This window comes from Trabulsiella odontotermitis (assembly GCF_001188485.1).
Taxonomy (GTDB): domain Bacteria; phylum Pseudomonadota; class Gammaproteobacteria; order Enterobacterales; family Enterobacteriaceae; genus Trabulsiella; species Trabulsiella odontotermitis_A.
Map to the genome: position 1 here is coordinate 57,672 of NZ_JNGH01000077.1, position 57,671 is coordinate 115,342.

57 protein-coding genes, 1 other RNA gene and 7 pseudogenes (2 of these 65 cut by a window edge) are annotated in these 57,671 nt (G+C 51.4%); 48 read left to right on the forward strand and 17 right to left on the reverse strand.

Going from position 1 to position 57,671, the window contains the following annotated elements:
* The 5 genes from GM30_RS09335 to GM30_RS09350 form a co-directional block, all read right to left on the reverse strand.
* Positions 1-1,036 carry the 5' portion of a site-specific integrase gene (locus tag GM30_RS09335; protein WP_049848394.1) on the reverse strand. The gene continues 143 nt to the left of window position 1, outside the view, so the window shows 1,036 of its 1,179 coding nt (coding positions 1-1,036); its start codon is at positions 1,034-1,036; its stop codon lies beyond the left edge, outside the window.
* Positions 997-1,203 (reverse strand): excisionase, encoded by a 207-nt coding sequence (locus GM30_RS27150; protein WP_072092145.1) that lies wholly within the window; start codon positions 1,201-1,203, stop codon positions 997-999. The genes GM30_RS09335 and GM30_RS27150 overlap by 40 nt, the downstream gene beginning before the upstream one ends.
* Positions 1,204-1,298: 95 nt before the next feature.
* Positions 1,299-1,640, reverse strand: a complete 342-nt coding sequence (locus tag GM30_RS09340; RefSeq protein ID WP_049848395.1) for a hypothetical protein — start codon at positions 1,638-1,640, stop codon at positions 1,299-1,301.
* 113 nt (positions 1,641-1,753) lie between these two features.
* Positions 1,754-2,293: a hypothetical protein gene (locus GM30_RS09345; RefSeq protein ID WP_049848396.1), complete on the reverse strand. Its 540-nt coding sequence runs from the start codon at positions 2,291-2,293 to the stop codon at positions 1,754-1,756.
* Between the two features lie 1,130 nt (positions 2,294-3,423).
* Positions 3,424-4,095 carry a LexA family protein gene (locus tag GM30_RS09350; RefSeq protein WP_049848397.1) on the reverse strand — a complete coding sequence of 224 codons (672 nt, stop codon included), beginning with the start codon at positions 4,093-4,095 and terminating at the stop codon, positions 3,424-3,426.
* A gap of 88 nt (positions 4,096-4,183) precedes the next feature.
* Here GM30_RS09350 and GM30_RS09355 point away from each other — a divergent pair, with 88 nt between their 5' ends.
* The 7 genes from GM30_RS09355 (at position 4,184) to GM30_RS24130 (ending at position 9,510) form a co-directional block, all read left to right on the forward strand.
* Positions 4,184-4,387 (forward strand): transcriptional regulator, encoded by a 204-nt coding sequence (locus tag GM30_RS09355; protein WP_049848398.1) that lies wholly within the window; start codon positions 4,184-4,186, stop codon positions 4,385-4,387.
* A gap of 43 nt (positions 4,388-4,430) precedes the next feature.
* Positions 4,431-4,982, forward strand: coding sequence for a YmfL family putative regulatory protein (locus tag GM30_RS09360; RefSeq protein ID WP_049848399.1), 552 nt, complete (start codon positions 4,431-4,433; stop codon positions 4,980-4,982).
* A 169-nt stretch (positions 4,983-5,151) separates the two neighbouring features.
* Positions 5,152-5,865: a phage antirepressor KilAC domain-containing protein gene (locus GM30_RS09365; RefSeq protein WP_193391775.1), complete on the forward strand. Its 714-nt coding sequence runs from the start codon at positions 5,152-5,154 to the stop codon at positions 5,863-5,865.
* A 1-nt stretch (position 5,866) separates the two neighbouring features.
* Positions 5,867-6,046 carry a DUF4222 domain-containing protein gene (locus GM30_RS09370; RefSeq protein ID WP_049848400.1) on the forward strand — a complete coding sequence of 60 codons (180 nt, stop codon included), beginning with the start codon at positions 5,867-5,869 and terminating at the stop codon, positions 6,044-6,046.
* Entirely contained in the window at positions 6,043-6,903 is an 861-nt protein-coding gene (locus tag GM30_RS09375) for a conserved phage C-terminal domain-containing protein (protein ID WP_049848401.1), read from the forward strand. The genes GM30_RS09370 and GM30_RS09375 overlap by 4 nt, the downstream gene beginning before the upstream one ends.
* Before the next feature lie 168 nt (positions 6,904-7,071).
* A complete protein-coding gene (locus GM30_RS09380) occupies positions 7,072-7,920 on the forward strand; it encodes an HNH endonuclease (RefSeq protein ID WP_049848402.1) in 849 nt (282 codons plus the stop codon).
* Between the two features lie 441 nt (positions 7,921-8,361).
* Complete coding sequence (locus tag GM30_RS24130; protein WP_072094080.1) at positions 8,362-9,510, forward strand: DNA cytosine methyltransferase; 1,149 nt, start codon at positions 8,362-8,364, stop codon at positions 9,508-9,510.
* Here GM30_RS24130 and GM30_RS26090 read toward each other — a convergent pair.
* A complete protein-coding gene (locus GM30_RS26090) occupies positions 9,471-10,475 on the reverse strand; it encodes an O-methyltransferase (RefSeq protein ID WP_049848403.1) in 1,005 nt (334 codons plus the stop codon). The genes GM30_RS24130 and GM30_RS26090 overlap by 40 nt on opposite strands.
* Positions 10,468-11,874, reverse strand: coding sequence for an ATP-binding protein (locus GM30_RS09390; RefSeq protein WP_049848404.1), 1,407 nt, complete (start codon positions 11,872-11,874; stop codon positions 10,468-10,470). Before GM30_RS09390 ends, GM30_RS26090 begins: the two co-directional genes overlap by 8 nt.
* Positions 11,875-12,251: 377 nt before the next feature.
* Here GM30_RS09390 and GM30_RS09395 point away from each other — a divergent pair, with 377 nt between their 5' ends.
* From GM30_RS09395 to GM30_RS09580, 40 genes and pseudogenes are all read left to right on the forward strand, one after another.
* Entirely contained in the window at positions 12,252-12,503 is a 252-nt protein-coding gene (locus GM30_RS09395; RefSeq protein WP_049848405.1) for a hypothetical protein, read from the forward strand.
* A gap of 599 nt (positions 12,504-13,102) precedes the next feature.
* Positions 13,103-15,556 (forward strand): tetratricopeptide repeat protein, encoded by a 2,454-nt coding sequence (locus GM30_RS09400; protein WP_155483955.1) that lies wholly within the window; start codon positions 13,103-13,105, stop codon positions 15,554-15,556.
* 463 nt (positions 15,557-16,019) lie between these two features.
* Complete coding sequence (locus GM30_RS09405; RefSeq protein WP_072094081.1) at positions 16,020-16,715, forward strand: Abi-alpha family protein; 696 nt, start codon at positions 16,020-16,022, stop codon at positions 16,713-16,715.
* Between the two features lie 343 nt (positions 16,716-17,058).
* Positions 17,059-18,089 (forward strand): annotated as a pseudogene (locus GM30_RS09410) (DUF968 domain-containing protein).
* Between the two features lie 17 nt (positions 18,090-18,106).
* Positions 18,107-18,514, forward strand: coding sequence for an antiterminator Q family protein (locus GM30_RS09415; RefSeq protein ID WP_049848408.1), 408 nt, complete (start codon positions 18,107-18,109; stop codon positions 18,512-18,514).
* A gap of 195 nt (positions 18,515-18,709) precedes the next feature.
* Positions 18,710-18,892, forward strand: a pseudogene (locus GM30_RS26730) (hypothetical protein); the annotation flags it as partial.
* A 644-nt stretch (positions 18,893-19,536) separates the two neighbouring features.
* Positions 19,537-20,589, forward strand: coding sequence for a DNA-methyltransferase (locus tag GM30_RS09425; protein WP_049848410.1), 1,053 nt, complete (start codon positions 19,537-19,539; stop codon positions 20,587-20,589).
* Positions 20,590-20,654: 65 nt separating this feature from the next.
* On the forward strand, positions 20,655-20,903 hold the full coding sequence (locus tag GM30_RS09430) for a class II holin family protein (RefSeq protein ID WP_049848411.1): 249 nt from the start codon (positions 20,655-20,657) through the stop codon (positions 20,901-20,903).
* A gap of 1 nt (position 20,904) precedes the next feature.
* Positions 20,905-21,429, forward strand: coding sequence for a lysozyme (locus GM30_RS09435; protein ID WP_049848412.1), 525 nt, complete (start codon positions 20,905-20,907; stop codon positions 21,427-21,429).
* Positions 21,426-21,977, forward strand: a complete 552-nt coding sequence (locus GM30_RS09440) for a hypothetical protein (protein ID WP_049848413.1) — start codon at positions 21,426-21,428, stop codon at positions 21,975-21,977. The genes GM30_RS09435 and GM30_RS09440 overlap by 4 nt, the downstream gene beginning before the upstream one ends.
* A gap of 27 nt (positions 21,978-22,004) precedes the next feature.
* Entirely contained in the window at positions 22,005-22,229 is a 225-nt protein-coding gene (locus GM30_RS09445; RefSeq protein WP_049848414.1) for a hypothetical protein, read from the forward strand.
* A 741-nt stretch (positions 22,230-22,970) separates the two neighbouring features.
* A complete protein-coding gene (gene cspE / locus GM30_RS09450) occupies positions 22,971-23,183 on the forward strand; it encodes a transcription antiterminator/RNA stability regulator CspE (RefSeq protein ID WP_049848415.1) in 213 nt (70 codons plus the stop codon).
* Positions 23,170-23,382, forward strand: a complete 213-nt coding sequence (gene ymcF, locus GM30_RS27155) for a cold shock small protein YmcF (RefSeq protein ID WP_072094082.1) — start codon at positions 23,170-23,172, stop codon at positions 23,380-23,382. Before cspE ends, ymcF begins: the two co-directional genes overlap by 14 nt.
* 98 nt (positions 23,383-23,480) lie before the next feature.
* On the forward strand, positions 23,481-23,708 hold the full coding sequence (locus GM30_RS24145) for a hypothetical protein (RefSeq protein WP_072092152.1): 228 nt from the start codon (positions 23,481-23,483) through the stop codon (positions 23,706-23,708).
* A gap of 320 nt (positions 23,709-24,028) precedes the next feature.
* Positions 24,029-24,535 carry a terminase small subunit gene (locus GM30_RS09455; RefSeq protein ID WP_049848416.1) on the forward strand — a complete coding sequence of 169 codons (507 nt, stop codon included), beginning with the start codon at positions 24,029-24,031 and terminating at the stop codon, positions 24,533-24,535.
* Positions 24,507-26,429, forward strand: a complete 1,923-nt coding sequence (locus tag GM30_RS09460; protein ID WP_049848417.1) for a phage terminase large subunit family protein — start codon at positions 24,507-24,509, stop codon at positions 26,427-26,429. The genes GM30_RS09455 and GM30_RS09460 overlap by 29 nt, the downstream gene beginning before the upstream one ends.
* Entirely contained in the window at positions 26,429-26,635 is a 207-nt protein-coding gene (locus tag GM30_RS09465; protein ID WP_049848418.1) for a phage head-tail joining protein, read from the forward strand. Before GM30_RS09460 ends, GM30_RS09465 begins: the two co-directional genes overlap by 1 nt.
* Positions 26,632-28,224: a phage portal protein gene (locus GM30_RS09470; protein ID WP_049848419.1), complete on the forward strand. Its 1,593-nt coding sequence runs from the start codon at positions 26,632-26,634 to the stop codon at positions 28,222-28,224. The genes GM30_RS09465 and GM30_RS09470 overlap by 4 nt, the downstream gene beginning before the upstream one ends.
* A pseudogene (locus GM30_RS09475) lies at positions 28,205-29,523 on the forward strand (S49 family peptidase). Before GM30_RS09470 ends, GM30_RS09475 begins: the two are co-directional and overlap by 20 nt.
* A gap of 9 nt (positions 29,524-29,532) precedes the next feature.
* Positions 29,533-29,865: a head decoration protein gene (locus GM30_RS09480; RefSeq protein WP_049848420.1), complete on the forward strand. Its 333-nt coding sequence runs from the start codon at positions 29,533-29,535 to the stop codon at positions 29,863-29,865.
* A gap of 70 nt (positions 29,866-29,935) precedes the next feature.
* The gene (locus GM30_RS09485) at positions 29,936-30,961 is read left to right on the forward strand and encodes a major capsid protein (RefSeq protein ID WP_049848421.1); all 1,026 of its coding nucleotides are present in this window, start codon (positions 29,936-29,938) and stop codon (positions 30,959-30,961) included.
* Positions 30,962-31,000: 39 nt separating this feature from the next.
* Complete coding sequence (gpFI, locus tag GM30_RS09490; protein WP_049848422.1) at positions 31,001-31,390, forward strand: DNA-packaging protein FI; 390 nt, start codon at positions 31,001-31,003, stop codon at positions 31,388-31,390.
* A gap of 11 nt (positions 31,391-31,401) precedes the next feature.
* Positions 31,402-31,755: a head-tail joining protein gene (locus GM30_RS09495; protein ID WP_049848423.1), complete on the forward strand. Its 354-nt coding sequence runs from the start codon at positions 31,402-31,404 to the stop codon at positions 31,753-31,755.
* Between the two features lie 9 nt (positions 31,756-31,764).
* On the forward strand, positions 31,765-32,319 hold the full coding sequence (locus GM30_RS09500; protein WP_049848424.1) for a phage tail protein: 555 nt from the start codon (positions 31,765-31,767) through the stop codon (positions 32,317-32,319).
* Entirely contained in the window at positions 32,316-32,714 is a 399-nt protein-coding gene (locus GM30_RS09505) for a phage minor tail U family protein (RefSeq protein ID WP_049848425.1), read from the forward strand. Before GM30_RS09500 ends, GM30_RS09505 begins: the two co-directional genes overlap by 4 nt.
* A 7-nt stretch (positions 32,715-32,721) precedes the next feature.
* Complete coding sequence (locus tag GM30_RS09510; protein WP_049848426.1) at positions 32,722-33,459, forward strand: phage tail tube protein; 738 nt, start codon at positions 32,722-32,724, stop codon at positions 33,457-33,459.
* 36 nt (positions 33,460-33,495) lie between these two features.
* Complete coding sequence (gene gpG, locus GM30_RS09515) at positions 33,496-33,921, forward strand: phage tail assembly chaperone G (RefSeq protein ID WP_049848427.1); 426 nt, start codon at positions 33,496-33,498, stop codon at positions 33,919-33,921.
* Positions 33,922-33,929: 8 nt separating this feature from the next.
* Positions 33,930-34,244 (forward strand): annotated as a pseudogene (locus GM30_RS09520) (phage tail assembly protein T); the annotation flags it as partial.
* Positions 34,228-36,629, forward strand: a pseudogene (locus GM30_RS09525) (phage tail tape measure protein). The pseudogenes GM30_RS09520 and GM30_RS09525, both read left to right, overlap by 17 nt.
* Before the next feature lie 5 nt (positions 36,630-36,634).
* On the forward strand, positions 36,635-36,991 hold the full coding sequence (locus GM30_RS09530) for a phage tail protein (protein ID WP_049848454.1): 357 nt from the start codon (positions 36,635-36,637) through the stop codon (positions 36,989-36,991).
* Complete coding sequence (locus tag GM30_RS09535; RefSeq protein ID WP_049848429.1) at positions 36,988-37,743, forward strand: phage minor tail protein L; 756 nt, start codon at positions 36,988-36,990, stop codon at positions 37,741-37,743. Before GM30_RS09530 ends, GM30_RS09535 begins: the two co-directional genes overlap by 4 nt.
* A gap of 1 nt (position 37,744) precedes the next feature.
* A complete protein-coding gene (locus GM30_RS09540) occupies positions 37,745-38,455 on the forward strand; it encodes a C40 family peptidase (RefSeq protein WP_049848430.1) in 711 nt (236 codons plus the stop codon).
* 14 nt (positions 38,456-38,469) lie between these two features.
* Entirely contained in the window at positions 38,470-39,057 is a 588-nt protein-coding gene (locus tag GM30_RS09545) for a tail assembly protein (protein WP_049848431.1), read from the forward strand.
* A 53-nt stretch (positions 39,058-39,110) separates the two neighbouring features.
* Positions 39,111-42,287: a TipJ family phage tail tip protein gene (locus tag GM30_RS09550; RefSeq protein WP_049848432.1), complete on the forward strand. Its 3,177-nt coding sequence runs from the start codon at positions 39,111-39,113 to the stop codon at positions 42,285-42,287.
* Complete coding sequence (locus GM30_RS09555; RefSeq protein WP_049848433.1) at positions 42,287-42,598, forward strand: hypothetical protein; 312 nt, start codon at positions 42,287-42,289, stop codon at positions 42,596-42,598. Before GM30_RS09550 ends, GM30_RS09555 begins: the two co-directional genes overlap by 1 nt.
* Positions 42,598-43,272 (forward strand): hypothetical protein, encoded by a 675-nt coding sequence (locus GM30_RS09560; protein WP_049848434.1) that lies wholly within the window; start codon positions 42,598-42,600, stop codon positions 43,270-43,272. Before GM30_RS09555 ends, GM30_RS09560 begins: the two co-directional genes overlap by 1 nt.
* 107 nt (positions 43,273-43,379) lie before the next feature.
* Complete coding sequence (gene cor / locus GM30_RS09565; protein WP_049848435.1) at positions 43,380-43,613, forward strand: phage exclusion lipoprotein Cor; 234 nt, start codon at positions 43,380-43,382, stop codon at positions 43,611-43,613.
* A 63-nt stretch (positions 43,614-43,676) separates the two neighbouring features.
* Complete coding sequence (locus GM30_RS27160) at positions 43,677-45,068, forward strand: hypothetical protein (RefSeq protein ID WP_238582629.1); 1,392 nt, start codon at positions 43,677-43,679, stop codon at positions 45,066-45,068.
* 92 nt (positions 45,069-45,160) lie between these two features.
* A complete protein-coding gene (locus tag GM30_RS09575; protein ID WP_049848436.1) occupies positions 45,161-45,469 on the forward strand; it encodes a hypothetical protein in 309 nt (102 codons plus the stop codon).
* Positions 45,466-45,855, forward strand: a complete 390-nt coding sequence (locus GM30_RS09580) for a tail fiber assembly protein (protein ID WP_049848437.1) — start codon at positions 45,466-45,468, stop codon at positions 45,853-45,855. The genes GM30_RS09575 and GM30_RS09580 overlap by 4 nt, the downstream gene beginning before the upstream one ends.
* Positions 45,856-45,945: 90 nt before the next feature.
* On the opposite strand, the pseudogene GM30_RS24150 reads toward GM30_RS09580, so the two are convergent.
* From GM30_RS24150 to GM30_RS09595, 4 genes and pseudogenes are all read right to left on the reverse strand, one after another.
* Positions 45,946-46,436, reverse strand: a pseudogene (locus GM30_RS24150) (2-thiouracil desulfurase family protein).
* Positions 46,437-46,631: 195 nt separating this feature from the next.
* Entirely contained in the window at positions 46,632-47,057 is a 426-nt protein-coding gene (gene arsC, locus GM30_RS09585; RefSeq protein ID WP_049848438.1) for a glutaredoxin-dependent arsenate reductase, read from the reverse strand.
* 12 nt (positions 47,058-47,069) lie between these two features.
* Entirely contained in the window at positions 47,070-48,359 is a 1,290-nt protein-coding gene (locus tag GM30_RS09590; RefSeq protein WP_049848439.1) for an arsenic transporter, read from the reverse strand.
* Between the two features lie 44 nt (positions 48,360-48,403).
* A complete protein-coding gene (locus GM30_RS09595; protein WP_049848440.1) occupies positions 48,404-48,724 on the reverse strand; it encodes a transcriptional regulator in 321 nt (106 codons plus the stop codon).
* A gap of 85 nt (positions 48,725-48,809) precedes the next feature.
* Between GM30_RS09595 and arsH the strand changes: the two genes are divergently transcribed.
* Entirely contained in the window at positions 48,810-49,508 is a 699-nt protein-coding gene (gene arsH / locus GM30_RS09600; protein WP_049848441.1) for an arsenical resistance protein ArsH, read from the forward strand.
* Between the two features lie 216 nt (positions 49,509-49,724).
* On the opposite strand, the gene GM30_RS09605 is transcribed toward arsH, so the two are convergent.
* The 6 genes and pseudogenes from GM30_RS09605 to GM30_RS25515 form a co-directional block, all read right to left on the reverse strand.
* The gene (locus GM30_RS09605) at positions 49,725-50,525 is read right to left on the reverse strand and encodes a hypothetical protein (RefSeq protein WP_049848442.1); all 801 of its coding nucleotides are present in this window, start codon (positions 50,523-50,525) and stop codon (positions 49,725-49,727) included.
* A gap of 525 nt (positions 50,526-51,050) precedes the next feature.
* Positions 51,051-51,414: a transfer-messenger RNA gene (gene ssrA, locus GM30_RS24155) on the reverse strand.
* 60 nt (positions 51,415-51,474) lie between these two features.
* Positions 51,475-52,665: a beta-barrel domain-containing protein gene (locus GM30_RS09610; RefSeq protein ID WP_049848443.1), complete on the reverse strand. Its 1,191-nt coding sequence runs from the start codon at positions 52,663-52,665 to the stop codon at positions 51,475-51,477.
* A complete protein-coding gene (locus tag GM30_RS09615; protein ID WP_049848444.1) occupies positions 52,646-54,808 on the reverse strand; it encodes a type I secretion system permease/ATPase in 2,163 nt (720 codons plus the stop codon). Before GM30_RS09615 ends, GM30_RS09610 begins: the two co-directional genes overlap by 20 nt.
* Positions 54,805-56,211, reverse strand: coding sequence for a TolC family outer membrane protein (locus GM30_RS09620; RefSeq protein WP_049848445.1), 1,407 nt, complete (start codon positions 56,209-56,211; stop codon positions 54,805-54,807). Before GM30_RS09620 ends, GM30_RS09615 begins: the two co-directional genes overlap by 4 nt.
* 78 nt (positions 56,212-56,289) lie before the next feature.
* Positions 56,290-57,671: pseudogene (locus GM30_RS25515) on the reverse strand (beta strand repeat-containing protein) (its annotated part continues 1,366 nt past the right edge of the window); the annotation flags it as partial.

A 57,671-nucleotide genomic window follows, 5' to 3' on the forward strand; every position in this document is an offset into this window, starting at 1 on the left:
TGATTAACCGTGTAGCGAAAGTATGCCTGGTCTGATAGGGGTTGCGATACCTGATACCGGCTTTCCGGAGCGTGGGTACCCAGGCTTTTTTCCGGATGGCATCCGCGCTGGCCCATGGTTTATTAGTCTTTGGATCTTCAAAAACCGTATCATCTTTCATGAAGGTGAATGGTTTCTGATCGGCCAGCGCAATTATTGCCTCTTCTGACAGTTCCACTTTTCGTGTACCGGCTTTTGTCTTTGTCCCTTTAATCACACCAACAACGCTGGCGTTTTGAACATGGGCAGTTTTCTCTATGAAGTCGATATCGCGCCAGCGAAGCGCACATAATTCGGAGCTGCGAAGTCCTGTTTGTATGGCGAACCTGAAAAGATTCTCCCATTGTTTATTACCAGCTGACGAGAGCAGGGCGTCAACTTCGGCCGGTGATAACGGATCAACCACGTAGCTGCTTTCTGTCTCTGATTTGTCGCTTTGGTAACGTGACGCAGTAACCAGTGATACGGGGTTAATTTGCAATATGCCATCTGTCACTGCTTCATCGAGAGCAGAACGCAGAAAAGATAGCTGGTTGCGGATAGTTTTCAGAGTTGTTTTCTGGCTTTGAATCCAAGCCTTCAATGCTGCCGGTGTTAACTCACTGGCCGGGAATACATGAAGTGAAGCGAGTGCATTTCGGCATTTCGTATAACCGACGATAGTGGATGGAGAAAGTTTTCTTGTCTCGCAGATCACCAGATATTCATCCAGGTACATCTTTACCGTTTTGTCGGCAGCAGCGTTACCGAAGATTTTTAAACGGGTAGAGCGAGGGAAGTATTCAGCATAAACAAACGTCCCTCTTTCGATCTTGTTATGTATTTCGCCGAGGGTGCGCTCGGCATATTTGATGTTTTTTGGGGTGACATCCAGATTAGAAAGGGGTTCACGGCATTTAACCCCCTTGTAAGTGAAAGTGATATTTATCGTTTCCCCGTGGCGATGTTTCCGGATGGTCAAGCCACGCGGGAGTTTCGGCGATTCTGTCTGGCCCATTTTGCAACCTCACTAAGATCTATCCATCTCTCCTTAACGCCTTCCACTTTCAGCACCTGAACTCCTTCACGCCACACACCACGCTGTATGCGCTTATTGATAGCATAAGGAGTCTCGCCTGTTTCTTTGCAATAAGTCGAGATGGGAACACAATCGAGGCTCAGCATATATTTCTCCACTTTACCGGCTGCACCCGGCTATTTTCTGAAACAGCAGGTGCCGCAACCACCGCGGGCACCCTCTACACACACGTCACACCTGTCTACTTTTTTGAGAAAGCCATATCCTCCGGGAGTCTGCCGTACCACCATCCATCTTCCCGCTTTTCAACGTAGACACGGAAAGTACCGCATGCCAGAACCAGCGCCTTAGATGCGCTCATCACACCCTGCTTTATACACTGCGCGCCGCGTTCGCTTCCGGTTGCAGCGCGCAGCCTCACCATATTTTCCTCGCGGTCTATTTCAATCAACACACGTTTACCGCGTAACTCGGTGCGCGCGCTGACGTAGATTGTGGAACCGCCAGCCCGATTGTCAGTACAGCGAATAAATGGTCTGTGAAAGCCCATGTTTTTTACGTTGTTCATGGATTCAAAAGCCATGTCACGCCCTCTAATTGTTTTATTATGCGTTCTTCGGAATCGGTATGATGCTTTCCTGCAGCAACCGACGGCGCATATTAGGTACGCCGCCAGCGTGTATCGTTTCGTAGGAATCAGGCCGCGCATTGCCTTATTTCCATGAGCTCATTAAAGCGATTCATGAACAGGCCGAACGCCTGACTGGGGCGCAGCGGCACGACCTGGATTAAATCGCTGGCAATGGTGCCTTCGAGTATTTCCCACGGTTCACTATCATCGAGTTCGAGATCACGACGTTCGGTCGCCAGCATCACCCGGTCGGCATACTTCACGACAGGGGAGTGAAGCTGAGGAATATCGAATTTGGTTCGGATCAGTCCGTCGACGCGGGACTCGATGCGCCGGTAATCAGGCAGCAGCACTTTCAACGGTGACGGGATGTCCTGACAGTAGGCTTCTGCGGCATCGTGTAGCAGCGCTTCGAATGCAAACTCAGCCGGCACGATCTGGCTGCAAAGCACTGAATGCTGCGCCACGCTGTAGAATTCCGGCAAGTGGCCGCTATACCGGCAGATGTTTGAAAGGGCTGTGCCAATATCCTCGATCACGATATCGTCCGCGGTGGCATTGATGTAATCGAATTTCTTACCTGAAAGAGTCTGTATGTAGTTCATCACTTTGTTTTCTCCATTTATCCGTAGCTGTATCCCAGGCGTTTTTGTGATGAGCGAAGCCCTCGCCAGATGGCGATAATATAAGAAATTGAGCTTCATAATTACCCCGTGGACTGAGCTGTTTGATTCTGTAAATTAAGAAAGGCGGCTGCACCCGCCGTTTCTTTATCTCCATACACAACAGAGAAGGGCACCTGCTGGTGGGCCAGCCCGGGCGGATTGGGTTATGAACCCGTCGCCTGGTGATGCCCTTGTCTGTTGTGTAAAAAGGGCGGTACCGCGGTAGAATATTATCTTCTCCTCCAGTTGTTGGAAGACCCGGGTACCGCCAAGGCTACACACAGCAATGTCGTACTACCTGATATCACGGTCCTAAGTCGTGATTTGGTTGTGGCGGGGTTGTCACTCAGGCGTATGGTCAACCTGACAACCCGGTGGACATTCCCGGGGAAAAGGATAAAGCCCGGGCCATACATACCGCCGCGCCGTTTCGCGGATTACCACAACGGAAAGAGCACTCCGATCTTCAACCAACGCCCCGAGTTCTGCGTTTCGGCGCATCAAGTCGCGGCAGCTATCTCCGGGCACACGGGCTGACCCTTTGATTCACCGTTATCCGCCAAGCGCTTGGGTTTCAGCAGTCATGTGGCGGGAATGCTCTTACCTGTTGTGTCCTTAAAAAGCTGGCGGTTGCCGCTAACGGAGTAGAACGGGCCGCCAGAAAAGGTCGCTGTCAGACAATACAAGTGGCTTCGGGCGGGGCACCGATGACTAATCGGTCCCCTACGGTATTAATTCTCAGCGCCGTGGGTTTAAACGGCTCCGTATTGCTGCTGAGTTTGAGCTGCTGGTAGTCACGCCAGCACCGCCACCCCTCCCGAAGACATCTGTAAACTGCCAGCCTTTGCACCAAATAGGCTGTACCTGTAACGCTGGTCAGCGGAACGTTAAAACAAGACTTCTGCACTTAATCTCATGCGGTGGATAGCCGCATTTCTATCGCTGCTACTTCTAGTGAAAACGCCTTTGAGCGAATTATTAAGTTGTAACTTATGGGTACATTATGTACCTCAGTGGTACATTGTCAAGTATAAAAAAACCTGCCGGAGCAGGTTTCTGATCGTTCACCATCACTTTGATATGTATCTTCTTGGTTTACCAGAAAAAATGACGGTCCCAATTATTGAGCAATTTCCATTAATTTTGATGTATGGATCCGGCCAATTTTGATTAAGGGCTTTAAGATATTTTTGTCCACCATCTTCTATCAACCTTTTGAATGTTGTTTCACCCGTTTCGTGCATAAGGGCAACAACATCATCGCCATGAACTGCTGGGACTTCAGGGTCAACAAAAATCATATCCCCTGGGCGGTACTCTTCAATCATCGAGTCGCCAATGACCCGTAAAATGTAGGTCATTGGTCCACACGGGACGGGGCATGGATAGTGCTCAGTGTTATTTAAATCCATCTCAGCATAACCGGCTTCGGTCCATGCCCCCGCCTGTACCCACGATATTACTGGTACAAGAGTGATATTACGATTAGTGTCTGAAACATCATCAGTTTTTGCAACATTGGTTGTCTGATGTTCCTGATCTAACCATCCAGTAGGCAGGTCGAAGCATTTTTCAATATGCCTTGCCATGGCGCTACCAATATTCTTGGTGGCACCCTCTCCCATGAACCTACTTGTTTGCGTTGGTTCACGATCGATCATGTTAGCAAAATAAATATTTCCGCCAACACCATCTCTCAATTTTCGGGCGTTTAACCGCCTGATCTCTTGGATAGTTTTCATCCCTAAATTAAACAATGTGTACCTCTGTGGTACAAGTACCTTGATGGTTCACTTTAATGGTGTAATATGTATCCAGGAGGTACATATCATGACAAAAGAGTACTGGGACTCTTTGACTAAAGAGCAGCAGAGTGAACTAGCAATAAACGTTGGATCGACAACCGGTTATCTCCGATTAGTTTTTAACGGCTATAAGAAAGTCAGTTTCGGATTAGCTAAAAGACTTGAAGAACTCACTGCCGGAGAGGTCACTAAATCGGATCTACGACCGGATATTTATCCAAAACAATAGCCGACGTCTTGGCTTTTTAAACCACAGAACTGAGGAGCCAATCGTGGGTAATGAACCGAATTGGAAAGTCGAAAGACAACCAGCCTGGCTGGTGGTCGCGATCAAGAAGACGATAGCAAGTCTTCCCGGTGGATATGACGAAGCGGCGGAATGGTTGGGTGTTACAAAGGATGCCTTGTTTAACCGTCTGCGCGCTGGTGGTGATCAGATATTCCCGCTTGGGTGGGCAATGGTTCTCCAGCAGGCAAGTGGGACAAAGTACATCGCCGATGCCGTATCGCGCCAGTCGAACAGCGTTAACGTCCCGCTGGTGGATCTTGAGGATGTCGAGAACGGCGATATTAACCAGCGTCTGCTGGAGTCAATCGAGTGGATCGGCCAGCACTCAAAATATGTCCGGAAGGCAACCGCTGACGGCGTGATTGATGAAGATGAACGGGAGCAGATAGAGGAAAACAGTTATCAGGTGATGGCGAAGTGGCAGGAGCATATCTCTTTGCTGTTCCGCATCTTCTGCGCACCTGAAAAAAGTGACGCCCGCGAGTGTGCAGCTCCGGGCGTCATGGCGAACAACTCTTCGTGTATGGAGAAATAATCCGCATGAGCAATTTAATCTCAATTTCTCATCTACCGCAACTTCGGGTGATCCCGGTATCGGGCCTGCCGTCGTTTCGGTATGAGCGCATGGTACTCGGCAGGTGGGTTCCATGTAACCACAGCCGTGCTTCATTAATCGTGGGGGTATACAACCGGAGGGCTGCCTCATGGTTCAGCAAATAAACGGGATTGATGTGCCAGCGCCGGTACCCGCACTGATTCGCAGCTGCGTGACAATGAGCAGCCGCGAAATAGCCGAACTGACGGAAAAACAGCATGGACATGTCTGCCGGGATATCGAAGTCATGCTGGAGCAGTTAGGTGAGCGTCCGGAGGGGTATATCCATATCTGGACACACCCCCAGAATAGTCGGCAATACCGGGAGTTTCGCCTCGACCGCGAGCACACAGAATGTCTGATTACTGGATACAGCGCAGTGCTACGCATGAAGGTTATCCGCCGACTTCACGAACTGGAAGAGCAGGGCAGTGCCGTTCCTCAGACATTGCCGGAAGCGCTTCGCCTGGCTGCGGATATGGCAGAGCAGAATGTGGCTCTGACAAATAAGGTGCAGCAGGACGCGCCGAAAGTGGCTTTCGTTGAGCACTATGTGGAAGCTGGCGGCGCCAAAAGCCTGCGGGAGACCTCGAAGATCCTCAACATGCCAGAGAAAGCGATGATTGAGGCGTTAGTGCGTGACAAGGTTCTGTTCCGTATGTCCGGCAATTTGCTGCCTCACGCGTTGCGCCAGAGGGAAGGGCTGTTCTCAGTCAAAACCGGCACATCAGATTTCGGTCACGCCTATACGCAAACGCGGGTTACTCCTCGAGGTGTCCAGTGGATAGCCGATCGCTATGCCTCAGAGCTGATGGGAGGCTGACATGTCCGAGTATATCCATCCAATGGATCTGTACTACAAAGATCGCCATGGTATCGAGGTTCATGTCACCGGTTACGACCCTGAGCGCCAGCGCGTGACTTATCGCCGCGTTGGTTATGAGTGGGATTGTGCCGCGCCGCTAATCATCTTCCGCGCCAGATTTGTGAGAGTTAAAAAATGAGCGTAAAAATTTCCTCCTGGGTATGGGATGGGTGTGCTGCCAGCGGGGTCAAAGGCACCAAACTCCTGATAATGGCGCGTCTGGCTGACTTCTCCAATGACGACGGCGTGTCGTGGTACGGAATTGACACGATCGCCAGGCAGATAGGTGCAGGGCGCAGCACGGTAATTACCGCCATTGGTGAACTGGAACGAGACGGATGGCTGACCCGTAAAGAGCGGCGCAATGGGGCGCGTAACGCGACTAACATCTACACCCTTAATGTGGCAAAACTCAGGGCAAGCGCCGAAGCCGCCGACCGTCATAGTCCAGATTCTGAACGTTCAGATTCCGAAGGTTCAGATTTTGAACGTTCAGAATCCGAACGTACAGAAAACGCGGAAAAAGGCGATTTTCACAGTCCAGAATCTGGACCCGATCCGTCAGTAAATTCAAAACATGATCCGTCAGATATAAAACCCCCTTGTCCGGTTCCGCCGGAACCCGACCCGGAGGTGGCTATCACCGATCAGGCGATCGAGGTGTTGTCTCACCTGAACCTGATTAGCGGCTCACGCTATCAGAAATCCAGGACATCCCTGGAAAACATCCGAGCCCGGCTGAGGGAGGGGAACAGCGTCGACGACCTGAAACTGGTTATCGACCTGAAACACGAGCACTGGCACGACAACGACGAACAGTACCAGTACATGCGCCCTGAAACACTGTTCAGTCCGAAGAAATTCGAAAGTTACCTCCAGAGCGCATTGCGCTGGGACAAAAAGGGCAGGCCACTGCGCGAAGACTGGGGCAGGAAGAGGGACATCATGACGTTTGGGCCGGTTGATACGATGATCCCGGAGGGATTCAGGGGATGAGAATGCCTATAGAAATCTCTGGTGCCAAGATGTACAGCATCAGCCCAAGGACTGTGGGGACTCGGCGAATATACTTGAAAAAAGGTTACTGGAAGAAATATAGTATAAAAGTAAGAATATGTTTCTTGCTCTGTTCGAGGTTATCTCGAAGTATGAGAAGGAGGATACATGAATTTGGAAAAAAAAGAGTATGAAGATCATGAATATCATGAGACTTATTATTTTTGTTATGCAATAAAAAATATTTTAAATGATCAAGGTGCGTATGTTCGTGGTCTTGATGAATTCCATGGGGATGGGAGATCACAAAGTTTTTCAGAAGCGTTTCCAAAATGGTCGCATTTTCATCGGTTCATAGAGTTTATTGTATTGGCTATTTACTCTGAAGAGTATAATTCTAGAAATCTTGATGCGAAGCTTAACGCTTTTAAAAGTTATACCTCGCGATATAAAGCAAATAATGGCAATCCTATTGTTTCTTTTGAAACAATGTATGACTCTTATATTGAATATCTTAGTAAAAATAACATTCCGCTTAGGAGTAGTACAGTATATGACCTTGAAGGTTTTCTAACCAATTTTCATAATAGTATGGAGTTTGATGATTATATAATTAAAACAGTCAAAGAGGTTTTTTATATACTTTTTGGTAATAGGCTTCTTCTTCAATCATTTAATGAAATGATTTCTGGAGTTAGAGAATCTGACTGGGATAGTGGAGATGTTGATGCGAAAACTATTACAAAAAAAGGATATTTAAAAAGAGCTCATATCCCAAAATGGGTGCAAAAAGCAGCTTTTTATAGAGATAAAGGACGTTGTGTCATCTGTAAAAAAGACCTTACAGATTTGGTTAATATATTTAACGCTGAGAACTTTGACCATATTGTTCCTCTTGCTAGATTCGGAATAAACGATGTTTCAAATATACAACTCCTTTGTAGCCAATGTAACCAAACGAAGAAGGCAAAACATAATGAATCTTCAAATGATTATTATCCATGGTATATGATTTAAAATCTCCTATTGTGTAAGTAATATCCGGAGACTTAGCCAGTTTGTATCACATTTGCTTAGCACTCCCAAAAGGAGAATCGAAAGTCAGTTTTGTGATAAATTTCAACTGACTACAGTTAAGGCTTTAGACGATCAGGAAGTAAGAAAGAGATAAAGGATTCCTCTTTCACTGTACCGCCGAATTATCGCTGCACCAAGAAGTGATAAAGTGCCAGCATTTGCGCAACGGCAACCAGGCGTGCGCAACGGCAACCAGGCGAGCAGGCTTTGACTGATAAAAGATAAAGTAGTACAACAAAAAAAGAAAATTTACGATGCCTTCGCCGCTTAAGTAGCTGTGAAAGCATCTGGTTGGGGCTGAGCTGGGGGGTGAGTCAGATGGGGTTATTTTGACGGAAGTATGATAATATGTAGAGAAGGTTTTCGGAGTCTAATAATCTCATGAATGTGATTGATTTATTTGCTGGAGTTGGAGGGTTGAGCCTAGGCGCAGCCCGGGCTGGCTTTAACGTCGCAGCAGCCATTGAAATTGATGAATTCGCCATTGCTTCACATCATGTTAACTTCCCAAAGTCAAGACATTTTACTGATGATGTGGCAAGCATCAAGGGGCAGGCACTACTTACCAGCTTGGGTTTAGATACCCTTGATTGTCTGGTAGGAGGACCCCCTTGCCAAGGGTTTAGCGCTATTGGTAAGGGAGATGTTATGGATAAACGAAATCAGCTGTATTTTCATTTTTTCCGATTAATATCTGAAATGAAACCTGTATGTTTCTTAGCTGAAAATGTACCTGGTATAATGAGCGAAAAATATGATGCTATACGTAATAGCGCGTTCAGTTTAATTAAAGATGACTATTGGCTGTTAGACCCGATAAAAGTTAAAGCATCTGATTATGGTGCTGCGACAACGAGAACACGCATATTTTTTATCGGATTCAGAAAAGATTTAAGTGAAGGCTCTTTGCAGGAAATAAATTTCTTACCCAAAGCAGGTATAAAAAAAACCACAGTTAAAGACGCTTTGCTTGGTATAGATTTTAATGTTCATAGTTCATGGCAGTCAGAAGAAGATGGCTGGAGGTTAATAAAAAGAAATTATGAAGGTAACTTCTTTGAGAAGCTATGGGGAGAGGTGCCTGAGGGCGTTGGAGATTTACTCGCTCTAGAAAAGCTTCAGAGAAATTACGTTTCCGGTTTTTTAGGAACTCGGCATAGCCCAGAAGTTGAATTACGTTATAAAAAATTAAGCTATGGTGAAACCGATAAGGTTTCTAGATCTATGCGCCTTGATCCAGATGGTTTTTGCCCAACCTTGAGAGCAGGAACAGCTAAAGATAAAGGAAGTTACCAAGCAGTAAGACCTATTCATCCATTTATGCCACGTGTTATTAGTCCTCGAGAAGCAGCACGCTTACAAGGTTTCCCTGATTGGTTTCAGTTTCACTCAACAAAGTGGCATAGTTTTAGGCAGATAGGTAATAGCGTAAGCCCAATTGTGGCTGAAGCTATGCTATTACCTTTGGCTGAACTATGTAAAAAACACATTCAAAATTGTACTTTTGAAAACCAAGGAATTGCTCTTTGATATTCAATAAATGTTTTTAATTGTGAGTGCGTTTGGGATTCGTCTTCGGCTAAATTGAATCCCAATGCCTTAGTTATTTCTTCTGGTGTTCCATTCGGTAATTTTGATTCAATAAGTAGCCTCTCTTTAATAGACATTACCGGAACACTTATATCTCGTGGTTTTATCCATTCTTTGTCCAAAAAAGGCCAATGTACAAGACGGCTTTTTTTGAAGAATTTATCAATAATATTTTCTTTGCTTTCCAAAATAACTGCGGTAGCCGTAAGCATTCCTTGTCCATCAGCATAAAAAAAGGAAGATAGGGGTTGGATAATAACTTCAGGTTTATTACTAACACCCATGACCATTGCTTTTTTCAATGCATGCAATAGTGTGGTTGGGTAAATTTTTGATCCAGCATGTTCACGCATAAGCGGATAGGGTGAGAATGCATCGAGTATTTCGGTTAAGCGCTCTGCTCGATATTCTCTTGGGTCAACTGAATTAGGCCTTGTATTGTCCTTTCCTAATGTTTCTGCGTGTGCATTCAAGGTAACCTTGATTATATCGTAAGGGTTTAATTTACTGCACAGCAATTGAACCTCATTCAATTGCTCATTTAATTCGGATGGTTCAGTATAATCGAGCCAAACAACGTGTCTGGTTCTTTTTTTGAAATTATAATTAGTTAGAAATTCCCCGGATGTTTGTGGCTTTTCTCCAATATCCACACATGCAACTGGCATATTAAATTTTTGCCTGTCGTGTGTGTTTTCTGTTTTTTCAAGTGAAATCATTTTTTTTATTTTTAATGCTGAATGCATTATTTTGAAATCTTCTAAAAATTGCCCCCCAAATCCAACATAAATATAGTCAGATATATTTAGACAATTGTTGACTTTATTTAATAAATCAATAAAAAGATTCCTTTCGACAGCTTTGTTATGCCGAAGGTGATAGGGTATGGTATTTCCTTTACTCATTTTCTTTGGCCTCAATTAATGCATTGTCGAAAATTTTTCTACCCAGTTCACTCGCTGACACTTCAGTATTATCAAAAAGATGCTCTGCAACAATATTGAAATCATTAACACCAACAGCATATTTGATGGTTTTTATTTTATTTTCTAACTTTGGCATAGGCAAACTCGGCCTGTAGAATTTGCCACCGAATTCTTTTGGGTTAGATTTCCATTGCTTCTTGGGAATTTTATCTACTATTTCTCCTGATGATGCAGGAAGAGTAGTATTACTTAATGATTTGACTGTATTGCTATTACCAAATGACTTCCACTTATTTGTGAAATTAGTGAATGTTTTTAATCCTTCACGCATATAGTCTTTTACAGCGAGATACATCTCATTATTACCATCGATACCTCTTTTCGTAGTCGTGACAGGTAATTTAGATGCATCATTTGACGTAAACTTAACAACTCCTGCAATACCTATAAATTGAGTGTGATATCCTGGAACAGTCGCTTCACCCCAACCTGTAAGTCGGGTTTTATCAGCATAGACAACAACACGATCATTGCATATTATCGTCCAACCTGCCTTTTCACTTGAGTTCCGCGATTCAAGGAATGTTTCGTCCTCTTCATCTGTTGTAAGATCTCGATAAAAACCTACTGTAAGCTCAATTTTGACCCCTTCCCACTCATTAATATAAACATATGGTGTTATACCTTTATTATTGCTGAAGGCCTTCTCATCGAACATTAGACTTGTGAGGCTAGGTTTAATTTCATTGTTGTTTAAATATATTGTGAACCCTTTATTTATTACGATGGCGAAATGATGAGAGATTATATTCATTAAATTCGACTGGAATACAATTTGATCATCTAAAAGACGGGCTACCCCATCTCTAATTTGAGTTATTTCTATTCTTGTTCCAGACTGCACAAGTCCTGTTTTAGTGGGAGTTAATTCTAAGTTCCAATCGTGATCATTGACTAACCATTCAGGGGGGATTATTACATTGTACTCTTCCGTTTCTGTCTTAGTAGAAACAATGGAATGCGCTCCCATTTTAAACATGGCCCTCTTCATGCCGATACCATAAACGCCTATTGTAGGCATGTTTTGGTCATGTCCAAAATTAGTATTTCCCAATCTGAAAGCTTGGGTGATGGCAATGTGCTGTGAGATTCCTCCGCAATTATCCTCGATAATGAAATGATCTTTATTCATTTCTAAACGAGCATAATAACCTTTGTATCTATTATTCTTAGAATCTAAATGGTCAGTTTGTCGCATTGCTCCGTCTAGACAGTTGTCGACTAGATCAAGAATAGCATCAGCTAACTCGATGTCGCGCGTTAGCATGTCTACAAAAAATTTTTTGGCAGGAGAAGCATCAATACTTGGTATAGTCAATTGAATATCCTCTTTTGATAGGTTCCATCTTTTTGCATCCTAATTTATGAGATGGTTATAACTTTACTTTCCTTCAAGATCCATAAAAACCACTCAAAAATTTACATGTTAAGCAAGTCGTTTGGTTGCAACGCAACTACATTAAGAGACCTCTACAGAAAGTATCGATACAACACTTGCTGGCAACAGCAGATAAAATGCCACCTTATTATCCGCTAAAGCCCGTAAAATCTCAGATAAAAAATGGGGGCTAATTCACTCTTTTTTCATCGCAGGATTTCAAAAATCTTATGGCAAAAGCTACCGATACCGCAAACTCTTCATCGACAGACTAGGTGCAAGTGTAAGCGTCAGCCAGTAGCAATGGCGCGTCACAATTGGGAACAGCTGTACAGGAAGATATTTTACGTTATGTCCGGGCCGTCTTACAGGATGCAGAGAGGCTTGCTTATGATATGGCTCATAGTCGCAGTGATATCCGCTATGACCTGACAGAGTCGATCAAGACCAACAAGATGGAAGATATCATACTAATCTTAATCGGCGAAAAAGTTGGCGATGACTACAAGCGTCAGCTTTCTAGAGCGCATCGAAAATCGATGCGTAGCGGATGCAAATTACAACCCTGAGAAGGCAAAAGGCACTGACCGTATAACCATCCTGAGCATAATGATTGATTTTACGAACTTCCATTCAAAGGACTGACTCACTAGCTGCTAATGGATGGCTGGCATAATTAAAAACAATATCAAAAAAGAGCCAGTCGTCACGACTGGTTTTTCTCTAACGCGGCCATGAGTAGAAACTGTTAACATTTACTTCTTGTTCAAGCTTCCTAATGGCGTAGCCACTAGCAGACTTGTTCTAAAAGCGGACACCCATAAAAAGTTCTAATGTTTTTTTAGAATATCCTCTTTTGTATAAATGAAATTTAACAAATAAACCTGTTCTTGTGGAAAAATGAAATTTAGGTTTTCATAAACTATAAATATAGTTATATCTACTATGGTTGTAAATCGCGTTAGTATGATGTAATCTTCGAAAGTATGCTTATGCTTATGCTTATGCTTATGCTTATGCTTATGCTTATGCTTATGCTTATGCTTATGCTTATGCTTTAGTGACTTATGGTAATTGGTATTAGATTTACTAGTATCGGAATGCTAACCAGTGTTGCTGTTTATATGTGTGATAGACTTCAAATTTCTCAGGATGAAAACTAGTTATCATGAAAAAGATATATCTTGGTCATTTGCATTCAGCAAAAGAGATACAAAATCATTCGGAAAGATTAACTTATTTAACGTCGATTTTAAGATCACTACTTCAGGTTGCTGTTGTATCTTCTTTTGAGATTGCGAAAAATTTAACCCCGAGTGACGAATACGATTTATCCGAATTGACAAACCGATTTTGTAGACCATCAGATGGATTACCATTACAAATATTAGATACTATAGCTCCAATAGTAAGGAGTTATGTTGCAAATGATTATTTGCGTGGATGGTTTGAGTCAACAAGGGAAATAGAGAAACCTTTGTCAAAACAGTTAGTTGATTGGGTAGAGTTTAGGAATAAAAGGCCTGGGCATGGCGTATTGGATGCGAACATTACTAATAAATGGGTAAATAAAACGGAAGCAATAATTAAGGATTGCTTAACAATTTTTTCGAAAATATTACCAGATATTTCTTCCGATGGTGTGCTTTTACCCCTAAAAAATTTTAGCGGAACAAAAATAACGACTCCTTTATATATTAAGAATAATGTTGTTGTAGTTTTGAATATTACTGTGCGAAAAGGTGTATGGAAATTAAAAGGACAGTTATTGTCTACTGAAGATGCTGAAGAGTTTACTGTTGATCTTGATGAAGATAACGTTTTTAACACTATTAGCATAAAGCCAATTGGCAGATACGAACTTGCAGATATTATTTCTAATAATAAAAATTATTCTTTTTTCCATAATATCCCCGTAAGGCAAACAGATACGTTCGAGGGAAGAAAAGCTGAACTTAAGCAATTACAAGAATGGATCGATGACGAGGATTCAAGATACTGCCTAGTTTATGGTGATGGCGGATATGGAAAGACCACCTTAGTTCTTGAAATGTTGAATCTTTTTTTAGAAAGCCAATATGATTTCAATGAGCCTTTACCCACTATTATTAGTTACCATACGGCCAAAATGACAAGATGGACTGATCAGGGGTTAGTTCATTTAACTGGGACACTTCCAGTAATGGACGAGTGTTTGAGAGAACTTGTCAGATGCTTCCATCCTGTTCTTAGCCAGGAATGGTATACAACCTCAGGACGACAGCTGGTTGATAAGACAATTAGTGTCTTGAAAGAGAACAAACTTACACGCGACGATATTCTCTTAATAATAGACAATACGGAAACACTCGCAACAAACTCTCAAGAAGTTAAAGATCTTGGTGCTTTTTTCAAAACAATTGGGAAATTGATAGGAAGAATAATTATAACATCAAGGCGACGAGAATTCATTGAAGCAACTCCAATAGCTATTGAAGGTCTTTCTGAGATTGAAGGAGTCAATCTAATGAAAAGATTAGCTGATGAATTTTGTGCCAAACCGATACAACAAGCTGGTGAAGCTAAATTGAGAAAGGTGTCAGAACAACTGATGCACAAGCCAATTCTTCTAGAGGCGTTGGTAAAATATATTGCGCGTGGCTCATGTGGTATTGATATAGCAATCGATACTGTATTCAAAAAATCAAATGAAGACCTGCTGGAATTCTTATATGAAGATGCTTGGCAAAGGTTGAATCAGCTTCAGAAGGAAGTCTTTTTGACGTTAATACATTTGTCTAGCCCTTTGGATCAAAATACAATTAGTAGAACCTGCCAAAAAATTGGTATACAACATACTGAATTCCAAGAAGGACTTGAAGAAACGCATTTTTCGGTTCTAACTGACTATGGGCGCACTTACACGATTGAACTTGTTGATTTGGCGAAAAGATTTTTTCTTCAGCAATTTGGTAAATTAGATTTAAAGGAAAAACAAAATCTCAAAAAGATAGCTGAACTAGTTGATTCTTATGCTGCAGAACGAGAAAAAATTGATAAAGAATATAAAACAGATCGAATCGCTGAAGCATTTAGAAGTGAATATGCAAAGGCTGCAAAGGTTTATGTTGATAAAGGAGATATAGATAATGCTATTAACATGTACAAACTTGCAGTTGAAGATGATCCAGTAAACTCAGCCTTGCACGATAGATTTTCTTGGTTTTTATTAAACAAGACAACAGATTACTCCTATGCAAAAAAAATATCGGAAAAAGCAGTCGAACTTGATAAAAGGAACTGTGATGCAATTGTAGGGCTTGCACTTGTTCATTACAGATTAGGAAATATTCAGGATGGCGATAAGTATATTGATCAGGCTCAAGATGCTGGACGGAGTCTTTCTTTCTGTATGCTTAGAAAAGCCATAGCGAGATATTACCAAGCAAAAGATGAAGAAATGATAGACCGTAAAATTGAGCTTCTAGAAACAGCGCTTGATCTTTTAGAGCAAGCTGACAGAAAGAATACAAACTATAGAGGTTATGATGCAAAAAACAAAAGTGATATTCAGCGATATCAAGGACTGACTCGAAATCGACTTAGCGCACTAAGGGCAACGAGAACTAGGTCGCGGAGATGAGGTGCGAAGCCTCAATGCCTGTGAAAACCATGCTCGTCAAATACGAGAATAGTAAAAGAAATAGATGATATGGAGTGGACGTGTATCATATGGTGGCTAATGACTGAATTTCAAAGTAATACCGGGTGTATAATCCTCTCCAATATTGGGAGAGGATTCTGTAAGCTGGCTTTGAGCCATCAGCGGACGTTGGAAAAATCATACATACTCCAAAATTACTGATCTCGAACAGTGGGATTTCTTCATCGGCAAAGAGTTAAAAAAATGTAGCATTGCAGGGCCTTAAATGTATATTAAAGTCAGGAAAAAATATAATAGTATCAAATAGTGCATTTGGTGATGTTATGTTATCAACGATGTTTGCGAGGATAATTTGGAATTGGAAAAGGAAACAAAAGTGCTAATAGAGTCAATCCCTTAAGAGGTTTGGCTCCAACTGTATATCGACTCTTCTCAATCAATATTGAGGCAGTTCGGTCGTTTTGGCGAGGATCTTGCCAAAACACTTCGGCTTGTAACTTTCCCTATCCAATGTACAGCATATATACAAGACCGAATCGACAGAGGTTTTTCGAAAGCATTACAGCAAGTATCGGAAGAAAGACGTGTTGTACCACCCGAAGGATTATTGTTGGACATTGCCGATAAGCTTAAGCACCATGATTGCGAGTCACTAGTTGGAAAACTTTACGTTGAATTGCTGGCCGCTTCTATGGACACTGAAAGAACACATCAAGCGCACCCGGCATTTTTGCCAATTATCGGACAGCTTTCATCTGATGAAGCACTATTCTTATTGCGCTTGTCTGAAAAAAAACCTTCGATTTATGTCAGAGATAAAAAGAATTGGGATTTGGTCAGTCAAACAGAAAGGGAAGCTTTTTTGAATGACTTAACATTCCCCATTCATGACGTAGAAACTAAACTTTTAGATCTGGCACTAAAACCAGAGGAGCTTTACTATCCGGAAAACTTCTATATTTACATTGAACATCTTAATAAGTTAGGGCTTCTGGAATATAATAACAACCATTCAAATAAAAAATGGGATAGCTGGGCAGAGCTTACTGCGGGTCAGTATGACATGTGGTTTATTGAGTTAACAAAGTTTGGTCGCTTGTTCTTCGAGTGTTGTACCGCTGCCTTAGATAACATTTAGTATAATTTACCATCTTACTGAGAGCCGCATTAGTGCGGCTCACAGTTGGTGTTATATGAGTTTTCCATTAAGAGAAACTATTCATTTTCATTAAATACCATACATTACTGCGATAATAACGTCCGCTCCTCGCTCATAGCCGACCTCTAAAAAGATGTTTTGATTTTCCATAATCAACCCGCCATACTCATGTCACCGGAGCCTGAACACCTCTGGTGACTTCTGCGCTTTGAGGGGACTCAGAGTGCAAACGGCAATCAGAACACATTCCCACCTGTCACAGATGCAGAAATGCACCTGCGTTTTTTTTGTTTTCAGCGTTTCATCTCTGCAGAGGTGAAGCGTGAGGATCCTGCTGAAACCTGACGTTGCCCGAAGTCTGGGTGTCGTGCTGCTTAAACCGGGCAGCGAGCTGCTGGGTATGTTCCGTCATGGCCGCGTGCTGATCGAATCTGAACCAGCCAGCATGGCGCACCTGCCGTCGGGGAGGGTGCCTGATGCGCGCCAGCCGCTGGCAGACGACAAGTCGCTCGAACCCTTCTTCACAGACGAGAGAGTGATCGCCGCCGCAGGTGGTCTGTCCGGACTGGAATACTGGCTGGGGGACAATGCCAGTACCCTCACTCGGAATACCACCACAAAGAGCTGGTGACCATGCGCCACCCGCCGGGCTCAATGTTGTTGTGCTGGCACTGTGAGAACCAGCTGCGCGAGCAAACTACAGAGCAACTGGCGGCGCTGGCACGCAGGAACGTCATTGACTGGGTGATCGACACCGTTCGTATCAGGCTCCGGTACAACAAAGAGCGTGAGCTGGCTCTGGCTGAACTGTGCTGGTGGGCTGTATGTGCCGGGATCGGCGATGCAATTACCGAAGAGATGGCGGCACGTTCTCTGTTGCTGCCGGTTGAGCCGTTCCTGTCGGTTTATAAGGAAAGTGACATCGTTCCCTCGGTTCCGGCCACCAGCATTCTGCAGCGAGAGATGGCACAGGTTAAGCCGATCAATATGCCACCCGCAGAAGAACAGCCAAAAGTACTGACGCTGGCGGCTGACCCTGAATCTCCGGAATCCTTCATGCTGCGACCGAAACGGCGTCGCTGGATATGCAAACCCTACACCGACTGGGTGAAGACCCAACCCTGCTCCGGATGTCAGCGACCAGCTGACGATCCTCACCATATCATCGGGCATGGTATGGGTGGCACTGCAACAAAAGCCCATGACCTCTTCGTGATCCCACTGTGCAGAGTGTGCCACGACGAGCTACATGCCGACGTTGCGGCATTTGAACAGAAGCACGGCACGCAGCTTGAGCTGCTGTACCGGTTTCTGGATCGGGCGCTGGCGATAGGCGTAATCGTGAAAGCGTAAGTGTATGGAGATGAGCAATGCGTGATATTCAAATGGTACTCGAACGATGGGGCGCCTGGGCTGCCAGTAACCATGAAGACGTTGCCTGGTCCCCGATTGCTGCGGGGTTTAAGGGGCTTATTCCCACAAAGATAAGATCACGCCCTCAATGCTGTGATGATGATGCAATGATTCTCTGCGGCTGCATGGCTCGCCTGAACAAGAATAATAGCGACCTGCACGATCTACTGGTGGATTATTACGTGATAGGCATGACGTTTATGGCTCTGGCACATAAGCATGACTGCTCTGATGGTCATATCGGAAAGAAATTGCAGAAAGCAGAGGGCGTCGTTGAAGGCATGCTGATGATGCTCGATGTCCGACTGGAAATGGACAGGTTTGTTTCCCGCATGCCTGAAACGAAATTAGTGGCTAATGGATAAAAAAAGTTTACGTACGTAAAAAACAGAATACTCTGTTAAGAGTGGTTACTTCGCCACACCACTTAATACCTAAAACCCTGTCATAATTGACGGGGTTTCGTTCTTTAAGCACTTCTTAATCTGGTTTGTAGTATTTCTAAATCCACTATTTTTCCAGCGCCGCTATACTCACAGCTACACAAGTTGGAGGTGCTTATGAAAGAAGGTTACTACTGGATTCAGTACAACGGCGGGCAACAGATTGCGTATTACGTTCCGGAGGTTATCAATGACCTCGATACTGGTAAAACGGTGATTGGGGCGTGGTATGTAACGCGCGGCGACGACCTTTGCCATAATGGCGAAGTAGAAGTGCTGAGTGGACCACTGGAAGCGCCTGGCGATTATTCTCGTGGTTTCAATTCAGTAGCAGAAGCAACGCAGCAATGTGACTTTTTGCGTTTCCATGTCGAACGCGCGGCGGAGCTATGCAATGACGCCAGACGCGAGCTGGAGCGAGCAGAACTTGACCTTGCCGCTCTGGTAGAGCAGTACAACGAGCAGGCAAAAATAGCAGGCATTAAGGCAATAGAACTGAATGCGGGGCAGTAACTGTAATACGTAAAGCCTGTTTTACTGTTAATTACCGCAGTCTTATTACGGTCTTATTTTTTTATTTACAATGACTTGTAACGAAACGAATCTCAACTATTCTTACTTTGACTCATAGAGTGCATTAAGAGTAAAACCATAAACAGCCATTATCTGCACGATAATTTTACTCGAGACCAGCGAGCCCCATCGCTGGTCTTTTTTTATGCTAACTCAACACATTTCGCTTTTCTTTACTGGCCTTTTGCGGATAGCAGGCCAGCAATAAGTGCCTCCATTAACCGGAGGTTTCCTGCTGTGAAAATGGGCGGCTGGTGGGTGTTGTAGCACCCGACCAGCCATTCGCTCATGCTTCAGATCACAAGCGAACCAGGGCCCACCGCTTTAGCGCAAAAGCATAGTGAGCCTATCAGAGTCCCGCTTACTGATCTATGAAAAGTACTGTAAAAATATCCAGTGTTGAAATGATCAACGCTGATTGCCTGCACTACCTCAAATCGCTTCCTGATGATGCCATCGACCTGATTGTTACCGATCCGCCTTACTTCAAAGTGAAGCCGAACGGGTGGGACAATCAATGGAATGGTGATGAGGATTATCTGCGCTGGCTGGATAGTTGCCTCGCTGAGTTCTGGCGTGTGCTGAAGCCCGCGGGAAGTCTTTATCTGTTCTGCGGTCATCGGCTGGCGTCAGATATCGAAATCATGATGCGTGAGCGCTTCAATGTTCTGAACCACATCATCTGGGCAAAACCTTCCGGGCGCTGGAATGGCTGCAACAAGGAAAGCCTACGGGCATACTTCCCTGCTACTGAGCGCATAATTTTCGCAGAACATTACCAGGGACCATATAAGCCAAAGAGTGATGGCTATGCGGAAAATTGCAACGAACTGAAGCAACACGTCATGGCTCCGCTGATCACTTATTTCAGGGATGCGCGTGATGCGCTGGGCGTGAGTTCAAAACAGATAGCGGATGCCACCGGAAAGAAAAACATGGCGTCGCACTGGTTCGGCACCAGCCAGTGGCAACTGCCGGGCGAAATGGACTACCTCAAGCTGCAGGCGTTATTCGCCCAAATAGCGATCGAGAAACACCTGAACGATGAGCTTGAGAAGCCACACCACCAGCTGGTGGCCACGTGGCATTCGTTAAACCGTAAATATTCAGAGCTGCTGGAGGAGTATCAATCTCTCCGGCGCTATTTCTCTGTGAATGTGACCGTACCGTATACCGACGTATGGACACATAAACCCGTCCAGTTTTATCCCGGCAAACATCCCTGCGAGAAACCGGCTGATATGCTGCAGCAGATAATTACTGCCAGCAGCAGGCCCGGCGATCTTGTTGCTGACTTTTTCATGGGGTCAGGTTCGACAATTAAGGCTGCTTTAGAGCTGGGGCGTCGTGCGGTAGGGGTAGAACTGGAAACCGAAAGGTTCATCCAGACTGTCACCGAGGTGCGGGGAATGACAGGGAAATAATTCATGCGAGGCGACTATCGGTCGCCTTTATTTTCCCTCAATACACCTCAAGCAGGAGGTGTCGGATGAAAAACATCATGCCTGACAAAATAGCTTCGGTGGTGGGGTATTGTACATCAGGTAGCCTCATCTGCTGGGGTAGTTTCGCCAGATGGGTGCAAGACCTTGACTGGAACATGATCGCTGTCGTCGGCGGCTTCATTATCGGCCTGCTGACATTCTTCGTGAACTTCTATTTTAAACGCCGCCAGATCAAAGCCTATGAGGCGGCGCTTGAGCGCGGCTATATCACGCCCCCTCCTCAGGATAAATGATATGGCAGCGCTAAAGAAAGTAGGTGGCGCGGCCGGTATCATCTGTTCAGTTGCCGTAATTATCTCGATTGTGCTTGGAAATGGACATGTACGAACCAATGAGCGCGGCCTCGAGTTAATCGGTAATGCGGAATCATGCCGTCGTGATCCTTACGTTTGTCCCGCGGGTGTGCTGACTGACGGCCTGGGCAATACTCACGGCGTTAAGCACGGCACCATTAAGGACGACCAGCAGATCGCCGCAGAGTGGGAAGAAAACATTCTCGACGCTGAATCCTGCGTTAATCGTTATGGCAATGGTCGAAACCTGTCAGACGATACGTTTAGCGCAGCTGTGTCGGTAACTTTCCGCTCAGGATGCGGCAATATGCGCGGCTCGACTATGTTCTCTTTATTCCGCAGCGGAGATGTGAAGGTAGCCTGTTATCAGTTTTCGCGCTGGGTGTATGGTGGTGGTCGCGTTCTTCCTGGACTGGTTACGCGCGCCGGTAAAGAAGAGACTCTCTGTCTGGATGGTCTGAAATGATTACCCAGGAAAATATCAAAGCATCCTGGCGCTCGCTTCTGCTGGTGGGTGTCGTGATTGTTGTCGCCGTGCTGTGTGTCCTGCTGGCAAATAGCCGCGCAAACCTTGCCACTGTACAGAGCGACAATAACGTGCTGCGTAGCGATAATGCTCTGCAGGGGCAGGTCATAGCCACACAGGCATTCAATTTCAACCGGTTTAATCAGATAGCCGAGCATACCAGCAGCCTTAACTCATTGATTGATGTCAGCACCGATAAAACCGTCATCGAATACCGGGAGATCCTCAAACGTGAAAAAACCTGTGATCTGCCTGTTCCTGCTGATGTCGCTGGTGGGCTGCTCGAATACGCGAACAGTTTACGTGCCAGCGAAATGCATACCGATACCGGGAACGCTGACGCAGTCAGTAATAGCGCCACTACCACCAGTACGCTGACTTATTGCCAGGTGGTGTTGTGGATTAAGCCGCTGCTGGCGGCTATCGGGAAGGCAAATAACCAGCTGGCTGGCATACGCGAAATAGAGAAAACCAGAGCCTCGCAATAGCGGGGCTTTTTCAACTGAGGAACCAACATGACAGTACGAGCCAAATTCTGTTGTCACTTCATCAAAAAATACGATGGCAACAAATCACAGACCGTTCATATGAGCGCGGTAATCGACGACACACCGGAAAACAAAAAGTGGTCGAAGTATACCCCGAGCGGCGAGTTGCAAATGCACATCTCTAACCCCGATGCACTGGATCAGTTCGAGCAGGGCAAAGAGTACTACATTGATATTCAGCCAGCGGAATGATGCGTTGGCATTACAACAGGCATTCTCTGAGTGTCTGTGATAATGAAAAAGAGCCCCCTGGTGCGAGGGCATTTGAAAATTATCGAGTACTTCTTACTCTTGTGATGATGTCTAACGTATGGCAGTGCCTCGTCCTTGAGAGGTTTCCCCGATTTACGCAGAAATGCTACTTCAGAGTTGCCTAAGTCTTGCAGATATTCATGAGCTAACAAGCGAGAGTGGAAGTTATTGAGACTTATCTTAATAGCGAGGGAGCGAATGGCTACAGTTGTGAAATGAAAATATTCCACTTAAGTGTAACGTTATGAGTCAGTGAAACGGTTAAATCTCTAATTTAATAATAGAAAAGATTCGAATGTTTTTCGTACCTCAATACGAGACGCTGCTGCTGGATATTCTAAAAAACTGACTCATCCCTGAGTCTAATTCCCAATGAATCTCAGGGGGCAGTGATCAAAGGTCACAAGGAGTCTGGTACATGAAGGCAGGAATGACCTCATTTTTTTAATATTTGGGCCATTCATCCACCGGTATGCGGGCTCTTTACAATTTTTTAAAAGTTTGTCTTGCCAGGTTCGACTATTCATGCGTTAATGAAACGGTCGGTTTGACACTAAATAATTCCTCAAAGTAATTCTCATCACTAATATCTGTCGATATGTCCTCTTGGGTTTCTCTTTAATCTGGTGAATTTTGTTTCAAACCATAACTGATTGAAAACAAAATGAAAAGGTGACATACATGTCAAACAAAATTAACGGATTAGTGAAGTGGTTCAACCCAGAGAAGGGATTTGGATTTATCACGCCTAAAGATGGCAGTAAGGACGTTTTTGTCCATTTTTCTGCTATTCAAAGTGATGAATTCAGAACACTTTATGAAAATCAAGAGGTCGAGTTTTCGATTGAAAATGGCCCTAAAGGTCCATCTGCCGTGAACGTTGTGGCGCTCTAAGGATACTATTATTACTACCCATATTCATTTCCGATGCCCTTGCTGTCACGGTTCGCAATACAGAACATCTACTTTTGATATTTCAGAAAAAAATCCGTTCGGCGCAAAATGTATTTTTTGTAAAGCCTCAATGGTTACGTTTGATAATATCGCTTCGTATATCCAGTCAGGGCAAGTTGCCCTTGATTTTCGGAAGTAACATGAAAGTTTCGGATTTACGAGGCCTATAATTTTAAATTGTCAGTAGATAATTTGGTACTCTATAGAATTATCTGCTGCCTCCATAGTGGTAATCTCATGAAAAAAGTTATCGTTTTTTTCAATGCAGAACCTACAGTTACTGTTTCTGTAATGAAAGGGATTACCTCAATCCTTCGCACTTATCCTAATGGGGAAGACGCCCACCTTCCGATAATGTCAGCCGGTTTCCCTTCGCTTACAGGTGATCATAAAGTGGTCTATGTGGCTTCCGACAGAGATCTTTCATCAGATGAGATACTTGAGGCAGTCAGAAAACTGTCGTGACTCATCCAGGGACGAAGGGTTTCATGTAGTCTCTGTAAGAACACTAAGCCTCGCTTCCGCGGGGCTTTTTTTATGCGCGTCTGCCATGTGCAGCCAGAGTGGCCATCATTGCCATTAGTGTACGAGCTGTGATTATCCGGGACTCAAATAGTTTGAACGAGCCCAGTTGAATCGATGATATCGATAACCATTATCGTTTGTGGGTCCTTTCAGGCATATCGGCCTGTTACGGGGCGGCGACCTCGCAGATTCTGGCGATGTATGACTTTTTTCAGGAGGTTGGTTGTTGTTTTGTTGTCACTGATAAATAGGGAGCGGAGATGGCTGTTTTGCTGAACAAATCAGATATGGCTTCCTCTCTCGGAATATCGGTACAGGCTTTTGATAAATGGGGAGTTTTACCTGTACAGCGCAAGGGTCGTGAGGTCCTCTATGATGTCAAATCTGTACTCGAAAACCGACTGGCTCACCAGGAGCGGAAACAACAACCTGACGATGAAAATACCGACCACGACAAACAACTTCTGATGGCGCGCATTGCGCTGACCGAAGAACAGGCAATTGGCCAGAAACTTAAAAACGATCGGGACAGCCGTCGTGTAGTGGATACCGAGTTTTGTTCCTTCGCGCTTAGCCGAATTGCCGGCGAAATTGCTTCCGTTCTCGATGCGCTTCCCCTGTCGATACAACGGCGTTTCCCGGGAACGGAAGACAGGCAGCTTGCCTTTATCAAATCCGAAATTTCCAGAACGATGAATCTTGCCGCCGGTGTCGGGCAAAAACTACCGGGCATCCTTGATGAATATCTCCGAATATCAGATGAGTAATATGGCCCGCTGCATCAGCGACGGGCTACGGGGGCTGGTTCGGCCTGTCCCGGTGAGTGTGGTGGAATGGGCTGACGCGCATTATTACCTCCCCAAAGAATCCTCATACCAGGAAGGGCGCTGGAAAACATTGCCATATCAGCGGGCGATCATGAACAGCATGGGGGCGGATTATATTCGTGTTGTGAATATCATCAAATCAGCCCGCGTCGGCTATTCCAAAATGCTGTTGGCCACCTTCGCATATTTCACCGAGCACAAGCAGCGAAACCAGCTTCTTTTTCTGCCAACGGAAACGGATGCGGCGAATTTCATGAAATCCCATGTCGAGCCGACTATTCGCGATGTCCCTGTGTTGCTGTCACTGGCACCATGGTTCGGTAAAAAACACCGCGATAATACCCTGGTCATGAAGAGGTACAGCCACGGCAAAATTTTCTGGTGCCTTGGCGGCAAGGCAGCAAAAAACTACCGCGAAAAATCTGTCGATGTCGTTGGGTATGATGAGCTCGCATCGTTTGATGAAGATATTGAGAAAGAAGGTTCCCCTACATTCCTGGGTGACAAACGTATTGAAGGCTCTGTCTGGCCAAAATCCATTCGTGGATCTACACCAAAGCTTCGAGGCTCGTGTCAGATAGAGCGCGCAGCCAGTGAATCTGAGCATTTTATGCGGTTTCATGTCCGCTGCCCGCATTGCGGTGAAGAGCAATATTTGAAATTTGGGGATAAAGAAACCCCATTTGGCTTTAAGTGGGAAGCGGATAACCCGGCCAGTGTTTTTTATCTCTGCGAACATAATGCCTGTGTGATTAAACAACAGGAACTGGACTTCACCAACGCCCGCTATATCTGTGAGCGTACCGGGATTTGGACGCATGACGGTTTAAGCTGGTTTTCATCCTACGGCGCTGACATTGCTCCACCGGAGAGCGTTACTTTTCATATCTGGACGGCTTACAGTCCCTTCACCACCTGGGTGCAGATCGTCCGCGACTGGCTGAAAACGAAAGGGGATACAGGCAAGCGCAAAACCTTCGTTAACACGACGTTAGGTGAGACGTGGGAACCCACGATTGGCGAACGTCCTGACGCCGAGACGCTGGAAGCGCGTAAGGAACACTTCATCACAACTGTTCCGGACCGTGTGGCTTATCTTACTGCCGGCATTGACTCACAGCTTGATCGTTACGAGATGCGTGTCTGGGGATGGGGACCGGGAGAAGAAAGCTGGCTTATCGACAGGCAGATCATAATGGGCCGTCATGATGATGAAGCCACGCTTCTCAGGGTCGATGAAGCGATCAATAAAGTCTACGCCCGGCGTAACGGTGTTGAGATGGCGATTTCCCGTATCTGCTGGGATATCGGGGGTATTGATCCCACCATTGTTTATAAACGGTCGAAAAAACATGGTCTGTTCCGGGTCATTCCCGTCAAAGGGGCGTCGGTATACGGCAAACCGGTGGCGAACATGCCGCGCAAGCGTAACAAAAACGGTGTGTATCTGACGGAAGTGGGGACCGATACCGCGAAAGAACAGATTTACAACCGCTTCACTCTGGTTGCCGACGGTGATGAACCGCTTGCCGGCGCCGTGCATTTCCCCAATAACCCTGACATTTACGATCTGGCTGAGGCGCAGCAGCTGACCGCTGAAGAGCAGGTCGAAAAATGGGTTAACGGGCAACGAAAAATCCTCTGGGACAGCAAAAAACGACGCAACGAGGCGCTTGACTGCTTTGTCTACGCGCTGGCTGCGCTGCGGATCAGTATTTCCCGCTGGCAACTCAACCTTGATTCACTTCTGGTCAGTCTGCTGGAGGATGACGGCAATTCGAAAAATAACAAAACCCTGGCAGATTATGCCCGGGCTTTAGCCGGAGATGAATGATGGCGACACAGGCCGAACTGGACAGCGCCCGCGCCGCGCTGCATGAGCTGATGACGGGCAAGCGGGTGGCGACGGTGCAAAAAGACGGGCGCAGGGTGGAGTTTACGGCTACCTCTGTGACTGACCTGAAAAAATACATCGCCGATCTGGAAGTTCAAATCGGTATCACTCACAGGCGCCGGGGACCGGCAGGGTTCTATGTATGAAATCACCAGCGTTATTAGGTCCGGACGGGAAAACCTCTTTGCGGGAGTACGCCGGGTACCATGGCGGGGGTGGTGGGTTCGGTGGTCAGTTGCGCGCCTGGAATCCACCCAGTGAAAGCCCTGATGCGGCGCTTCTGCCAGAATTTGTCCGCGGTAACGCCCGCGCCGACGATCTGGTCAGAAATAACGGTTATGCGGCAAATGCCGTGCAACTGCATCAGGATCATATCGTGGGCTCGTTTTTCCGATTAAGCCACCGTCCCAGCTGGCGTTTTCTGGGGATTGGTGAGGAGGAAGCCCGCGCCTTTTCCCGGGAAGTGGAGGCAGCCTGGAAAGAGTTCGCTGAGGATGATTGCTGCAGCATTGACGTTGAACGTAAACGCACCTTCACCATGATGATACGTGAAGGCGTGGCGATGCATGCCTTTAACGGGGAACTATGCGCTCAGGCCACCTGGGACAGTAGCGCCAGCCGGCTGTTCAGGACGCAGTTTAAGATGGTCAGCCCGAAGCGTATCAGCAACCCAAATAACACTGGTGATTCACGCAACTGTCGCGCGGGTGTGGCGCTCGATAACGGCGGTGCTGCCATCGGTTATTACGTCAGCGAAGATGACTATCCCGGCTGGTCACCGCAGAAATGGACGTACGTCCCGCGCGAACTGGCGGGCGGTCGCACGTCGTTCATTCATGTCTTTGAGCCTCTTGAAGATGGTCAGACCCGGGGCGCCAACGTGTTTTACAGCGTGATGGAGCAGATGAAAATGCTCGACACCCTGCAGAACACCCAGTTACAGAGCGCGATCGTGAAAGCGATGTATGCCGCCACCATCGAGAGCGAGCTGGATACACAGACGGCGATGGACTTCATTCTCGGCTCTGACAATAAAGAACAGCAGCGAAGAATGACCGGCTGGCTGGGCGAGATGGCCTCGTATTACGCCGCGGCGCCGGTACGCCTCGGCGGTGCGAAAGTGCCGCACTTGCTGCCCGGTGATTCCCTGAACCTCCAGTCTGCTCAGGATACCGACAATGGTTATTCCGTCTTCGAGCAGTCGCTGCTGCGTTATATCGCCGCCGGCCTCGGCGTGTCGTATGAGCAACTGTCGCGAAATTATGCCCAGATGAGCTATTCCACTGCGCGGGCCAGCGCCAATGAATCATGGGCGTATTTCATGGGGCGCCGCAAGTTTGTAGCTTCCCGGCAGGCATGTCAGATGTTTTTGTGCTGGCTCGAAGAGGCAATCGTCCGGCGGGTGGTCATGCTGCCGTCCCGCGCCCGGTTCTCGTTTCAGGAAGCCCGAAGTGCCTGGGGCAATTGTGACTGGATTGGTGCTGGCCGAATGGCGATTGATGGTCTCAAGGAGGTGCAGGAAGCGGTCATGCTGATTGAGGCCGGGCTTAGCACCTACGAAAAAGAGTGTGCTAAACGAGGGGAGGATTATCAGGAAATCTTTGCCCAGCAGGTGCGAGAAACGATGGAGCGACGGGCTGCCGGATTAACGCCGCCGGCCTGGGCAGCCTCTGCCTTTGAATCAGGACTGAAAAACTCCACTAAGGAGGAGAACGATGACGCCCGAGCTGCGTAATCTCCCACATATTGCCAGTCTGGCCTTCAATGAGCCGCTGCTGCTTGAACCCGCCTATGCGCGGGTTTTCTTTTGCGCGCTGGCGGGTCCANGCTGACCGATACCCTTTCCGGCACCACGCTGAACAGCGAGCAGATTGCCGACCCGATGGCGTTCTTTGGTGAAGACGACGAACCGGGGCCCAGGCTTTCGAGAAGCTATCAGGTAACGAACGGGATTGCGGTGGTGCCGGTTGCCGGCACGCTGGTGGGTAAAACCCGCAGCCTGCAGCCGTATTCCGGTATGACCGGATACAACGGCATTATCACGCGCCTGCAGCAGGCGGTCAGCGATCCGGGTGTCGACGGTATTCTGCTGGATATGGATACCCCCGGCGGCATGGTATCGGGTGCTTTCGACTGCGCTGACCTGATTGCCCGCATGCGGGACATCAAACCCATCTGGGCGCTGGCGAATGACATGAACTGCAGCGCCGGGCAGCTTATCGCCAGTGCTGCCTCTCATCGCCTGGTCACGCAGACGGCCAGAGTCGGATCGATTGGCGTGATGATGGCGCACAGCAACTATGGCGCGGCGCTGAAAACGCAGGGTGTTGAGGTCACGCTGATTTACAGCGGCGATCACAAGGTCGACGGCAACCCGTACGAAAAACTGCCGAAAGATATCCGCGCGGATTTTCAGGCGCGGATTGACGCCACCCGCCAGATGTTCGCTGAAAAAGTGGCCGGTTATACCAGCATGTCTGTCAGGGACGTGCTGAATACCGAAGCTGCGGTCTATAGCGGAGCTGAGTCGATTGATGCCGGACTGGCGGATGAGCTTGTTATTAATACCGACGCGCTCAGTGTGATGCGCGATGCACTTGATAAACAACGTAAAACGATGACCGGAGGAAATATGAAAGGTACCACTGCATCCGCAGAAACAATCCCTGCGGTGAGCGCCGCTGTCACTGAGCCCGCCGCGGCTGAGCCTGTCATGACAGAGCGTGCCCCGACGGCAGCAGCGCCGGATATGGATGCCCGTATTGCAAAAGCCGTCAGTGAAGAAAATACCCGCATCATGGGGATCCTGAACTGTGAAGAAGCCAGAGGGCGCGAAACGCAGGCCCGGGCGCTGGCGGAAACACCGGGAATGACGGTGGAGAATGCACAACGCATTCTGGGGGCGGCGCCGCAGAGCGCTCAGGTTCGTTCAGATACCGCGCTGGATCGCCTGATGGAAAGTGCGCCCGGTGCGGTGGCGGCAGGTAACCCGGCCTCTGATGCCGGGGACGATTTGATGAATACTCCCGTTTAAGAGGCATTTATGGCAATCACAGAAGAATTTAAGCATTACCAGCCGCTGGGCAATAGTGACCCGGCATTCACCGCAACCGGCCCGGGCGGTCTTGCTGCGGCAACCCCGGCCATGACACCGCTGATGCCGGATGCAACTTCCGGGAAACTGACGGTATGGGATGGCGCAAAATCCGGCACGGCGACCGGCGTGCTGGCGATCGCTGCTGACCAGAACAGCGTTCAGCTGACGTTCTATAAAACCGGCTCATTCCGTTATGAAGACGTGCTCTGGCCTGCGGCTGTGGCCGATGAGGTCAAAAAGCGTAACGCGTTTGCGGGCTCTGCTATCAGCATTGTGTAACCGCACCGGCTGACTGTTCTTTCTGTCCATACGGGTCGCTCTGGCGGCCCTTTTTTACGGGAAAAAATCTATGTCCATCTACACCACCGCTAAACTGCTGGCGGTTAATGAAAAGAGATTCAAGTTTGATCCGCTGTTTCTGCGGATTTTCTTTCGTGAAAGCTATCCGTTCACGACGGAGAAGGTTTATCTCTCGCAGATCCCCGGCCTGGTCAACATGGCTCTGTATGTCTCGCCGATCGTGTCCGGTAAGGTGATCCGCTCCCGCGGCGGCAGCACCTCTGAATTTACGCCGGGCTACGTTAAGCCAAAACACGAAGTGAATGCGCAGATGACCCTGCGGCGTCTGCCGGATGAAGATCCGCAAAATCTTGCAGACCCGGCCTATCGCCGCCGCCGCATTATCCTTCAGAACATGAAAGATGAAGAGCTGGCGATTGCGCAGGTTGAAGAGAAACAGGCCGTCGCGGCTGTTCTCCAGGGCAAATACACCATGACGGGCGAGCAGTTTTCGCCGGTTGAGGTGGATATGGGCCGTAATGCCGGCAACAACATTACGCAGGCGGGCGCAGCGGCCTGGTCAGGTCGTGATAAAGCGACGTATGACCCGACCGATGACATTGAAGCGTACGCGCTCAGCGCCAGCGGCGTCGTGAACATCATCGTTTTCGACCCGAAAGGGTGGGCGCTGTTCCGTTCGTTTAAAGCGGTGAAGGAGAAACTCGATACCCGTCGTGGCTCTCACTCCGAGCTGGAAACCGCACTGAAGGACCTGGGCGAAGTCGTTTCGTATAAAGGGATGTACGGTGATGTGGCCATCGTGGTCTATTCCGGCCAGTTCATCGAAGACGATCAGAAGAAAAACTATCTTCCTGATTTAACGATGGTACTGGGTAACACGCAGGCGCGCGGGATTCGTACCTACGGCTGTATTCAGGATGTGGACGCGCAGCGTGAAGGTATCAACGCCTCGGCGCGCTATCCGAAAAACTGGGTACAGACCGGCGATCCGGCCCGCGAATTTACCATGATTCAGTCAGCCCCGCTGATGTTGCTTCCTGATCCGGATGCCTTCGTGTCCGTGAAACTGGCGTAATTGCGGCCCTTCGGGGCCGTTTTTCTGGAGAAAGAAAAGATGGCGAAGAAAGAACTTGTTGCGCGCCTGAATGAGCTGGGTGTGCTGCTTAACCGTGAGGTAAGCACCGCCGGGTCCGAAGAGGAGTTAAAACTCCGTGTGGCTGAACTGGAAGAGGAACTGGGTGATGATACGCCGGACGCGGATCCTGAAGACGATGCAGCAGCGTCTGGCGAGGCGGGGGGGCATCCGACAANNACCGGAACAGGCCCGAAAACGGTAACGACAGGCGAGCTGGTGACAGTTGAAACTCGGGTGACGCTGCATATTGATGCGCTGCATGCGACAAAAAATGAGCGCGTCCTGATTGCTGAGCCCGGTACTCTGATCCGGGTGGCACCTGGTGATGCTGCCGGTCTGATTGCGCTGGGGCTGGCCGCAGAATGCTGACAGGAGGCGCCATGTCTGACTTCGATAATCTCTTTGACGCCGCACTGGCGCGCGCCGACGACACTATCCGTGATCTGATGGGAACCGAAGTCCGTATCACGTCGGGAGCTCAGGCTGGCGCAATCCTCACCGGGGTATTCGATGATCCGGAGAATATTGGCTATGCAGGGGCTGGTGTCAGGGTGGAAGGCTCCAGCCCGACGCTGTTCGTCAAATCTGTCTCCGTGAGTCTGTTAAAACGCCTGGATACGCTGACCATTAACGGGAAATCATTCTGGGTCGATCGTGTCGGGCCGGATGACGGTGGCTCCTGCCATATCTGGATCGGAAATGGTACACCGCCAGAGAATACCCGGCGCCGCTGAGAAAACGTTATGTCCATAAAAGGCCTCGAGCAGGCAATCGCCAATCTGAACAGCATCAGCACAACTGCCGTTCCGCGGGCATCCGCTCAGGCGGTAAACCGTATTGCTAATCGTGCCGTCAGCCGGAGTGTCGCCATCGTGTCAAAGGACACCCGGGTTCCCCGAAAGCTGGTGAAACAGCGCGCGAAAGTGCGTCGCGCCACCGCCAAAAAACCGCAGGCAATGATCCGGGTGAACAGGGGCAACCTTCCGGCCATTAAGCTTGGCACCGCAAGTGTTCGTTTATCCCGGCGAAAACGCGACAAACGGGGCGCAAACAGCGTGCTGCGCATTGGCCCGTTTCAATTTCCCAATGCATTCATTCAGAAATTGAAAAACGGGCGCTGGCACGTCATGCGCAGAACGGCAAAGCCGCGCTACCCGATTGAAGTGGTCAGCATCCCTCTCGCAGCACCACTCACCACAGCGTTTAGAGATGAACTACCAAAGCTGATGGAAACCGATATGCCCAAAGAATTACGGGCATCCCTTGAAAACCAACTCAGGTTGATTCTGACGCGATGAAACACAGCGATATTCGACTGGCGGTACTTGATGCTCTTGACGGAGTCATCGGGGACGACGCCACTTTCTTTGACGGGCGTCCTGTCGTGTTTGAAGAGGGCGAATTCCCGGCGGTGGCAGTGTATCTCACCGATGCGGAGTATACCGGCGAAGACCTTGATGCAGATACCTGGCAGGCAACGCTGCACATTGAGGTTTTTCTTCCTGCACAGACGCCCGATTCCCATCTTGATGACTGGATGGAATCGCGGGTGTATCCGGCGCTGACCAATGTTCCTGCACTGGCAGGGCTTCTCTCCCTGATGGTTCAGCAGGGCTATGACTACCAGCGTGATGACGATATGGGGTTGTGGAGTTCTGCCGACCTGAAATATTCCATTAGTTACGAAATGTGAGGACGTTATGGTAACACCAAACCCGCTGGCGCCTGTTAAAGGTGCCGGCACCACGTTCTGGATTTATGGCGGCTCAGGCGATCCCTTCGCTAATCCGCTGTCCGATGTCGACTGGACCCGCCTGGCGCAGGTGAAGGATTTAACACCCGGCGAAATGACCGCGGATTCGGAAGATGATACCTATATCGATGACGAAAACGCCGACTGGACCAGCACTGCGCAGGGCCAGAAATCGGCCGGGGATACGTCGGTCACACTGGGGTGGAAACCGGGCGAAGCCGGGCAAAAAGACCTGGTAAACTGGTTCAACGAGGGTACAGTCAGGGCGTATAAAATCAGATACCCCAACGGCACCGTGGATGTGTTTAAAGGCTGGCCAAGCAGCCTCGGCAAAACTATCACCTCGAAAGAAGTCATTACCCGCACGGTGAAAATCACCAATTCCGGGAAGCCGAATCTGGCGGAAGAGAGCGGTGCGCCGGTGATTCGGGTAACCGGCGTCACGCTCGACAAAACCACTGCGACCGTCGCCGCCGGAGCCACCGTAGTGGTAAACGTCGCAGTGCAGCCCGCTGGCGCGTCGGATAAATCGTTCCGCGTCTCCACCTCTAACCCGGATGTGGCCACGGTCAGCGTCAGCGGCAACGTCGTCACGGTGACCGGCGTGGAAGCGGGTGTGGTGCAGGTGGTTATGATGACGAACGACGGTCTCTTTGTGGCTATCTGCGAAGTGACCGTATCCTGATAAACGGGGCTCCGGCCCCGCCTTCCGGAGTACAGCATGTTTTTAAAAACCAATGAATTGACCCGCAACGGGCAGACCATTTTCCTTTTCGAACTGTCCGCGCTGCAGCGGATTCAATACCTCGAGTATCTGAAAAACATCGAAGCGATCGAGGAGGGTGATTTTCAGAAAGCGATGGCAGTGACCGTTGAGACTGGCGCTTATGTGGTGGCCATGTCGCTCTGGCACGGCCATACCCTGAAAGGGACCCTTAAGGAAGGGGCGGTCGCGGAATACGTGAAAATCCAGCAGGAGGTGTTGTCCACCTGGCCGCTGGAGCTCATCGCCGAAGCGGATTTCCGGGTTAAGCAGCTCTCCGGCATGCTGCCGCTGCCAGATGAGGAAGATGTTGCAATCGACACCACTGCGCCCGGGGATGACACCGAACCGGTGTCGGCGGAAAAGTCCTTGCCAGTGAGCTGACCTTTGTCATGAAGCTGGCGCGCGAGTTAGGTCGGCCTGACTGGCGCACCATGCTGGCTGGCATGTCCTCAACAGAATATGGCGACTGGCATATTTTCTACCGGGACAACTACTTTCATGACGTGCAGCTTGATCTGCATTTTTCCGGGCTGCTCTACACCCTCTCAACGATGTTCTTCAGTGACCCTGAGCTGACCCCCGGCGCATTCAGCGTCCTTTCCCCGACATCTGACACGCTCCCGGACGACGCGCCGGACGATGATGTGCTGATGGCAAAAGCAGCAGGCATTACAGGAGGTGTTCGCTATGGCCCAGACGGCAGTGGGTGATCTGGTTGTTAACCTCGACGTCAATTCGTCAAAATTTACCGAGCAGGTCAGTTACGCTCAGCGGCAACTGAAGCAAACCGGTGACGCTGCAAATGACTCGGCATTGCGAATCCAGCAGGCATTCAGCAGGCAGCAAAGCGCGGCGCAGAGAGCCGGTTTGTCCATTGGTCAGTACACGGCAGCGATGCGGATGCTGCCGGCACAGTTTACCGACGTGGCCACCCAGCTCGCCGGTGGCCAGAGTCCGTGGCTTATCCTGCTCCAGCAGGGCGGTCAGATTAAAGATTCTTTCGGCGGGATCATCCCGACGTTCCGTGCCCTGACCAGTGCGATATCACCGCTGGCGGTTGGCTTCGGCGCGCTGGCGACGGCAACGGGCGCGATAGCATACGCCTGGTACCAGGGATCCTCCACACTCTCTGATTTCAACAAATCGCTGGTGCTGTCAGGCAACAGCGCGGGGCTGACGGCGAACAGGGTGCTGACGCTGTCCCGTTCCGGGCAGAGCGCCGGACTGACATTTAACCAGACCAGCGACGCGCTGACGGCGCTGGTGAACGCGGGCGTTCTCGCCGGTGCGCGGTTTGATGACATGAGCCAGGCCGTGGCTCGTTTCACGCAGGCGTCCGGCCTTCCGCTGGACAAAGTTGCCGCGGCGTTCGGTAAACTGACGAATGACCCGACATCCGGCCTGATTGCCATGGCGCAGCAGTTCCATAACGTGACGGCAGAGCAGATTGCTTACGTCGCCCAGCTGCAGCGGTCAGGTAATGAAGCGGCGGCCCTGCAGGCGGCAAACGATNNCGCGACAACATGGGCACGATCGAAGCTGCAGCGGATTCGCTTAAGCGGGCATTTAAGTCCATGTGGGACGCAGCGCTGGATATCGGGCGCCCGGACAGTACGCAGCAACTGCTGAGTAAAGCGGAGGCGGCGTTCCGGCGCGCGGACAAGACATGGGAACAGGAAAAAAACGACCGCTTCATCAATGAAGAGGCTCGGGCCCGCTTCTGGAATGATCGCGAAACGGCGCGACTGGCGCTGGATATGGCGCAGCAGCAGGCCGGAATCGCAAAAGCGAACGAGGCTAATGCGACGAAGGAAGCCGCCGNGGAAAAATACACGGCGCGTCAGAACGAGCTTAACAGGGCGCTGAAAGAGGGGCGGATCCTCCAGGCAGATTACAACATCAACCTGGATGCGGCGAAAAAAGAGTACGAGGCCTCGCTCAAAAAGCCGCAGGCGGCAAAAACGCCGGCAGGAACCCGGACGGTCGATACCGCGAGCGCGCAGACGCTGGAGCTGGAAACGCAATTAAGGACGCTGCAGGCGCACAGGGGTATCAACGATACCATCAGCCAGCAGCGCCAGAATTTGTGGCGCCAGCAGTCACGCATCGCTGTACTCGAGGAAGCGGCAAAAAACCGCATGCTGAGTAACGAAGAAAAATCCCTGCTCGCCAGTAAAAACGAGGTGCTGTCCCGCGCTGAACTGAATGCCCGCCTGGGCGATCAGATCGTGGCACAAGAGCGGCTCAATCGCCTGCAGGACTCTTCGCAGAAATACGTTACACAAATGGGGGAGAAAACCCGCGCGCTGCTGGACAGTGCCGGGGCGGGCAGCCGGGAGACGCAGCGCCGAAACGAAGAGGCACAACTCCGTCAGGGCTGGATGAATGCCGGTGGCTCGGATGCCGACCAGGGTTACCAGAACGAACTGGCCGCACTGAAAAACTACTATGCCGCACAGGATACGCTGCGTGGTGACTGGTTATCCGGAGCGAAATCGGCCTGGGCGGATTACACCGACGCCGCGACCGATGCCTACGGGCAAATGCGGACAGCGGCAACGACCGCCTTTGACGGGTTCTCAAAAAACCTGGGCGACATGCTGACGACCGGAAAAGCGAAATGGGCTGACTTTACCCGCTCCACGCTGTCGATGCTGGCGCAAATCGCCATGAAGCAGGCGCTGGTCGGGCTGGCCGGTTTCGCCTCAACGGCGTTTGGTTTTGCCGGTGGCGGGTTTACCGGCTCCGGCGGGAAATATGAGCCTGCCGGGGTGGTTCACCGCGGTGAGTTCGTTTTTCACAAAGAAGCGACCAGCCGGATCGGCGTCGGCAATCTCTACAGGTTAATGCGTGGGTATGCGTCGGGCGGCTATGTCGGTAACGCCAACGGCGGTGCGGTTTCTCCTCCCGGGGTGAGTGTCTACGCGCCGGTGACGGTCAACAACGACCAGTCGGACAATGACGGGAAAAACACCGGCGATCAGATTAGCCGGGCGTACCAGCAGGTTATCAACAAATCCGTTCAGGATGGCATTAAACGGGAGATCCGCCCCGGCGGTCTTATCTGGAGTGCCAGCAATCGCAGGTGATCATTATGGCCGTTGAGGCATTTATCTGGCCGGTGCAGGCGGCAGGTCAGCCGACAACCAAAACCAAAGACACCATCCGGAAAGCGCAGTTTGGCGACGGTTATGCGCAGGTGAGCGGCTCGGGTCTGCACGACGAAATGCTGACGTTTGATTACACCTTCCGCGGGCGGCCGGAGACCGGGTTTGAGATTTATGCCTTCCTGCGCCGCCACAAAACGAAGTCATTTTCTTTTACGCCGCCGTTCGGTGAACTGGCGTTGTGGCGGGGGGAGGGGGGNNAGGCAGACAGCCTCCAGAAGGTCATTCTCGGACAACGGGTAATGACCATTACCGCAACCTTTGAACAGGCATTTGCACCATGAGTCTTAATGCTGATTACCAGAAACTGGAGCCGGGGAATACTGTCCGGCTGATTGAGGTGGACGGTACCGCATTCGGCATACCGGATGTGATGTACTTCCATGCTTACAATATCCCGCATACGCCGGAAGAGATTGAAGCGGCGGCCGGCGATGAAACAAAGCTGCAGGTGAAATCCATCTGGTGGCAGGGAAACGAATACCGCGCGTGGCCCTGCCAGATTGAAGGTATCGAGGCGTCGACAGACGGGTCCAGCGCGCAACCAAAACTCTCGGTCGCCAACCTGGACAGTTCCATCACCGCGTTATGTCTGGCTTACGATGATTTGCTGCAGGCCAGAGTGGTTATTCACGACACGCTGGCGCAGTACCTTGATGCGGCAAACTTCCTGGTCGGTAACCCGACGGCAGATCCGACGCAGGAAAACCGCCGGCTGTATTATATCGATGGGAAGGAAGTAGAGACAAACGAAGTGGTGCAGTTTGTCCTCGCGAGTCCAATGGATCTGCAGGGGCTGTTGCTCCCGACGCGCCAGCTTCATTCACTTTGTACGTGGTGTATCCGCAACAAATACCGTTCCGGTGATGGGTGTGATTATGCCGGGACGTTGTATTTCGACAAAAACAACAATCCGGTCAGCGATCCGTCACTCGATGAGTGTAACGGTACGCTGACCGCCTGCAAACTGCGGCATGGAGCCAACAACGAGCTGCCGTTCGGTGGGTTCCCCGGCACGTCGCTTATCAGGAGCTGATATGCGACAGAAAACCATTGATGCCATCATGGCGCATGCTGCTGCGGAATATCCTCGGGAATGCTGCGGCGTCATCACGCAAAAAAGCCGGGTTGAGCGGTATTTCCCCTGTCGTAACCTTGCGCCGTCGCCGGAAGAACAATTTCATCTTTCGCCGGAGGATTACGCCACGGCAGAGGACCAGGGGACGGTGATCGCGATTGTTCACAGCCATCCTGACGCCACGACGCAACCGAGTGAGCTGGACAAGGCGCAGTGCGACGCGACGCTGTTACCCTGGCATATTGTCAGCTGGCCGGAGGGTGACCTGCGCACCATCCAGCCCCGCGGTGAACTGCCGCTGCTGGAGCGCCCGTTCGTGCTCGGTCATTTCGACTGCTGGGGACTGGTGATGAGTTACTTCCGGCAGACCCACGGCATTGAGCTGACCGATTACCGGGTGGATTATCCGTGGTGGGAGAACCAGTATCCGGACAATTTTTACCAGGACTGCTGGTATAAATGCGGATTCCGGGGGTTCGTCGGGCCGCCGTTACCGGGCGACCTGGTGATCATGCAGGTGCAGGCGGATAAGTGGAACCATGCCGGGATTTTGCTGGAAGGCAATATGCTCCTGCATCACCTTTATGGCCATCTGAGCAAGCGCACCCCGTACGGCGGTTACTGGATGGACAGAACCATGAAAGTGGTGCGCTATAAATCATTCATCTGAGAGAGGGCTGACCTGTGCAGGAAGTCATGACACGTATCGAGCTCGGTGGTGTGCTCGGTAAAACCTTCGGCAGGGTTCATTATCGTTTGATCCGCACCACCGGCGAGGCGGTAAACGCACTTTCAAAAACCGTGAATGGCTTTGAAAAATACCTGAATTCAAGTCGTATGCGCGGGCTTACCTATGCCGTTTTCAAAGGCAAAAAGAATATCGGTATTGATGACCTGGGTTTTGCGGTGACTGGTGAAGTTGTCCGTATTGTCCCCGTGGTGATTGGCAGTAAAAAGGCCGGCCTGCTGCAGACTATCCTGGGGGCGGTGCTGGTGGTGGTCTCCATCTGGATGCCGGGTGTGAGCATCGCGGCAAGTAACCTGCTGTTTTCCGCTGGCGCGGCACTGACGCTCGGCGGCGTCGTGCAAATGCTCTCACCACAGCCCGGCGGCCTTGCCAGCAAACAGGATCCCGACAACCGCGCTTCCTATGCTTTCGGCGGGGTGACCAACACCACGGCCCAGGGTAATCCCGTCCCACTGCTCTATGGTAAACGCCGCATCGGCGGGGCGATCATCTCAGCGGGTATTTACGTCGAAGACCAGCAATAAATCCTTTCGTTATTTCAATGGCCACCTGCGGGTGGTTTTTTTGTGGGGAAAATATGGCCAGAGAAATTAAGGGCAAAAAGGGCGGTGGCTCAAGCGCCCGCACGCCAGTTGAACAGCCTGACGATCTCCAGTCTGTGGCAAAGGCGAAAATCCTCATCGCGCTTGGTGAAGGGGAGTTTGCTGGTGGTCTGACGGGGAAAGACATTTATCTGGATGGTACCCCACTGGAGAACAGCGACGGTTCGCAAAACTTCAGCGGCGTTGTCTGGGAGTTCCGCCCGGGAACGCAGGCCCAGCAATATATTCAGGGCATACCGGGTAGCGAAAATGAAATCAACGTCGGGACAGATATCACCAGCACCACCGCGTGGACACATACCTTCACCAACACCCAACTATCCGCAGCCCGCCTGCGCCTGAAATGGCCCTCCCTGTATAGGCAGGAGGACGATGGTGATTTGGTGGGGTATTCCATCAAATACGCCATTGATCTGCAGACCGATGGCGGCGCGTGGCAAACGGTTCTGAATACCAGTGTGACCGGGAAAACCACATCCGGTTACGAACGCTGTCACCGCATCGATTTGCCGCAGGCCGGAAGTACCTGGACTCTTCGTTTACGCAAACTCACGGCTGAAACCAACAGTGCAAAGATCGGCGAACGCATGACGCTTGAGAGCTATACCGAGGTGATTGACGCCAAACTGCGCTATCCGAATACGACGTTGCTCTACATTGAGTTCGACTCGAGCCAGTTTAATGGCGCTATCCCACAGATATCCTGCGAGCCACGCGGTCGTGTGATCCGGGTTCCGGATAACTACGATCCGGAAACCAGAACCTACAGCGGCACCTGGACGGGGGTCTTCAGGTGGGCGTGGACGGACAACCCGGCATGGATTTTTTACGATCTCGTGATTACTGACCGCTTTGGCCTGGGAAACCGTCTCACCGCGGAAAATATCGATAAATGGACGCTATATCAGGTCTCTCAGTATTGCGATCAACTGGTGCCTGACGGCAGGGGCGGCAGCGGCACTGAACCCCGTTATCTCTGCAATGTGTATGTTCAGGAACGTAATGACGCCTTTACCGTGCTGCGGGATTTCGCGGCGATATTTCGCGGCATGACGTACTGGGGCGGCGACAAAATTGTCTGCCTGGCGGATATGCCCCGTGATGTGGACTACAACTACACGCGGGCTAATGTCATTGACGGTAAATTCACCTATTCCGGCAGCACAACCAAAACGCGCTATACCACCGCGCTGGTGTCGTGGTCCGATCCTGGCAACGGCTATGCCGATGCCATGGAGCCGGTATTTGAACAGCCGCTGGTGGCCCGGTACGGTTTCAATCAGCTCGAGATGACTGCCATCGGTTGTACCCGCCAGTCCGAAGCCAACCGCAAGGGGCGCTGGGGTATCCTCACCAACAACAAAGACCGCGTGGTGACCTTTCCGGTTGGTCTGGACGGTAATATCCCGCAACCGGGTTACGTCATCGCCGTTGCAGACGAAATGCTGTCCGGGAAAGTGACGGGCGGGCGTATCAGTGCTGTCAGCGGGCGTGTTATTACCCTCGACCGCGAACCCCATGCAGTGGCCGGCGACCGGTTGATGGCGAACCTGCCTTCGGGCGCTTCGCAGAGCCGGACGATTCAGGCCGTCAATGGCCGGGTGGTGACCGTTTCAGCCCTTTACAGCGAAACGCCGGCGCCGGAGTCTGTGTGGGTGGTGGAGTCCGATGAATTGTATGCCCAGCAGTATCGTGTGGTGAGCGTCGCTGACAACAACGACGGGACATACGCTGTGTCGGGGGCTTTCCACGATCCGGATAAATACCAGCGTATTGATACCGGCGCCATCATTGATCAGCGCCCGGTCTCGGTGGTTCCGCCGGGTAACCAGCGCGCGCCGCAGAATATCATCATCGACAGTTATTCCTCTGTCAGTCAGGGGATCAGCGTGGAAACACTGCGGGTGGCCTGGGATGTGACCACAAACGCCATTTCTTATGAAGCGCAGTGGCGGCGAAATGACGGCAACTGGGTCAATGTGCCGCGCAGCGCCACCACCTCGTTTGAAGTGTCGTCCATCTATGCCGGGCGCTATCTCGCCCGGGTGCGGGCAGTCAACGCGGCGGAAATCTCCAGCGGCTGGGGCTATTCGGAAGAGAAAACACTGACCGGCAAGGTGGGCAATCCACCCGCGCCGGTGGGGTTTACTGCGACGGGGATTAACTGGGGGATCCGCCTTAACTGGGGATTCCCGGCCAACACCAGCGACACGCTGAAAACGGAAATTCAGTACACGGCGAACGCTGACTTTTCGGATCCGCTGTTGCTCAGTGATGTTCCGTATCCGTCCCCGGAATACATCCAGCTCGGGTTAAAGGCGGGGCAGGAGTTCTGGTACCGCGCGCAACTGGTCGACAGGTCCGGTAATGAATCCGGCTTTACCGACTGGCTCCGCGGCATGTCCAACAATAACGCAGAGGATTATCTCGGCGACATCGGCGACGGTTTCCTGACATCTGCCGATGGTGAGCATCTGACCAGTGATATCAACACCAGTCTCGAAGCTGCCCTGCAGAATGCGCTGGCGAACAACGCCACGGTCGATCACCAGTGGCGACAGTATGGCGAAGTGCGTGCCGATATCCTGATCGTCAAAACCACCGTTGCCGGCATTGATAAGGCAATGGCCGATTTGACAACCACGGTTCAGGCGCAGATCAGCGACGTTACCGCATCGCTCGAGGACAAGCTCACCGCGACGGTGGATTCCGACGGCGCAACGGCGATCCACACCCTGAAGGCGGGTATCAGGATCAACGGGGTGATGTACAACGCCGGGATGAGCATCGCGGTGCTGGCCGAAACAGGGAAGCCCGTGGTTACCCGTGTGGGTTTCAATGCTGACCAGTTTGTGCTGATGAGCGGCAGCGGGGATACACAGTATTCACCGTTTGCGGCCATCAACGGACAGGTGTTTATCAGTTCGGCGTTTATCCAGGAAGGCACGATCGATAATGAAAAAATCGGCAATTACATCCAGTCAGACAACTACGTCTCAGGGGAGGCGGGCTGGAAGCTGGACAAGAGCGGTACGTTTGAGAACTACGGCAGCAACAGCTCCGGTGCGATGAAATGGACCAACACCACCATCAGCATTAAAGACGATTCACGGCTGCGCGTGCAGATTGGCTATATCACGGGGGCATTCTGATGGCATGGGGGATTCAGACGTGGGACGCCAGTGGCAACCCCAATAACTACGGGCTGGTGCCCGTCAGCGTGGTGGGTTTCTTTTCGGTGACGAGCGGGCAGCAGTCAGGAAGTGCGGCATACACCGTACCGTCCGGTTTCGTTATGGAAGTTCTGCAGGTGTGTTCTGACACCACCTACACCACAAAACGCCGGAGAGTGACCGTCGCTGGCGGTACAATCACCATCGCCGCCGCCAGTGATACTGATTTTGGTGCGAACACGTTCCCGGCCATCGCCGGGTTCGTGATTGCTTATCTGAGGGCATCATAATGGCTGACTGGGGGGCGTTGCTGGCAACGGAAAACGGCGCGCCGTTTATCACGCCGCAGTCCATCCCGCTGGCACTTTTCAGCAGGAAAACGGCGGCTATTTCGGCAACCTCGGGCGCCGTAACGACAGTGACCCAGACCTTCACCGCAGACAGGCCCATTATTCCCTTCGTCTCCTGCACGGTTAGTTGCGTTGTCAGCTACAAAGTGAGCGGTACGACCTGCACTGTCTCCATCGCCAATGCCACGGCGGCCGGCGGCACGGCATACGTTTATTTTTTCACAATATTTGCTCAGCCACTCCCGGAGTGGGGGATAGCGATATGGGATGAGCAGGGCACCTGCATTCTGACAAACGAAACCCGCGTGCTCACGGATATTGAGGCGGTGGGAACGAACGGCAGTGATCCGGCGGGTGGCTTTAACATCAATACGACGAAGCCCGGTAAGTACGGCATTGTACCGGCAATGAGTGGCCTGGTGACCGGCGTTATTACCTCTGGCGGCACGCGGCCGTATTCCTCGCAGTATTTTTTCCGGGCGACGTGGAATGGCAGTTCCACCGTCCTCAGCAGTGCATTAACCAACGGACCGCCACCCGCCGGGACAACTAACGTGACCTATCACAATATGCGCAACCAGGTCTATGCCCTGAACCTCGCCAGTTATGATTGATCGTTTTGAACGATCAATTTTATGTGATTGATCTGGCAAATCAATTATCCCCATCACTTTAATGTTGGTATTGTTTTATTTCATAAATTCAAATGGATATAACCCAAATGACAAAGCTGCTCTTATTCGCGGCTGTTTCATTCATGCTGACCGGCTGCGCCGGTGTACTTGAGAAACAGGCGCCCGTTTGTCAGGGAACGGCGATTATTGGTGGGCAGGAAACAACGGTTGAAATCTATGGCGTGAGGAAGGTGGGGGCGCAGACGCAGTACCGTGCCGGTCCCCCGTTCAGCTGGCACTGGGTCAGCAAAAACAATTTTATCAGCACGACCTGCAAGTAATTTAAAGCACTCATCAGACCCCGCTCCGGCGGGGTTTTTTATTACCTGAATACAGGAGCCAGTATGTCTGCAGGAACGTTAACCATGACAAATAACTCAGCCTCCGTGGGCGGCACCGGCACAATGTTTACCACGGAACTGACGGCAGGGGATTTTATTGTGGTGATGGTCGGCGGCGTGCCGTACACGTTGCCGGTTAAAGCGGTGAGCAATAACACCGCGCTGGCGCTCGTAAGCAATTATTCCGGACCGACTCAAGCTGGTGTCGTCTGGTCAGCGGTACCGCGCGCGACACTCAATATGGTGACGGCGGCGCTGGTGGTCCAGAGCACCGAGGCCTTGCGTGGACTCAATGACGACAAACAGAACTGGCAGGCCGTCTTCAGTACCAGCGGTGATATCACCGTGCTTCTGCCGGATGGTTCAACGTTCACCGGGCCGAGCTGGAAAAGCATTCAGGACATACTGACCAGCATCGACATTGATGTGGTGCAGCAGTTGGCTGACCAGGTGCGGGGTGATGCGCTGCAGGTGGCGACCAACAAGGATGCCGCGCATTCTGACGCGGTTGCGGCTCGCGCTGATGCAGAGGCTTCGGAATCTGCGAACAGCAGCGCGCAGGACGCGAAAGCGGCAGCAGAAACTGCCGCAGGCACCGCCACCGATAAAGCCGCTGAAGCCAGTCGCCATGCTGACGTTGCCGGGACGGCTCAGGCGGCTGCGGAACTGGCCGCTGCCACGGTGCAGCCTGAGAACCTGCTGCAGAATATGAATAACTTCAGTGACCTGACCGACAAGCCCGCCGCGCGAAATAATCTGGAGGTATTCTCCAGAACTGAGATTGCCGACCTGCTTCCCGGTTACCTGGGGCAGGTTGACTGGCAGGAAATGCGCGGGGCGCTGGAGCCGGGAACCGCGCCGCGGGACGGGCAGGAAGTTGACCAGACGGGTATCTTTGCGGATCTGTATGCCAGAGCGGTCGCCGGCAAGCTGCCGACCTGTACAGAAGCAGAATGGCAGGCCGACCCACTGAAACGCGGCTGTTATGTGCCCGGGTCCTCGCCGGGGAAAATGCGCTTACCGGATGATAATGGCGTGCAGCCCGGATCGTTGCGTATCCCGGTAAAAGTCGGTGACACGGGCGATATATCCCTGGCGGGAACAATGGCAGGCTCAGCGCTGCCTAACATCAAAGGCACGATAAGTCGGAATAGTTCCGTGAATACCAACGGAACGGCATTAATGAGAAGTGACGGCACAGTAGACGGCGCTTTTGAATTATTACCCAGAGAAGCAACGACGCCGGCTTCCTCGGTTCCGGGAACGACAGCAGTTGCAACAGGCGTTCCTTTAGGTTTTAACGCCAGATTGTATGACGACATGTACCAGGACGGCGTGACGGAAATCCAGCCGAACCGCCAGTACGGCTGCTGGGCAGTGATGCCCTGGCGCTAGCGACGGCTATCGCTGAGGGCGACCAGATTAACGCGAACGCCATTATCGCGACCAATGAACGCATCGACTATGCGCTGCTGGACTTCGGGACGATGGCGCTGTCGCAGCGGAAGGTGCTGGCTAACCCGTTCGGCAATAATCAGCCGGTAGAGGTGATTGCAGAAATTCTGCGCACCGACCTTACGGGACAGGCGCGGTGGGGGGATTCCGGCTGGATTTACTCCGCTGGCGGGTATGGCGCCAAAGGCAGTTATATGGAAGGTGAGGGGATTGTCGTGCAGTGCGGCAATAACTCTATGGGGAACACGAGTACTCAGACAGGCACACCACACCAGATCACCGCGACGACAGCGGTCAATAACGTCCCGGTTCGCGTCCATGTCAGGAAAATCACAGCATGAAAAAAATCTATGTAAGCCAGGCCGATAACCGGAGCTGGAGCACAAGCCCTGCGGCGTTCGAAGGGCTGAATTATCCAGCACTCGTTCCGGATAACTTCACCGGTGGTGCTATGACCCACAACCGTTTCACGGATGAATGGGTGAAGGATGAACCGCACGTCAACACGCATGAAGATGATGTGATTGAGGCTGAAGCGAACAGGGTAATTCTGAAAAGCGAAGCCGAACGGATCATGTCTGGCTGGGTGGTTGACCTGACGCTGGGTACAATCAGTGAGGAAGACAAAGCTAAGCTAATCGCCTGGCGTAACTATGTGAAAGAACTGGATGCGATTAACCTGGATACGGTACCGGATATCGTCTGGCCATCGCTTCCAGCCACTTGATTCATGAGCATCCTGCTTCTACACAAAACTAACAACTGCGTGTCATTATGGCTGCTTTGAGCGAGGAGCGGACCTGATACAGTTAGGTGTTCATTCCCGTTCTTCAATCCAGCTCACAAGCCCTGCCAACTGAGTTTCTGAAAATACCACAATACCATGCTCGGAGAGCAGTGATGCCGCCACTCCCATACCCGATTTACGCTGATTACTGAAAGAACCGTTATAGATAAACTGACTTCCGCACGTTGGACTCCCATCAGTTAACAAAGCAGCAGTACACCCTGCTTCTTGTGCCGCTCGCAGAGCCAGCCAGGCTGCAAGTTGATAATGCTCCGTAACATCCCTTTTAGTATTTTCAATTATTCTGGCTTGTCCACACATTACGTCTTTACCATCAGCCGACATAATCTCGGCAGGTGGTCTCGGAACAGGTAGCCCGGCAGCTAGTTCAGGACAGTGGATAAACAGNGCTGCTCCTGTTGCCAACGAGCAAGTTGATGAGTCATCTGCGCTTTCTCTTTTCCGTTATAACGGACTTTAAGGCCCATCAGGCAGGCACTGACCAGTATTTTATTTATCATTCTTTCTCAGTGTTAAGATGAAAAACGCTAAGGATTGTAACACTTTGCCCGATCCTCATAAATTAAAGGATTTCACGTGGCAATGTCCGCCTCTGGCACTGAGCGGACGAGTTTATTGGGGTGAAGGTCCGCAGTGAGCGAGGAGCGGACGCCCGCATGGCGTAAACAGGCGTCCGATATTTTGAAGTGGACAGATTACTTAACCCGCTTCCCCGCTTCGTCAATAACCTTCTCGCCATCCTCTTTGGTAAACGCTCCTTTCTGACCTTCCGGTAGAATATCCAGCACTATTTCTGAAGGGCGACAAAGACGAGTGCCAAGCGGCGTAATGACTACCGGCCGATTAATCAGGATCGGATGTTGAAGCATGAAATCGATCAACTGCTCATCACTAAATTTCTCTTCATCAAGACCCAAGCGTTCATAAGGCTCAACGTTTTTACGCAGCAAGGCGCGCACTGTAATCCCCATATCTGAAATAAGCTTAATAAGCTCATCACGGGTCGGGGGCGTATCAAGATAATAAATTATTGTCGGTTCGTTGCCGCTGTTACGGATCATCTCCAGCGTGTTGCGTGAGGTGCCACAGGCCGGGTTGTGATAGATGGTAATGTTGCTCATATCAGTATCTCATTACAAAGTGACAGAGAGCCGCCACGCCAGCGCGGCCAGAGTGACAAAAAGCACAGGCAAAGTCATGACAATGCCGGTACGGAAGTAATATCTCCAGGTGATCGTCATATTTTTCTGGGTAAGAACATGCAGCCACAGCAGGGTTGCCAGACTACCAATTGGGGTGATTTTCGGGCCTAAATCGCAGCCAATAACGTTGGCATAAATCATTGCCTCTTTGACGACGCCGGTCGCTGTACTCCCGTCAATCGACAGCGCACCAATTAGCACGGTCGGCATGTTGTTCATCACTGATGAGAGAAATGCCGTCAGGAAGCCAGTGCCGAACGCCGCTGCCCATAAACCCTTGTCTGCCAGCAGATTCAGCACGCCAGACAGGTACTCGGTGAGCCCTGCATTGCGCAGACCATAGACCACCAGGTACATGCCAAGCGAGAAAATAACAATCTGCCATGGTGCACCGCGCAGGACTTTCCCAGTGTTGATGGCATGGCTTCTTTTCGCCACCACAAACAGCACTGCTGCGCCAGCTGCTGCTATCGCACTGACCGGGATCCCCAGCGGCTCCAGAACAAAGAAACCGACAAGCAACAATAACAGGACAATCCAGCCCGCCCTGAAGGTCGCGGGATCTTTTATCGCACTGGCTGGCGTCTTCAGCAGCGAAACGTCATACGTTGCCGGAATATCCTTGCGGAAGAAGAGATGCAGCATGACCAGCGTGGCCGCAATCGCTGCCAGATTCACGGGCACCATAACGAAGGCGTACTGCGTAAAGCCCAGGCTGAAGAAGTCCGCCGAGACGATATTAACCAGGTTAGAAACAATGAGCGGCAGGCTGGCCGTATCTGCAATAAATCCTGCGGCCATGACAAAGGCCAATGTCGTGCCCTGGCTGAATCCCAGTGCGAGCAGCATCGCAATTACAATCGGCGTCAGGATCAGCGCGGCGCCGTCATTGGCAAACAACGCAGCAACAGCGGCACCAAGCAAGACTATCCAGGTAAACAAAAGGCGGCCACGTCCGTTACCCCAGCGAGAGACGTGCAGTGCGGCCCATTCAAAGAAGCCGGACTCATCAAGCAGCAGGCTGATGATGATGACCGCAATAAATGCCGCTGTTGCGTTCCAGACGATATTCCAGACAACAGGAATATCAGCGATATGGATGACATCGGTTCCCAGCGCCAGCGCAGCTCCGATACTCGCGCTCCAGCCAATACTCAGGCCTCTGGGTTGCCAGATCACCAGTACCAGCGTCAGTAAAAATATACTCCCAGCCAAAAACATTGCAGACTCCGTTATATATGCTTATGTAAATATGTCTTCCAGCCTCAGCAGGATGTGCAGGCAGATTTTGCCAGCCATTCACGCACATCCTCCCGCATACACTGCCAGGACGTTGTGATCGTCTCTGCCGCCCATGCTGGCATGTGGGGAGACAGGCGGTAGTGAATCCATTTGCCTTCCCGGCGGTCAAGTACCAGTTCTGCTTCACGCAGAATCGCCATGTGGCGAGAAATCTTGGGCTGTGACTCAGTGGTGGCCGCGCTTATATCGCATACGCATAGTTCGCCGGACTCCCGGAGAAGCATGACAATGGCTAGCCGTGTTTCATCCGACAGGATTTTGAAAAGCTGAACAGGTTGTAGCATTTTTCACTCCGTTCCCTTTAGAATATACATATGGTAAATCATATATATTAATTTTGAAATCATCTGCTCTCTCCGGAGGAGAAAAATGGAACAATTTCCTGCCCTGAATACTGAATGTTTCGATCAACACATCGCTGAACGCCTCCCCCTGCAGGAGCCACCACGGATGCTGATCCTGTATGGTTCAGTAAGAGAGCGCTCCTACAGCCGCTTTGCCGCGGAGGAAGCAGGTCGCCTGCTGACGGCGATGGGCGCGGAGGTGAAACTCTTTAACCCCTCCGGTTTACCCCTGCCGGATGATGCGCCGGACACGCATCCTAAAGTCACCGAGTTGCGCGGTCTGGTCAGATGGTGTGACGGGATGGTGTGGAGTTCTCCGGAACGGCACGGGGCAATGAGCGCAGTTATGAAGGCGCAGATTGACTGGATACCCTTAAGTGAAGGCGCGGTTCGTCCTTCGCAGGGCAAAACACTTGCGGTAATGCAGGTCTGCGGCGGTTCACAGTCCTTCAATGCCGTGAACCAGATGCGTATTCTGGGCCGCTGGATGCGGATGTTTACGATCCCCAACCAGTCCTCCGTAGCCAAGGCATGGCAAGAGTTCGACGAAAACGGACGAATGAAACCTTCGTCATGGTATGACCGTATCGTCGATGTCGCCGAGGAGTTGTTTAAAATCACGCTGCTGCTTAAGGGACAAACCGGTTATCTTGCAGATCGTTACAGCGAGCGAAAAGAGAGCCATCAGGAGCTTTCATCCCGTGTCAATCAGGACAAAATATAACGTATGTTCTTCGTGAATCCATACTGCATGAGGTTAACAACGTCCACATCTGGCACTAAGCAGACATTTGAATTTTCCCCTTTTCCGGACATCTGAACCTGGCTTTAGCATGAATTGCAGTAACTAAACCGAGATGTCCATCTCGGGATTTGGCTTTTGGCCGCATCTACAATGATACTTCTACACCCCGGCCGTGTAAGCGGCCGGAGTATGGATTTAACCCCTGTCAGAATACTCTTTCAGCATGGCGAGGACCGCCCGACGTGCCGCATCGTCTGCAATATTTTCAGGCAGAGCATCAGCACGCAGATTGATATAAGCATCAACAGCCATACTGATGGCCATGCTGACGGAGGCACTATCGTGCGTTGCCAGCGTGGAAATCAGAAGGCCATCAGGATCAATGCCATGGAATTCAATGCGACGAACCCCACGTTGCGGAAGATTTGCTCGACGGTACAGCATGGGTCCCAGCACTTGCTCGCGGAAAAATGACAGCATACCAATCGCTTCAAAGAGTTCGCCTCTTCCCAGTTTGACCACTGCATAATGAAGCCAGATCCATGCTCGGGACTCAAACCATTCCGGCGTCATGTCAGGCCAGTGAGCACAAAATTTTGCCAGTTGTCGCTCCAGAGCAAGGTTGTCACGGGTAAATAACACTGCAGGCTCCTCAACGCGTTGAGTGAGCATTTCCAGGGTGACAAATTTCAGATCGACATGAAGAAGTTCAGGGCCATACAGGCATATAAGCAGGCGAGGCTCTCCGACATGTTCCCCGGTAAAAGCATGTAGCAGATGGCCTAGTGTTCCGGCGAGTTCTCTACGCTGCGCCATGATTTTGTCATAGTGGAGAGAGTCGACGACAACGACAAAATCGAGATCGGAGTATTTATCAAATCCGCCATGAATAATTGAGCCGCCAGCGAGAAGGGAGTGAATCCGCGAATCAGACTGAAATTTAAGCTTGAGTTGCTCTGCAAAACTTCTATGTAAATCGGGTAATGTACTAAGCATACTTTTTCCTGTTCACAAAAAATACAAAGCATTTCAGAATATCGAGTAGTTTATATTCAGGCCAGATATTTTTTTGCAGGAACAGTAATGTCCTTAGAGTGTTTACTTACTTAGCCGCATGTCCACTATTGGCACATAGCAGACTAAGTAGGAAAGCCGTCTACTCGGCATAGACTTTATGCGAACCGAGACCGCTCTATGAAATAGACGGAGCGGAGGCAGAGGTTTGGGTGTTTTCGTCAGGGTTTCACTGACACCAGATGACAGGCATAAAAAAACCAACCGTAACAGGTTGGTTTTTTTGGGAGCTTTGGTCGGCACGAGAGGATTTGAACCTCCGCCCCCTGACACCCCATGACAGTGCACCATTTTAGCGTAAAGTTCCACGCGTTTAATGATGCCACTCAAAGAGCCGCGGCTCCTTTGCGTATCCTTTTTTGTCTCATCACCGTCTGGTCGGTGTGCTGCCGAGACTTCTAACTTCCTGTTTTTATTAGTGCTGTCCTTGCACAGTCCAATCATGATTGGTGGAGCTGGCGGGAGTTGAACCCGCGTCCGAAATTCCTACATCCTCGGTACTACATGCTTAGTCAGTCTTTACATTCGCCTGGCACCTGCGGACAGACACGCCACTACCAGACTAGCCTGATTAGTTTTAACGCTTCAACCCCAGGCAGGGCATCCACGCGATCTCTTTTGGGTTTGACCTCTCTTTGATCCCCGTCTTAAGAGCGGAAGCTAGGGAGAGAGGGCTCAGAGCAGGTTATTAAGCTGCTAAAGCGTAGTTTTCGTCGTTTGCGACTATTTTTTTGCGGCTTTTTACGAGGCCAACCGCCCCTCGGCATGCACCTTGGGTTTCGCGAATCCCGTCGAATCCAGAATCAGCCCCAATGTGTTCTGACGATTATAACAGATTTGTGAGGCCCTTTGCCAGCCGGGTTCTGCTCACTTATCGCTCACGTAGCGCTTCTTTTGCGCGATTGAACGGTTTAATCAGGTAATCGAAGACCGATTTTTCGCCGGTTTTGATATCCACACTGGCAATCATCCCCGGCACGATGGAAAAATGGCGGCCCGCTTTGTTCATCAGATAATCCTGATGCGTACGGATAAACACCCGGTAATAGACGATCTCCGGTTTCACCTTATCCTGAATGGTGTCGGGCGAGATGGTTTCAACCGCGCCCTCCAGCCCGCCATAGATGGCGTAATCGTACGCGGTGATTTTCACCAGCGCTCGCTGGCCGGGGTGGATAAAGGCGATGTCGCGCGGGGACAGCCGCGCTTCAATCAACAAACGATCGTCAACCGGGACGATTTCCATCATTTCGCCGTTGGGCGGGATCACGCCGCCGATGGTCGTCACCTGAATGTTTTTCACGATCCCGCGTACCGGTGAACGCACGGTGAGCCGCGTTACCGAGTCCTCGCGCCCCTTAATAATGGCGGAGAGCATATCCACTTCGGCATTGGCTTTTGACAGCGCCTCCCGCGCCTGCACGTAATACTGCGAGCGCAGGTCGGTGATTTTTAAGCCCAGATCACTCTTCTGTCGTTGCAGTCGCAGCACTTCCACATGGCTGGCGGCGCCGCTTTTTTCCAGCCGCTCGGTGATGGCCAGCTCTTTATTCACCGAGACCAGCGCGGTGCGCAGTTCCGCTTCTGAATCCGTCAACTGCGCGCGGCGGGATTTGAACAGCCGCGTTTCCGAAGCAATCAGTTCTGGCCAGGCGTTGAGCGCGTCGGGGAAAGTGAGAGGGAGATCGTTAACCTCTGCATACAGACGAGCGCTTGAGGCGAGGGAAGCACGATAGCGCGCAGCACTTTCGCCGACGTTTGACTCGGAACGGGTCGGATCGAGTCGTGCGACAATCTGACCGGCTTGCACCTGATCCCCTTCACGTACGGTCAGTTCGGCGAGCACACCGCCGTCGAGCGACTGTAAAATCTGCTCGCGCGAACTGGGCACCACTTTGCCGGTACCGGTCGAAACCTCATCCAGAATGCCGAACCACGCCCAGACACCAAGCGCCGCAAACAGCAGCGTGCTGAGCAGGATGATACGGCTCGAACCAGCGTGCTCGCTATAGCGGCGTGTGCCCGGGTCGTCGATAGCGGCATCATGCAGACTGGTTTTCATTTTTCCACTCCCGTGCATTGGTCTGCGTCGCCATCCGGCTGTTGTTCAGCGCCTGTGCCTTTGGCGCATCCATCACCACCTGACCTTCTTTCAGCACCACCACGCGATCGACCAATTCCAGCACTGGCACACGGTGCGTGGCGACAATCAGTGTGCGGTTGCCCAGCCATTGATTGATGCGCTGAATGAATTCTCGTTCGGTATGGTCGTCGAGTGATGCGGTGGGCTCATCAAGCAGCACGATATTCGGTGAGCGCAGCAGCATGCGCGCGAGCAGAATCGACTGCCGCTGACCGCCTGACAACCCCGCGCCGCCTTCCATAATCAGGTGTTCGAGCCCTTTCTCTAATCGCTTCACAAAGTTGTCCGCGCCGCTGATTTCCAGCACCTCGAAAATTGCCTCGTCGGTGGCGTGCGGCGCGCCGAGCGTCAGGTTTTCGCGCAGGGTGCCGTAAAACAGCCGTGCGTTCTGGCTGAGCAGGCCAATGTTGCGCCGCAGATCGGCGGTGTCGATGTGCCCCATGCTGAGGTTATCCAGCCGCACGTCGCCACTGACGATCTCCATGCCACCCGCCAGTGCCTGCAGCAGCGTGGATTTGCCCGCGCCGTTACGACCGAGCAGCGCAATCCGCTCGCCGCGCTGGATCTCAAGACGTGAAATCCGCAGCGGAATGCGCTGATCGTCGCTGTGATAGCGAAACTGGGCGTTTTCAAGCAGATAGTGGCCGTGAAAAATCTCCTGATGGATGAGGTTCTCATCACGCTGGGTTTCGGTTGGTAGCTGCATAATGCTGTCCAGTCCCTGTTTCGCCGCTTTCACCTGCTGCCAGCGGGCCAGCACGCCGCACAGGTTCGCCATCGGGGCGATCATGCGTGACGCCAGCATCGACGCCGCCACCACCGAACCGGTGGTCAGATCGCCGTCGATCACCATCGGCGCGCCGAACAGGATCACCGCGGTGTACACCAGGCTCTGAATGGTCATCCCCCAGCTGATCAGCCCTTGCGTCAGCTCGCGGGTGCGCAGACCGGACTCCGCAGTGATGCGAATGTAGCTGTTCCACTGTTGCAGAAAACGGTTTTCCGCCTGCATCAGCTTGATGTCCTCCAGCCCCTGCACGCTCTCCACCAGCACGGCGTTGCGCAGGGTGGCTTCGTGGGCGGACTGATTGGCCAGCAACGCCAGCCGCTTTTGCAGCAGCAGGCCAGGCAGCACCATCAGGATTGCGGCGACCGGGGCGATCCACGCGAGCGGCGGAGCGATGATCGCCAGCACAACGATAAACATAAAAAAGAAGGGCAGATCGACGAGGGTCGAAATGGTCGAGGAGGTGATCATTTCGCGGATCTGCTCCAGATCGCGCAACTGTGAAATAAAGCTGCCAGTCGAACGGGGGATCGCACTGTTGCGCAGGCGCAGCGCGTGGCCGAAAACGCGATCGGAAATCCGCATGTCCGCCCGTTTGCCGATCACATCCATGATATAGCTACGCGCCACCTTCAGCAGAAAGCCAAAAATCACCGCCACCAGCACGCCCGCCGCCAGCACGTACAGCGTCGGGGATGAANCCTGCATCGAAAACAGGATCCCGGAGAGCGACAGCACGTTCACCAGAAACGCCGCCAGCATCACCGGGCCGTACGGACGCCAGTCGGTCATCACCAGCGCTTTCATCCAGTCGGGGCTGAAGCGGGTAACGTAGGCGTCGACGCGGCTGTCGCGCAGGGCCGACAGCGGGCGCAGTACGGCGATAAAACGGATCTCCGCCAGCAGCGTATCGAGCGTGATGCGGTTGGTGCGCTGTTCGCTGTCGATCAGGTGGATATCGACGGTGTTCTGACCGTCAAAATGTTCGATCACCACCAGTTGCCCGTCGTTCAGCGAGGCCACTATCGGCAGTCGCCAGTGGGAAATCGCCTCCTGCGACGGCGTCAGTTGATGAAACGACAGCCCCGCCTCGCGCGACAGCTGCGTCAGGGCGGAGTGCATGCTTTTATCTTTAAACCATGGCGCGTTGGCCTGCAGTGTGCCCGGCGAGCAGGCGACGCGGTAATGGGCGGCGACGTGGCTTATCGCCAGCGCCCACTGGCTGAGCGCGCGTTCAGTCAGCAATTCTTCGACGGGCTGGGAAGCGGGGGTCATGGCTGGATCTCCACGGACTGAATGCTGCGGTTTTCAAGCCCGAAGGCATTGCGCAGCCTGCCGCTGTTGTAGAGGCAGTTCAGCTGTAACTGATGGAGCTGGCTCAGCGTCTGCTGTTGGGCGAAGCGCGCCTGAAACACCTCCTGTTCAGCGTTGAGCACGTCGAGCAGCGGGCGCGAGCCGAGGTCGAGATACTGTTGCTGATACAGTTCGCGGGTGCGCGCGCTCAGGGTCTCCTGACGCTGTAACACCTGCAGCGCGCCGAGCAGATTCAGCGCTTCGCTGCGGGATTCCATCAGCTTTTGCCGTACGTCGAGGCGAATGCGTTTGATGCCGGATCGTGCGGCTTCCAGCGCGTGGGTGGCGGCGTTGCGCCGGGCGGTGAGGCCGCCTCCCTGATAGATCGGCATTTCGACTTTGACCCATGTGGAATACTGGGTGCGGTCGAGCGCGTCGTGGCTGGGGTATTTATCGTTCAGGTAATGCTGAACCTGCGGCTCCAGCGAAATGGTGGGGGTCATTTGCGCGTTGGCATAATCAAGATTGGCTTTCGCGACGTTGGCCTGCGCCCAGGCGGCGAGCACCGGGGGCACCAGGCGGTCGTCCGGCTGGGCGATATCGCAGCTTTTGCCGAGTTTTTGCGGAAATTCGTCGCTGATGGCGTTGAGATTGTCCCAGCCGAGCCAGCTCATTAACGTCGCCTGGGTGCTCTCCAGACTGGCCTGATACTGAATCAGTTGAGAGCGTGCTGATTCAATACGGGCGTCGGTTTGCACCACATCGGAGAGGGAGGTGGCGCCTTCGTCGTTGCGCTGCTGCGTCAGTTTGCCGATGGTGTTGAGCGCCTCCAGCTGCTCTCTGGCGATCGCCACCATCTGCTGCCAGGTCTGCACCTGCACCATGGCGATGGCGGTGTCGTGGCCGACGCTGTCGATGCTGACCAGCACATTGGCCTGCTGCTGTGCGACCCCGGCGCTCTCGGCGCGCACCTGGCTGTCGACTTTGCCGAAGTCGTAAAGCATCTGCGACAGCGACAGCACCAGCGACGGGCTAAAGCCGTGATCGAGATAGGTGTTGGAGTAGCCGTTGTTCATGCCAGCGCTGATCTGCGGGTAGTATTTCGCTTTCGCAACGTTGACCTGTTCGGTCTGCGCCCACAGTTTGCCAATCGCTTCGTTGATGCTGGGGTGCCAGTTAACGGCGCGGATCACCGCGTCATTTAGCGTCAGCGTTCCTGGTGGCGCTGCGTCCAGTTTTAGCGTCGGCGAGCCATCCAGCGCGGGAAGCTCTTGCCCGGCCAGCCCTTGCGTCGTAATACGCTGCGGTTCGTCATCGGCCCAGGTCGCCTGCGTCACGCACAGACAGCTCGCCAGCCAGCAGGTAACAGGCAGTAATTTTCCCATAAATTGTCCCTAAGAAAGCTGATTACGTTATTTTCAGCGCCCCGGACGTACGTGCGCCCGGGGCTGCTGTTGGTCTTATCAGGTCACAATGTGGTTCTGTTGAATCAGCTCATCGAGCGTGGTGTGGACGTTCTCCAGCGTCACCAGGTTGGTGGAATGGTGTGTGGCGCCCGTACCGTCGCGGTCGATGGAAATCACCGTGTTGTTACCGCTGCTGGAAACCGTCAGGTAGTTGCCGAGCGAGGCGTTCTGTCCGTTCCAGCCCACCAGCAGGTCGCCGATGTCGATTTTGTCGCCCTGTGCCAGCGTGAAGTTGCTCCAGCTGTCGGTGGTACCGTTGCCGCCGGTGGCATCGTTACTGCTGAGCAGGTGGTAAATCAGCGTGTCTCCGTAAACGCTGCCAACCACTCTGTCGGCCAGGGCGGTGCTCACCGTCTGTGGGTTCATATCGATAGTCAGCGTGGCGCTGTCGGTATGGCCTTTCTGATCGTTGAGCGTGTAGGTGAACGTCTCTTTCTGCGTGATGGATGAAATGGCGACGCCGTTGTTGAGCGCGTAGCTGTAATGCCCGTCAACTCCAATGGTCAGCCTGCCGTACAGGCCGTTAATGGTGGCTTCCCCGCGGTGCTGCCGCCTGCACCGTTAACGGTCAACAGGGTATGAACGCTGGCGAGCTGATCCTCTGCCCCCGTCGAACCGCTGCCGTCAAAAATGTTGCCAGTGACGGCATGGGAGCCTGAGCTTTCAAAGTTATCAAGGTCGATAGTGGTGCCCCTGACGCTCGGCGTGATAGTGATGTTGCCAATGGACAGCGCGCCGACGTTGCCGGTATAGCTCAGCGTGTAGCTGCCGGAATGCAGTTGCAGACCGGGCACCGTGACGTCAATCGCGCCGCCCAGCAACGAACCGCCGCTGAAGTTGCCGCTGGCGACGATGGTGCTGCCGTCTTTTATTGNNAATAGAGCCGTTGCCGGTGGCGGTGGTGGGGTTAAACAGCGACGACGTCCAGGTCACGGTGCCGACGCTGCTGTCGGTAAACGGCTGCGAGGTATCCTGCAACGTGGTGATCGCCATCAGGCTGCTGGTGTCGTTCACCGCATCCACGCCGCGCGCCGTCGGGGTGATATTCAGCGTCGCGGTGCTGGTATCGCCGTTAGCACTGGTGATTTTGTAGACGAAGCTGTCCGGCGTTTTGATGCTGTCAGCGCCAACGCCGTTTTTCAGCGTATAGGTGTAATTGCCCGCCGCATCAATGCGCAGCGTGCCATACAGCCCGTCGAGGGTGGTGGTGCCGGTTGTCAGCACGCTGTGCCCGTTTACCTCGGTGACCGTCACGCCGCCACTGTGGGCGTCGTTGGTCAGCACGTTCCCCGATGTTGACGTGCTAATGCTGTCGACGTTGTAGATGTGATCCGCGAGGATATTCATCGTATAGCCCGTCAGCACCGAAATGCCGCTGG

Bases quoted from the DNA above. Each gene is read 5' to 3' on its own strand.
- GM30_RS27150 (WP_072092145.1), bottom strand. From the start codon at position 1,203: ATGCTGAGCCTCGATTGTGTTCCCATCTCGACTTATTGCAAAGAAACA.
- GM30_RS09340 (WP_049848395.1), bottom strand. From the start codon at position 1,640: ATGGCTTTTGAATCCATGAACAACGTAAAAAACATGGGCTTTCACAGA.
- GM30_RS09345 (WP_049848396.1), bottom strand. From the start codon at position 2,293: ATGAACTACATACAGACTCTTTCAGGTAAGAAATTCGATTACATCAAT.
- GM30_RS09350 (WP_049848397.1), bottom strand. From the start codon at position 4,095: ATGAAAACTATCCAAGAGATCAGGCGGTTAAACGCCCGAAAATTGAGA.
- GM30_RS09355 (WP_049848398.1), top strand. From the start codon at position 4,184: ATGACAAAAGAGTACTGGGACTCTTTGACTAAAGAGCAGCAGAGTGAA.
- GM30_RS09365 (WP_193391775.1), top strand. From the start codon at position 5,152: ATGGTTCAGCAAATAAACGGGATTGATGTGCCAGCGCCGGTACCCGCA.
- GM30_RS09370 (WP_049848400.1), top strand. From the start codon at position 5,867: ATGTCCGAGTATATCCATCCAATGGATCTGTACTACAAAGATCGCCAT.
- GM30_RS09375 (WP_049848401.1), top strand. From the start codon at position 6,043: ATGAGCGTAAAAATTTCCTCCTGGGTATGGGATGGGTGTGCTGCCAGC.
- GM30_RS09380 (WP_049848402.1), top strand. From the start codon at position 7,072: ATGAATTTGGAAAAAAAAGAGTATGAAGATCATGAATATCATGAGACT.
- GM30_RS24130 (WP_072094080.1), top strand. From the start codon at position 8,362: ATGAATGTGATTGATTTATTTGCTGGAGTTGGAGGGTTGAGCCTAGGC.
- GM30_RS26090 (WP_049848403.1), bottom strand. From the start codon at position 10,475: ATGAGTAAAGGAAATACCATACCCTATCACCTTCGGCATAACAAAGCT.
- GM30_RS09400 (WP_155483955.1), top strand. From the start codon at position 13,103: ATGAAAAAGATATATCTTGGTCATTTGCATTCAGCAAAAGAGATACAA.
- GM30_RS09415 (WP_049848408.1), top strand. From the start codon at position 18,107: ATGCGTGATATTCAAATGGTACTCGAACGATGGGGCGCCTGGGCTGCC.
- GM30_RS09425 (WP_049848410.1), top strand. From the start codon at position 19,537: ATGAAAAGTACTGTAAAAATATCCAGTGTTGAAATGATCAACGCTGAT.
- GM30_RS09430 (WP_049848411.1), top strand. From the start codon at position 20,655: ATGAAAAACATCATGCCTGACAAAATAGCTTCGGTGGTGGGGTATTGT.
- GM30_RS09435 (WP_049848412.1), top strand. From the start codon at position 20,905: ATGGCAGCGCTAAAGAAAGTAGGTGGCGCGGCCGGTATCATCTGTTCA.
- GM30_RS09440 (WP_049848413.1), top strand. From the start codon at position 21,426: ATGATTACCCAGGAAAATATCAAAGCATCCTGGCGCTCGCTTCTGCTG.
- GM30_RS09445 (WP_049848414.1), top strand. From the start codon at position 22,005: ATGACAGTACGAGCCAAATTCTGTTGTCACTTCATCAAAAAATACGAT.
- cspE (WP_049848415.1), top strand. From the start codon at position 22,971: ATGTCAAACAAAATTAACGGATTAGTGAAGTGGTTCAACCCAGAGAAG.
- GM30_RS24145 (WP_072092152.1), top strand. From the start codon at position 23,481: ATGAAAAAAGTTATCGTTTTTTTCAATGCAGAACCTACAGTTACTGTT.
- GM30_RS09455 (WP_049848416.1), top strand. From the start codon at position 24,029: ATGGCTGTTTTGCTGAACAAATCAGATATGGCTTCCTCTCTCGGAATA.
- GM30_RS09460 (WP_049848417.1), top strand. From the start codon at position 24,507: ATGAATATCTCCGAATATCAGATGAGTAATATGGCCCGCTGCATCAGC.
- GM30_RS09465 (WP_049848418.1), top strand. From the start codon at position 26,429: ATGGCGACACAGGCCGAACTGGACAGCGCCCGCGCCGCGCTGCATGAG.
- GM30_RS09470 (WP_049848419.1), top strand. From the start codon at position 26,632: ATGAAATCACCAGCGTTATTAGGTCCGGACGGGAAAACCTCTTTGCGG.
- GM30_RS09480 (WP_049848420.1), top strand. From the start codon at position 29,533: ATGGCAATCACAGAAGAATTTAAGCATTACCAGCCGCTGGGCAATAGT.
- GM30_RS09485 (WP_049848421.1), top strand. From the start codon at position 29,936: ATGTCCATCTACACCACCGCTAAACTGCTGGCGGTTAATGAAAAGAGA.
- GM30_RS09495 (WP_049848423.1), top strand. From the start codon at position 31,402: ATGTCTGACTTCGATAATCTCTTTGACGCCGCACTGGCGCGCGCCGAC.
- GM30_RS09500 (WP_049848424.1), top strand. From the start codon at position 31,765: ATGTCCATAAAAGGCCTCGAGCAGGCAATCGCCAATCTGAACAGCATC.
- GM30_RS09505 (WP_049848425.1), top strand. From the start codon at position 32,316: ATGAAACACAGCGATATTCGACTGGCGGTACTTGATGCTCTTGACGGA.
- GM30_RS09510 (WP_049848426.1), top strand. From the start codon at position 32,722: ATGGTAACACCAAACCCGCTGGCGCCTGTTAAAGGTGCCGGCACCACG.
- gpG (WP_049848427.1), top strand. From the start codon at position 33,496: ATGTTTTTAAAAACCAATGAATTGACCCGCAACGGGCAGACCATTTTC.
- GM30_RS09535 (WP_049848429.1), top strand. From the start codon at position 36,988: ATGAGTCTTAATGCTGATTACCAGAAACTGGAGCCGGGGAATACTGTC.
- GM30_RS09540 (WP_049848430.1), top strand. From the start codon at position 37,745: ATGCGACAGAAAACCATTGATGCCATCATGGCGCATGCTGCTGCGGAA.
- GM30_RS09550 (WP_049848432.1), top strand. From the start codon at position 39,111: ATGGCCAGAGAAATTAAGGGCAAAAAGGGCGGTGGCTCAAGCGCCCGC.
- GM30_RS09555 (WP_049848433.1), top strand. From the start codon at position 42,287: ATGGCATGGGGGATTCAGACGTGGGACGCCAGTGGCAACCCCAATAAC.
- GM30_RS09560 (WP_049848434.1), top strand. From the start codon at position 42,598: ATGGCTGACTGGGGGGCGTTGCTGGCAACGGAAAACGGCGCGCCGTTT.
- cor (WP_049848435.1), top strand. From the start codon at position 43,380: ATGACAAAGCTGCTCTTATTCGCGGCTGTTTCATTCATGCTGACCGGC.
- GM30_RS27160 (WP_238582629.1), top strand. From the start codon at position 43,677: ATGTCTGCAGGAACGTTAACCATGACAAATAACTCAGCCTCCGTGGGC.
- GM30_RS09575 (WP_049848436.1), top strand. From the start codon at position 45,161: ATGGCGCTGTCGCAGCGGAAGGTGCTGGCTAACCCGTTCGGCAATAAT.
- GM30_RS09580 (WP_049848437.1), top strand. From the start codon at position 45,466: ATGAAAAAAATCTATGTAAGCCAGGCCGATAACCGGAGCTGGAGCACA.
- arsC (WP_049848438.1), bottom strand. From the start codon at position 47,057: ATGAGCAACATTACCATCTATCACAACCCGGCCTGTGGCACCTCACGC.
- GM30_RS09590 (WP_049848439.1), bottom strand. From the start codon at position 48,359: ATGTTTTTGGCTGGGAGTATATTTTTACTGACGCTGGTACTGGTGATC.
- GM30_RS09595 (WP_049848440.1), bottom strand. From the start codon at position 48,724: ATGCTACAACCTGTTCAGCTTTTCAAAATCCTGTCGGATGAAACACGG.
- arsH (WP_049848441.1), top strand. From the start codon at position 48,810: ATGGAACAATTTCCTGCCCTGAATACTGAATGTTTCGATCAACACATC.
- GM30_RS09605 (WP_049848442.1), bottom strand. From the start codon at position 50,525: ATGCTTAGTACATTACCCGATTTACATAGAAGTTTTGCAGAGCAACTC.
- GM30_RS09610 (WP_049848443.1), bottom strand. From the start codon at position 52,665: ATGAAAACCAGTCTGCATGATGCCGCTATCGACGACCCGGGCACACGC.
- GM30_RS09620 (WP_049848445.1), bottom strand. From the start codon at position 56,211: ATGGGAAAATTACTGCCTGTTACCTGCTGGCTGGCGAGCTGTCTGTGC.